The 54755-nt window shown below is 50.7% G+C and carries 68 protein-coding genes and 1 riboswitch; of the genes, 31 read left to right on the top strand and 37 right to left on the bottom strand.

Annotated features, from left to right (window positions below):
- Nucleotides 1-69: 69 nt before the first annotated feature.
- Nucleotides 70-1353: an acetyl-CoA hydrolase/transferase family protein gene (locus tag EFBL_RS09950; protein ID WP_096181983.1), complete on the bottom strand. Its 1284-nt coding sequence runs from the start codon at nt 1351-1353 to the stop codon at nt 70-72.
- A gap of 539 nt (nt 1354-1892) precedes the next feature.
- Between EFBL_RS09950 and EFBL_RS09940 the strand changes: the two genes are divergently transcribed.
- Nucleotides 1893-2792: a DUF2334 domain-containing protein gene (locus EFBL_RS09940; RefSeq protein WP_096181981.1), complete on the top strand. Its 900-nt coding sequence runs from the start codon at nt 1893-1895 to the stop codon at nt 2790-2792.
- Nucleotides 2793-3028: 236 nt separating this feature from the next.
- Here the strand turns inward: EFBL_RS09940 and EFBL_RS09935 are convergent, their stop codons facing one another.
- From EFBL_RS09935 to EFBL_RS09925, 3 genes are all read right to left on the bottom strand, one after another.
- Nucleotides 3029-3418, bottom strand: coding sequence for a hypothetical protein (locus EFBL_RS09935; protein ID WP_096181980.1), 390 nt, complete (start codon nt 3416-3418; stop codon nt 3029-3031).
- A 708-nt stretch (nt 3419-4126) separates the two neighbouring features.
- Nucleotides 4127-5668: an L-glutamate gamma-semialdehyde dehydrogenase gene (gene pruA, locus EFBL_RS09930; RefSeq protein ID WP_096181979.1), complete on the bottom strand. Its 1542-nt coding sequence runs from the start codon at nt 5666-5668 to the stop codon at nt 4127-4129.
- A 39-nt stretch (nt 5669-5707) separates the two neighbouring features.
- Nucleotides 5708-6628: a proline dehydrogenase family protein gene (locus tag EFBL_RS09925; RefSeq protein WP_096181978.1), complete on the bottom strand. Its 921-nt coding sequence runs from the start codon at nt 6626-6628 to the stop codon at nt 5708-5710.
- Nucleotides 6629-6814: 186 nt separating this feature from the next.
- On the opposite strand from EFBL_RS09925, the gene EFBL_RS09920 reads away from it, so the two are divergent.
- On the top strand, nt 6815-8197 hold the full coding sequence (locus tag EFBL_RS09920) for a sigma-54 interaction domain-containing protein (RefSeq protein WP_096181977.1): 1383 nt from the start codon (nt 6815-6817) through the stop codon (nt 8195-8197).
- On the opposite strand, the gene EFBL_RS09915 is transcribed toward EFBL_RS09920, so the two are convergent.
- From EFBL_RS09915 to EFBL_RS09895, 5 genes are all read right to left on the bottom strand, one after another.
- Nucleotides 8194-8913 carry an ABC transporter ATP-binding protein gene (locus EFBL_RS09915; RefSeq protein ID WP_096181976.1) on the bottom strand — a complete coding sequence of 240 codons (720 nt, stop codon included), beginning with the start codon at nt 8911-8913 and terminating at the stop codon, nt 8194-8196. The genes EFBL_RS09920 and EFBL_RS09915 overlap by 4 nt on opposite strands.
- Nucleotides 8897-9679: an ABC transporter ATP-binding protein gene (locus EFBL_RS09910; RefSeq protein ID WP_096181975.1), complete on the bottom strand. Its 783-nt coding sequence runs from the start codon at nt 9677-9679 to the stop codon at nt 8897-8899. Before EFBL_RS09910 ends, EFBL_RS09915 begins: the two co-directional genes overlap by 17 nt.
- Nucleotides 9660-10634, bottom strand: coding sequence for a branched-chain amino acid ABC transporter permease (locus EFBL_RS09905; RefSeq protein ID WP_096181974.1), 975 nt, complete (start codon nt 10632-10634; stop codon nt 9660-9662). The genes EFBL_RS09910 and EFBL_RS09905 overlap by 20 nt, the downstream gene beginning before the upstream one ends.
- 1 nt (nt 10635) lies before the next feature.
- On the bottom strand, nt 10636-11529 hold the full coding sequence (locus EFBL_RS09900; RefSeq protein ID WP_096181973.1) for a branched-chain amino acid ABC transporter permease: 894 nt from the start codon (nt 11527-11529) through the stop codon (nt 10636-10638).
- An 81-nt stretch (nt 11530-11610) separates the two neighbouring features.
- Nucleotides 11611-12765, bottom strand: a complete 1155-nt coding sequence (locus tag EFBL_RS09895; protein ID WP_096181972.1) for a branched-chain amino acid ABC transporter substrate-binding protein — start codon at nt 12763-12765, stop codon at nt 11611-11613.
- Nucleotides 12766-13003: 238 nt separating this feature from the next.
- On the opposite strand from EFBL_RS09895, the gene EFBL_RS09890 reads away from it, so the two are divergent.
- The 5 genes from EFBL_RS09890 to EFBL_RS09870 all read left to right on the top strand — a co-directional run bounded on the left by EFBL_RS09890 (nt 13004) and on the right by EFBL_RS09870 (nt 17605).
- On the top strand, nt 13004-14311 hold the full coding sequence (locus EFBL_RS09890) for a sigma-54 interaction domain-containing protein (protein WP_165912645.1): 1308 nt from the start codon (nt 13004-13006) through the stop codon (nt 14309-14311).
- Between the two features lie 17 nt (nt 14312-14328).
- The gene (locus EFBL_RS09885; protein ID WP_096181970.1) at nt 14329-15213 is read left to right on the top strand and encodes a DMT family transporter; all 885 of its coding nucleotides are present in this window, start codon (nt 14329-14331) and stop codon (nt 15211-15213) included.
- 75 nt (nt 15214-15288) lie between these two features.
- Complete coding sequence (locus tag EFBL_RS09880) at nt 15289-15684, top strand: hypothetical protein (protein ID WP_096181969.1); 396 nt, start codon at nt 15289-15291, stop codon at nt 15682-15684.
- Between the two features lie 83 nt (nt 15685-15767).
- Nucleotides 15768-15856: riboswitch (glycine riboswitch) on the top strand.
- 97 nt (nt 15857-15953) lie between these two features.
- Nucleotides 15954-16229: an ACT domain-containing protein gene (locus EFBL_RS09875; RefSeq protein WP_096181968.1), complete on the top strand. Its 276-nt coding sequence runs from the start codon at nt 15954-15956 to the stop codon at nt 16227-16229.
- An 11-nt stretch (nt 16230-16240) separates the two neighbouring features.
- Nucleotides 16241-17605: a PFL family protein gene (locus EFBL_RS09870; RefSeq protein WP_096181967.1), complete on the top strand. Its 1365-nt coding sequence runs from the start codon at nt 16241-16243 to the stop codon at nt 17603-17605.
- A gap of 321 nt (nt 17606-17926) precedes the next feature.
- Here EFBL_RS09870 and EFBL_RS09865 read toward each other — a convergent pair whose 3' ends face one another.
- The 6 genes from EFBL_RS09865 to EFBL_RS09840 form a co-directional block, all read right to left on the bottom strand.
- A complete protein-coding gene (locus EFBL_RS09865) occupies nt 17927-18469 on the bottom strand; it encodes a GNAT family N-acetyltransferase (protein WP_096181966.1) in 543 nt (180 codons plus the stop codon).
- A 125-nt stretch (nt 18470-18594) separates the two neighbouring features.
- Entirely contained in the window at nt 18595-19374 is a 780-nt protein-coding gene (locus EFBL_RS09860) for an enoyl-CoA hydratase/isomerase family protein (protein WP_096181965.1), read from the bottom strand.
- Nucleotides 19375-19614: 240 nt separating this feature from the next.
- Nucleotides 19615-19941, bottom strand: a complete 327-nt coding sequence (locus EFBL_RS09855; protein ID WP_096181964.1) for a type II toxin-antitoxin system RelE/ParE family toxin — start codon at nt 19939-19941, stop codon at nt 19615-19617.
- Complete coding sequence (locus EFBL_RS09850) at nt 19925-20197, bottom strand: type II toxin-antitoxin system Phd/YefM family antitoxin (protein ID WP_096181963.1); 273 nt, start codon at nt 20195-20197, stop codon at nt 19925-19927. The genes EFBL_RS09855 and EFBL_RS09850 overlap by 17 nt, the downstream gene beginning before the upstream one ends.
- Nucleotides 20198-20468: 271 nt before the next feature.
- Complete coding sequence (locus tag EFBL_RS21865) at nt 20469-20765, bottom strand: hypothetical protein (RefSeq protein WP_131927740.1); 297 nt, start codon at nt 20763-20765, stop codon at nt 20469-20471.
- The gene (locus EFBL_RS09840) at nt 20651-21406 is read right to left on the bottom strand and encodes a hydrogenase small subunit (RefSeq protein ID WP_096181961.1); all 756 of its coding nucleotides are present in this window, start codon (nt 21404-21406) and stop codon (nt 20651-20653) included. Before EFBL_RS09840 ends, EFBL_RS21865 begins: the two co-directional genes overlap by 115 nt.
- Before the next feature lie 260 nt (nt 21407-21666).
- Here EFBL_RS09840 and EFBL_RS09835 point away from each other — a divergent pair, with 260 nt between their 5' ends.
- A complete protein-coding gene (locus EFBL_RS09835) occupies nt 21667-21873 on the top strand; it encodes a DUF1450 domain-containing protein (protein WP_165912646.1) in 207 nt (68 codons plus the stop codon).
- 33 nt (nt 21874-21906) lie between these two features.
- A complete protein-coding gene (locus EFBL_RS09830; RefSeq protein ID WP_096181959.1) occupies nt 21907-22458 on the top strand; it encodes a nitroreductase family protein in 552 nt (183 codons plus the stop codon).
- Between the two features lie 249 nt (nt 22459-22707).
- Here EFBL_RS09830 and EFBL_RS09825 read toward each other — a convergent pair whose 3' ends face one another.
- The gene (locus tag EFBL_RS09825) at nt 22708-23010 is read right to left on the bottom strand and encodes a hypothetical protein (RefSeq protein ID WP_216640717.1); all 303 of its coding nucleotides are present in this window, start codon (nt 23008-23010) and stop codon (nt 22708-22710) included.
- Between EFBL_RS09825 and EFBL_RS09820 the strand changes: the two genes are divergently transcribed.
- Complete coding sequence (locus EFBL_RS09820; RefSeq protein WP_096181957.1) at nt 22995-23321, top strand: YtrH family sporulation protein; 327 nt, start codon at nt 22995-22997, stop codon at nt 23319-23321. The genes EFBL_RS09825 and EFBL_RS09820 overlap by 16 nt on opposite strands.
- On the top strand, nt 23321-23776 hold the full coding sequence (locus EFBL_RS09815; RefSeq protein ID WP_096181956.1) for a sporulation membrane protein YtrI: 456 nt from the start codon (nt 23321-23323) through the stop codon (nt 23774-23776). Before EFBL_RS09820 ends, EFBL_RS09815 begins: the two co-directional genes overlap by 1 nt.
- 5 nt (nt 23777-23781) lie before the next feature.
- Here EFBL_RS09815 and EFBL_RS20545 read toward each other — a convergent pair whose 3' ends face one another.
- From EFBL_RS20545 to EFBL_RS09805, 3 genes are read right to left on the bottom strand one after another with little or no spacing between them, the layout of a single operon-like run.
- Nucleotides 23782-23946 (bottom strand): hypothetical protein, encoded by a 165-nt coding sequence (locus EFBL_RS20545; RefSeq protein ID WP_165912647.1) that lies wholly within the window; start codon nt 23944-23946, stop codon nt 23782-23784.
- Nucleotides 23943-24335 carry a hypothetical protein gene (locus EFBL_RS09810; RefSeq protein ID WP_096181955.1) on the bottom strand — a complete coding sequence of 131 codons (393 nt, stop codon included), beginning with the start codon at nt 24333-24335 and terminating at the stop codon, nt 23943-23945. The genes EFBL_RS20545 and EFBL_RS09810 overlap by 4 nt, the downstream gene beginning before the upstream one ends.
- Nucleotides 24336-24341: 6 nt before the next feature.
- Nucleotides 24342-24929: an Hsp20/alpha crystallin family protein gene (locus EFBL_RS09805; RefSeq protein ID WP_096181954.1), complete on the bottom strand. Its 588-nt coding sequence runs from the start codon at nt 24927-24929 to the stop codon at nt 24342-24344.
- 126 nt (nt 24930-25055) lie between these two features.
- On the opposite strand from EFBL_RS09805, the gene EFBL_RS09800 reads away from it, so the two are divergent.
- Nucleotides 25056-25472, top strand: coding sequence for a hypothetical protein (locus tag EFBL_RS09800; protein ID WP_096181953.1), 417 nt, complete (start codon nt 25056-25058; stop codon nt 25470-25472).
- 342 nt (nt 25473-25814) lie between these two features.
- Here the strand turns inward: EFBL_RS09800 and EFBL_RS09790 are convergent, their stop codons facing one another.
- Together EFBL_RS09790 and EFBL_RS09785 are read right to left on the bottom strand one after the other, a co-directional pair.
- On the bottom strand, nt 25815-26063 hold the full coding sequence (locus tag EFBL_RS09790) for a spore germination protein GerPB (protein WP_096181951.1): 249 nt from the start codon (nt 26061-26063) through the stop codon (nt 25815-25817).
- A gap of 20 nt (nt 26064-26083) precedes the next feature.
- Nucleotides 26084-26302, bottom strand: a complete 219-nt coding sequence (locus EFBL_RS09785; RefSeq protein ID WP_096181950.1) for a spore germination protein — start codon at nt 26300-26302, stop codon at nt 26084-26086.
- Between the two features lie 118 nt (nt 26303-26420).
- Here EFBL_RS09785 and EFBL_RS09780 point away from each other — a divergent pair, with 118 nt between their 5' ends.
- The 4 genes from EFBL_RS09780 to EFBL_RS09765 all read left to right on the top strand — a co-directional run bounded on the left by EFBL_RS09780 (nt 26421) and on the right by EFBL_RS09765 (nt 27711).
- Nucleotides 26421-26642, top strand: a complete 222-nt coding sequence (locus tag EFBL_RS09780; RefSeq protein WP_096181993.1) for a spore germination protein — start codon at nt 26421-26423, stop codon at nt 26640-26642.
- A gap of 3 nt (nt 26643-26645) precedes the next feature.
- Complete coding sequence (locus tag EFBL_RS09775; protein ID WP_096181949.1) at nt 26646-26951, top strand: hypothetical protein; 306 nt, start codon at nt 26646-26648, stop codon at nt 26949-26951.
- Entirely contained in the window at nt 26935-27147 is a 213-nt protein-coding gene (locus EFBL_RS09770) for a spore germination protein GerPD (protein ID WP_096181948.1), read from the top strand. Before EFBL_RS09775 ends, EFBL_RS09770 begins: the two co-directional genes overlap by 17 nt.
- Nucleotides 27148-27411: 264 nt before the next feature.
- Entirely contained in the window at nt 27412-27711 is a 300-nt protein-coding gene (locus EFBL_RS09765) for a hypothetical protein (protein ID WP_096181947.1), read from the top strand.
- 55 nt (nt 27712-27766) lie between these two features.
- On the opposite strand, the gene mnmH is transcribed toward EFBL_RS09765, so the two are convergent.
- Nucleotides 27767-28834, bottom strand: coding sequence for a tRNA 2-selenouridine(34) synthase MnmH (gene mnmH / locus EFBL_RS09760; protein ID WP_096181946.1), 1068 nt, complete (start codon nt 28832-28834; stop codon nt 27767-27769).
- Between the two features lie 131 nt (nt 28835-28965).
- Here mnmH and EFBL_RS09755 point away from each other — a divergent pair, with 131 nt between their 5' ends.
- Nucleotides 28966-29487, top strand: coding sequence for a hypothetical protein (locus tag EFBL_RS09755; protein ID WP_096181945.1), 522 nt, complete (start codon nt 28966-28968; stop codon nt 29485-29487).
- 1 nt (nt 29488) lies between these two features.
- Here the strand turns inward: EFBL_RS09755 and EFBL_RS09750 are convergent, their stop codons facing one another.
- Nucleotides 29489-29899, bottom strand: a complete 411-nt coding sequence (locus EFBL_RS09750) for a hypothetical protein (protein WP_096181944.1) — start codon at nt 29897-29899, stop codon at nt 29489-29491.
- A gap of 81 nt (nt 29900-29980) precedes the next feature.
- Between EFBL_RS09750 and EFBL_RS09745 the strand changes: the two genes are divergently transcribed.
- The 3 genes from EFBL_RS09745 (at nt 29981) to EFBL_RS09735 (ending at nt 31057) form a co-directional block, all read left to right on the top strand.
- The gene (locus tag EFBL_RS09745; RefSeq protein ID WP_096181943.1) at nt 29981-30286 is read left to right on the top strand and encodes a YqkE family protein; all 306 of its coding nucleotides are present in this window, start codon (nt 29981-29983) and stop codon (nt 30284-30286) included.
- An 80-nt stretch (nt 30287-30366) separates the two neighbouring features.
- A complete protein-coding gene (locus tag EFBL_RS09740; RefSeq protein ID WP_096181942.1) occupies nt 30367-30705 on the top strand; it encodes a histidine triad nucleotide-binding protein in 339 nt (112 codons plus the stop codon).
- A gap of 19 nt (nt 30706-30724) precedes the next feature.
- The gene (locus EFBL_RS09735; protein WP_096181941.1) at nt 30725-31057 is read left to right on the top strand and encodes a DUF1811 family protein; all 333 of its coding nucleotides are present in this window, start codon (nt 30725-30727) and stop codon (nt 31055-31057) included.
- A 388-nt stretch (nt 31058-31445) separates the two neighbouring features.
- On the opposite strand, the gene EFBL_RS09730 is transcribed toward EFBL_RS09735, so the two are convergent.
- Nucleotides 31446-31880 (bottom strand): GNAT family N-acetyltransferase, encoded by a 435-nt coding sequence (locus EFBL_RS09730; protein ID WP_269432691.1) that lies wholly within the window; start codon nt 31878-31880, stop codon nt 31446-31448.
- 175 nt (nt 31881-32055) lie between these two features.
- Between EFBL_RS09730 and EFBL_RS09725 the strand changes: the two genes are divergently transcribed.
- The 5 genes from EFBL_RS09725 to EFBL_RS09705 all read left to right on the top strand — a co-directional run bounded on the left by EFBL_RS09725 (nt 32056) and on the right by EFBL_RS09705 (nt 37111).
- Nucleotides 32056-32997 carry a M23 family metallopeptidase gene (locus EFBL_RS09725; protein ID WP_165912648.1) on the top strand — a complete coding sequence of 314 codons (942 nt, stop codon included), beginning with the start codon at nt 32056-32058 and terminating at the stop codon, nt 32995-32997.
- Between the two features lie 12 nt (nt 32998-33009).
- Entirely contained in the window at nt 33010-33270 is a 261-nt protein-coding gene (locus tag EFBL_RS09720) for a DNA alkylation repair protein (RefSeq protein ID WP_096181938.1), read from the top strand.
- Between the two features lie 174 nt (nt 33271-33444).
- A complete protein-coding gene (locus EFBL_RS09715; RefSeq protein ID WP_096181937.1) occupies nt 33445-36174 on the top strand; it encodes a flagellar hook assembly protein FlgD in 2730 nt (909 codons plus the stop codon).
- 29 nt (nt 36175-36203) lie between these two features.
- Nucleotides 36204-36566, top strand: a complete 363-nt coding sequence (locus EFBL_RS09710; protein ID WP_096181936.1) for a hypothetical protein — start codon at nt 36204-36206, stop codon at nt 36564-36566.
- A gap of 32 nt (nt 36567-36598) precedes the next feature.
- Nucleotides 36599-37111 (top strand): S-layer homology domain-containing protein, encoded by a 513-nt coding sequence (locus EFBL_RS09705; protein WP_149029952.1) that lies wholly within the window; start codon nt 36599-36601, stop codon nt 37109-37111.
- A 44-nt stretch (nt 37112-37155) separates the two neighbouring features.
- Here the strand turns inward: EFBL_RS09705 and EFBL_RS21645 are convergent, their stop codons facing one another.
- Nucleotides 37156-37500: a Uma2 family endonuclease gene (locus EFBL_RS21645; protein ID WP_269432689.1), complete on the bottom strand. Its 345-nt coding sequence runs from the start codon at nt 37498-37500 to the stop codon at nt 37156-37158.
- 388 nt (nt 37501-37888) lie between these two features.
- Here EFBL_RS21645 and EFBL_RS21860 point away from each other — a divergent pair, with 388 nt between their 5' ends.
- On the top strand, nt 37889-38407 hold the full coding sequence (locus EFBL_RS21860; RefSeq protein WP_096181992.1) for a M23 family metallopeptidase: 519 nt from the start codon (nt 37889-37891) through the stop codon (nt 38405-38407).
- A gap of 512 nt (nt 38408-38919) precedes the next feature.
- Here the strand turns inward: EFBL_RS21860 and EFBL_RS09685 are convergent.
- The 4 genes from EFBL_RS09685 to EFBL_RS09670 form a co-directional block, all read right to left on the bottom strand.
- Nucleotides 38920-39246, bottom strand: coding sequence for a hypothetical protein (locus EFBL_RS09685; RefSeq protein ID WP_096181933.1), 327 nt, complete (start codon nt 39244-39246; stop codon nt 38920-38922).
- Between the two features lie 857 nt (nt 39247-40103).
- Nucleotides 40104-41051, bottom strand: a complete 948-nt coding sequence (locus EFBL_RS09680) for a hydroxyacid dehydrogenase (protein WP_165912649.1) — start codon at nt 41049-41051, stop codon at nt 40104-40106.
- 14 nt (nt 41052-41065) lie between these two features.
- A complete protein-coding gene (locus EFBL_RS09675; RefSeq protein ID WP_096181931.1) occupies nt 41066-41242 on the bottom strand; it encodes a UxaA family hydrolase in 177 nt (58 codons plus the stop codon).
- A 176-nt stretch (nt 41243-41418) separates the two neighbouring features.
- Complete coding sequence (locus EFBL_RS09670; protein ID WP_231705745.1) at nt 41419-41640, bottom strand: DUF84 family protein; 222 nt, start codon at nt 41638-41640, stop codon at nt 41419-41421.
- A gap of 463 nt (nt 41641-42103) precedes the next feature.
- Here EFBL_RS09670 and EFBL_RS09665 point away from each other — a divergent pair, with 463 nt between their 5' ends.
- Nucleotides 42104-43234: a mandelate racemase/muconate lactonizing enzyme family protein gene (locus tag EFBL_RS09665; protein WP_096181930.1), complete on the top strand. Its 1131-nt coding sequence runs from the start codon at nt 42104-42106 to the stop codon at nt 43232-43234.
- Nucleotides 43235-43415: 181 nt separating this feature from the next.
- On the opposite strand, the gene EFBL_RS09660 is transcribed toward EFBL_RS09665, so the two are convergent.
- From EFBL_RS09660 to EFBL_RS09640, 5 genes are all read right to left on the bottom strand, one after another.
- Entirely contained in the window at nt 43416-45164 is a 1749-nt protein-coding gene (locus tag EFBL_RS09660; protein ID WP_165912650.1) for an adenine deaminase C-terminal domain-containing protein, read from the bottom strand.
- An 81-nt stretch (nt 45165-45245) separates the two neighbouring features.
- Complete coding sequence (locus tag EFBL_RS09655; RefSeq protein ID WP_096181928.1) at nt 45246-46655, bottom strand: sensor histidine kinase; 1410 nt, start codon at nt 46653-46655, stop codon at nt 45246-45248.
- 3 nt (nt 46656-46658) lie between these two features.
- The gene (locus EFBL_RS09650) at nt 46659-47342 is read right to left on the bottom strand and encodes a response regulator transcription factor (RefSeq protein WP_096181927.1); all 684 of its coding nucleotides are present in this window, start codon (nt 47340-47342) and stop codon (nt 46659-46661) included.
- Between the two features lie 7 nt (nt 47343-47349).
- Nucleotides 47350-47955 carry a TlpA family protein disulfide reductase gene (locus EFBL_RS09645; RefSeq protein ID WP_096181926.1) on the bottom strand — a complete coding sequence of 202 codons (606 nt, stop codon included), beginning with the start codon at nt 47953-47955 and terminating at the stop codon, nt 47350-47352.
- Nucleotides 47956-47996: 41 nt separating this feature from the next.
- A complete protein-coding gene (locus EFBL_RS09640; RefSeq protein WP_131927743.1) occupies nt 47997-48695 on the bottom strand; it encodes a cytochrome c biogenesis CcdA family protein in 699 nt (232 codons plus the stop codon).
- Nucleotides 48696-48915: 220 nt separating this feature from the next.
- On the opposite strand from EFBL_RS09640, the gene mntA reads away from it, so the two are divergent.
- Genes mntA through EFBL_RS09625 form a run of 3 tightly spaced genes read left to right on the top strand, consistent with a single transcriptional unit; the run spans nt 48916 to nt 51047 of the window.
- Nucleotides 48916-49329, top strand: coding sequence for a type VII toxin-antitoxin system MntA family adenylyltransferase antitoxin (mntA, locus tag EFBL_RS09635; protein ID WP_096181924.1), 414 nt, complete (start codon nt 48916-48918; stop codon nt 49327-49329).
- Nucleotides 49322-49726 carry a type VII toxin-antitoxin system HepT family RNase toxin gene (gene hepT / locus EFBL_RS09630; protein WP_096181923.1) on the top strand — a complete coding sequence of 135 codons (405 nt, stop codon included), beginning with the start codon at nt 49322-49324 and terminating at the stop codon, nt 49724-49726. The genes mntA and hepT overlap by 8 nt, the downstream gene beginning before the upstream one ends.
- A 40-nt stretch (nt 49727-49766) precedes the next feature.
- Complete coding sequence (locus EFBL_RS09625; protein ID WP_096181922.1) at nt 49767-51047, top strand: MDR family MFS transporter; 1281 nt, start codon at nt 49767-49769, stop codon at nt 51045-51047.
- 21 nt (nt 51048-51068) lie between these two features.
- On the opposite strand, the gene EFBL_RS09620 is transcribed toward EFBL_RS09625, so the two are convergent.
- Together EFBL_RS09620 and EFBL_RS09615 are read right to left on the bottom strand one after the other, a co-directional pair.
- Nucleotides 51069-52160 carry a DUF6920 family protein gene (locus EFBL_RS09620; protein WP_231705744.1) on the bottom strand — a complete coding sequence of 364 codons (1092 nt, stop codon included), beginning with the start codon at nt 52158-52160 and terminating at the stop codon, nt 51069-51071.
- A gap of 228 nt (nt 52161-52388) precedes the next feature.
- Nucleotides 52389-52775, bottom strand: a complete 387-nt coding sequence (locus EFBL_RS09615) for a hypothetical protein (RefSeq protein ID WP_096181921.1) — start codon at nt 52773-52775, stop codon at nt 52389-52391.
- A gap of 175 nt (nt 52776-52950) precedes the next feature.
- Here EFBL_RS09615 and EFBL_RS09610 point away from each other — a divergent pair, with 175 nt between their 5' ends.
- A complete protein-coding gene (locus tag EFBL_RS09610; protein ID WP_165912651.1) occupies nt 52951-53601 on the top strand; it encodes an SGNH/GDSL hydrolase family protein in 651 nt (216 codons plus the stop codon).
- 13 nt (nt 53602-53614) lie between these two features.
- Here the strand turns inward: EFBL_RS09610 and EFBL_RS09605 are convergent.
- Nucleotides 53615-54755: (Fe-S)-binding protein (locus EFBL_RS09605; protein WP_231705743.1), on the bottom strand; the 1141-nt coding region annotated here is incomplete at its 5' end.

Genomic DNA, 54755 nt, shown 5'->3' with positions numbered 1-54755 from the left:
CAATTTGGACAACTTTTCAGCTTATACAAGGATCTGTGCATGGCCATCTTCCCCTCTCCCCGCTTGCTTCTATACCAAATATCCCATCTTTCTGGCCGCAAACTCCAATTCCTCACGGAACTTGGGGTGAGCGATTCCGATCAAAGCTTTCGTGCGTTCCCTGATCGTTTTCCCTTTCAACTCTGCCATGCCGTATTCGGTTACCACTATGTCCACATCATTTTTGGAGGTGGTGACGACAGCCCCTTCAGGAAGTGTAGGTACGATCTTGGACACTTGGCCGTTTTTGGCCGTGGAATGGAGACATATGATGCCCCGGCCATTTTTTGCGAGCCTCACCCCTTTAGCAAAGTCAGCCTGCCCACCGGTGGAGGAGTAATACTTGCCGCCAATCGTTTCCGAATTGCATTGACCAAGAAAATCCACTTCTACCGTTGCGTTGATCGACACGATATTGTCAAATTGGGATATGACCCGAATGTCGTTCGATTGGTTGACAGGGATCATTAACAAGTCCCGATTTTCATGCATGAAATTATACAATTTTTGGCTGCCAAGAGCAAAGGTCATGGTGGTTTTCCCTTCAAAAATCGGCTTGTTCCGATTGGTGATGACCCCCGCTTCATAGAGATCCGCCACTTTGTCCGGCAGCATCTCCGTGAAAATGCTCAGATCCCTGTGATCCTTCAGGAAGTTCATCACCGCATTGGGGATGGCTCCAAAACCGATTTGCAGCGTATCTCCGTCATGAATGAGGCCGGCAATGGTCCGCCCGATTTTCACATCGTTATCTGTCAACACCGGCTCGGACAGTGTGGGGAGCGGGACATGGTTCTCAATAATGGCGTGGGCCTGATCGATATGAATCTGGTTTAGTCCGTACGTCCGGGGCATGTTCTCGTTGACTTCCAGCAGAATGAGATTGGCATCCTCTAGCAGCGTGGCGGTATAATCGCAGTTCGTGCCAAGCGAGAAGTAGCCCTTATCATCCATTGGGGATACGGTTGCCATAATCACGCGATTCTTCGTAAAGTCCCTCAGTAACCGGGGAAGATCCGAGAAATGATTAGGCAGCAGATCCACCCGGCCTTCATGAAAGCCGGGGCGATCTCCAACTCCCAGGAACAGGGAAACCAGTTGAAGCCTCTCCGGTTCCACGGATAGGGCCGGACGAAGAGACAACATTTGAAACAGCCGGTTTCCGCGCAATCCCTTATGATGGGGCAGGGCGTCCAGCAAAGCAGGCGGCTCCCCGGCCGTCAGGGGGACAATTATGTCATCTCCAGGATTAATGAGGGAAACCGCTTCTTCTGCAGACCTCAATTTGTCTTTATAGGCATGGCTGAAGTTCATGATGTCTCTCCTTTATCTCTAAACGAAAGATTCATTGGGGTCCCCCCGGTCACCATGATTTCATAGTATATTAGCTGGATTGTACGGCAAGTTATACGACAAGGCAATATGCAAAAAAGGCAACATCATGAAATATGCAGAAAACGCAAAAACAAAAGCCCCCTTTGCATCTTGCGAAGGGGGCTCGCCTCATTCCGAATCAGGTCGGAGTGCACCAACCCATTTTTGCAGAAGACACCAATCATTTCAAAGAAACCGTATCGTTCCTTGTCAGGCCCCTGGAAGAATCCGGTCTTGATCCCGTTCAATATGGTACTCGGTTCCTCGCCAATCAATTCCACATTCAGTTCTTGATACCGATATGTTCGACTTTATGAATCACGTTCTTCCCCCCCTGTAGTGGTAAATTGTACCTCTATTTGAATTTCAATGCCACATTTGTGTCCCAGTGCACATTGGCCCATATGATGGTTCATAAGGTGCCCGGCACCGATTCTCGGGAATACAATACAAAAGCCTAATGCGGAGGGGGATTGCGGATGAACAGATTCCGCCCTGCTTTACTTCGGCTTGAGGACATCGGACCCGGTGGGCCCTATCGGACACTTAAGGATTTGGGGCGTTTGCGGGCTGTATTTGAGTATCTGATGGGTCAGCATGTGCCATTTCATGTGGCGTTAATCCCGCGTTGGAAGCAACTCGAACCGGACTCAAGTTGGTATAATAAGGGACTCGACGATTCGACTCCCGATCTCCACCTGCAAAAGTTCATCTCATTGATGCAATGCGTCCAGCGCCACGGCGTTCTGTTCGGCATGCATGGATACACTCACCAATATGGGGATCGGAAGCTGGAGAACGACAATCAGGACACCGGAACCGGCTTTGAATTTGACGTAGAAGGATTTCCGGAGACGGCCACCTCCTTTTATGCGGCAGATCGGATCCGCAAGAGCCTCACCGCTTTTCAAAAAGCCGGACTCTATCCTCACTTCTGGGAATCTCCCCATTACCGGCACACCCTGGCACAGGAACGCATCTTTGGCTCCTATGTGAAGGTTCTCTACCAAAGCGATGCGGAAAGACATGCCACATCACATGTGTATATTTCGGAAACGGGAAATATTTTTATCCCCACACCTTATTACTATGTTCACGAACAAAATACAGTAGCGCAAATCCTGTCACGACTTGCCGGGTCCCATGATCTCGCTTCCATGTTCTATCACCCGTTTTTGGAGTTTCCGCATCTGGAGCCTGTTCGGGATTCCGTGGGAAGTCCGCTTATGTGGGATGGCCTGCCCGTATATCGGTATAAGACGGAAGACACAGACCTGCAGCGATTAGTGAAGGGAGTGCGGCATATGCGGTATCATTGGCTTCCTCTCTATGCGCTGATTCCCATGCCGCGGGTCTGGCAAGGAGATGACTACCATTAACGCACCAAGCTTTTTATAGAGGGATATCGCAGACAGGGATACGCCTATGAAATGGAGGATGCATTGGTAAATGGGCATTCCGGCAACCGGAGGTCAAGCGGATAACCGCTACGGGGGTTCTGGTAGACAATGCAGGTTCCATCCGGATTCCACAAAAGTTGGGTATGAGGTTGGTGCGGGAAAAGAATGGCTTGTCAGATTGGGTACTTGAGAGGCAGCTCTAGATAACGTGCATTCTACTTGGAACGAGGTTTGTTGAAATATAATACTTTGCCTTGGTGACGGTCGAGCTTTTTGTCAATGGTTTGCAGCATTGCCATAATATCCTTTGGTTGATTCTCTTCAAGCCGATTAACAGCCAGTTCAATCCTTTCCAGCCGGTTATCGACTTGGTCAAACCGTTTGTCCACTTCCTCAAACCGTTTGTCCACTTCCTCAAACCGTTTGTCCACTTGGTCAAATCTGGTGTAGACTTCATCAAAGCGGACTTTTATATCGCTCTCAAGATCGTCCATTTTGTTCTCAAGACGTTCCATCCGGTTGTTCAAAGTATGCATGTCTTTTTGGATCGGCTGAAGTTCCTCTTGCAGGACCGAACGCAATAATTTCTCCAATTCTTTCGACACTTTAATCCCTCCTTCCATTTCATTTTCTTTTTCATCATAGCTCATAGATCCTTGATTGTACATATTTCAGACGTGTGCGTGGGCAACGATTAGAATAGCGGCCTTTTGGGCACTTATTGATTTTTACTGAGTGGCTGTTTGATGAATAAAGGTTTTTGAAGCGCTTATTGTGGGGTGGCCGGATGGATGAAATCAACAAGACATGTAAATAAGTGCTTCAAATGCCCTTATTACTGATTTTCCTTGCAAAAATGGGCCAATAAATGCCAGAATATCTCTTATTTCCACAAGGGGGAGGGGCAGCAGTAGCGTAATCATTAGGGCGGGAAAGACCCTGGCTAGCGGTCAAATTCACTCAATCTTAAAAAGAAAGAGGCTGCCCCAATGTCATAAGACAGCCTGCTGAATGAATGTGTTTCGAAATAACAGTGTTTTTCACCGCTATACTTGTTGAATTCATTGCGGTTCTTAGAATAAGGTTCTTTTTCACCGCTATTTAGCGTTTTTTATTGCCCACCAATGAGAAAATCTCCAAATAACGTTGAAAATCATCACTATATCGAGAACCACCACTTTGACTTCCATAATAACCTTGAAAATCACCGCAATTTTTTATACGGTTGTCATCATCCTCCTGGCTTTCTGAACTAACCAGGAGGTGTCCAAACAACAACTACTGTTGGGACAGCCTCTTTGAATCTTCGCTTATTAAAACCGCTCGGAAACAACCTTTGCCTGTGTAAAGAGCAGCAGGTAATCCCGTCCTCCCGCTTTGGAATCGGTGCCCGACATGTTGAATCCGCCAAAGGGATGGACACCTACGAGCGCGCCCGTGCACTTGCGGTTGAAGTACAGATTGCCGCAATGCATATACTTTCGGGCGTATTCCAAGTGTTCGCGGTCATTGGAATAAAGAGCTCCGGTCAGGCCGTATTCGGTGTTGTTGAACACTTCAATCGCTTTCTCAAAGCTGTCCGCCTTGTAGAACGCCAGCACCGGGCCGAAGATCTCTTCCAGCATGATCCGGGCATCTTCTTTCACGTCCGCAATGATGGTCGGCTGGATGTAGTAGCCGTTGCCTTCCGCCTTGCCGCCGCCTGCCATCAGACGCCCTTCCTTCTTGCCCACTTCAATGTATTCCAGAATCTTGTTGTATGCATTCTCGTCCACAACCGGACCGATTGCGTAGTTTTCTTCCGGAAGCCCCACCTGCAGAGCCTTGGTCTTTTCAACGACTTTTTGCAGAACTACGTCATACAAGTCCTTATGCACAATCGCCCGGGAACCCGCGGAACATTTCTGTCCCTGAAACCCGAAGGCGGATTGTACAATTCCGGTTGCCGCTTCTTCCGGGTCTGCCGAAGCGTCCACCACTACTGCGTCTTTACCGCCCATTTCCGCAACCAGACGCTTGATCCAGATCTGGCCTTCCGCTTGCTTGGCGATTCTTTCATTGATGCGAATTCCCACATCACGGGAACCGGTGAAAGATACAAACCGGGTCTTTGGATGTTCCACCAGGAAGTCCCCGATTTCAGAGCCGGAACCTGGCAGGAAGTTGATAACTCCCTTCGGCAGACCGATCTGTTCCATCAGTTCCACAAATTTCGCTGCAATGACCGGAGAAGTGGAAGCCGGTTTCAACACAACCGTGTTGCCCGACACAATGGCAGCCGTTGTCATGCCCACCATAATGGCCAGCGGGAAGTTCCAGGGAGGAATGACTACCCCCACACCAAGCGGGATGTAATACAGGTGATTGTCTTCCCCTTCATAGGGAACCAAAGGCTGCGGCCCCCCCAGACGAATCATTTCGCGACCGTAGAATTCCATGAAATCAATGGCTTCCGCCACATCCGCATCCGCTTCTCCCCAGTTCTTGCCCACTTCATAGACCATCCAGGCAGCAAATTCGAACTTGCGGCGACGCATTTCAGCAGCCGCCTTGAACAGATAGTTGGCACGGACGTGCGGCTCCACGAACTGCCATGTTTTGAAAGTTTCCATGGCGATATCGACAGCCTTTTGCGCCAGTTCCTGGTTGGCCTGGCACTGGATTCCCACGATTTCATCCAAATTTCCGGGGTTTATGGATTTCACTTTTTTCCCGGTCGTGATTTTCTCCCCGCCGATGACCAAAGGATACTCTTTGCCCAACTCCGCCTTGACTTTGGCAAGGGCGGCTTTCATGGCTTCCTTGTTGGCCGGGTCTGCAAAATTGGTAAAAGGTTCGTTACGGAACGGAATCATTGAATTACCTCCAGTCGATGATTATTGTTGATTTCCATGCTATTTCTTAAACATGGATTTCACTACGAATCCCACATTGGCCGGGCGTTCCGCCAGACGTCGCATAAAATACCCGTACCAGTCATTTCCGTAAGGCACATAAACCCGCATGGTGTAGCCTTCTTTCGCAAGCTCCTGCTGCAGCTGCACCCGAATCCCATAAAGCATCTGGAACTCAAATTGGGAATTCGGGATGTGGTTCTCTTTGACAAAGCGTTTTACATGGTGAATGATATGCTCATCATGTGTGGCGATGGCCGCATAATTGCCATACAGAAGGTGTTTCTCGATGATCTTGATGAAGTTGCGGTCCACATCCTCTTTCTTGGGAAACGCCACTTCCGGCGGTTCCTTGTAGGCGCCTTTTACCAGACGGAGATTGGGCTTGAAGCGGTTCAGGTCGTCAATATCCGCTTCGCTTCTGTAGAGATAAGCCTGGATGACTGTTCCTACCGTTTCCCCGTACTCCCTGCGAAGTTCCTTGAAGATGTCGAGGGTAATCTCGTTGTGTGCGTAATCTTCCATGTCAATCCGTACAAAATTGCCGTACTGACTGGCCCGATCAAGAATTCTGCGCATGTTGCTCATGCACAAGTCCCTTGAGATATCCAGCCCCAACTGGGTCATTTTCAGTGACAGGTTGGACCGCACCCCCGACTGGTGGATCGAATCCAGCGTCTTGATGCAGAAATCCGCCGATTCAGTGGCTTCCTCTTCACTGAACACAAATTCCCCCAAATGATCGAGCGTAGCAACGATGCCTTGCTTATTCAACCCGCGAACGGCATCAATCGCCGTCTGAATTGTCTCTCCCGCCACAAACCGGCTGGCTCCAAAACGCAAACCGTACCTTTTGGCTGCCCGGTTGGCCGTGCGGTTCTTGGACAAAAAAAGCAGCGCATCCCGAAGAAGCTGTTCCAATGCCAAGCGCTCCTTTCCCAGATTTGAGATATTCTCACTTATTATTTCTATGCAATTATCATGCCAACAAAAATTCGGTGGAGTACACTCCCCAAACTTTGCAAACTACGATAAAATGTACAATAATGTTCAAGATGACCAACACTTTTGTCAAATATTGAACACATGTGTATAGAGGTGACTTTCATGAAAACTTCCAGAGCCGAATCGGTCCTGCAAACCCTGTTGGACACGGTTAACGAAGCGATTACCATCGTGGATGAAGACGGCACCGTCACCCATTGGAACCGGGCGGCGGAAGAACTCTATCGGATTCCCGCAGCGGAAATTATCGGCAAGAACATTGCCGACTTCGGTTGGAACTCCCTGATGATTGCGCAAATCCTCAAGGAAGGCCGCCCCATCCGGCAAGCCTATCACGAACCACGCCCGGGGACGCATGTTCTAGTCAACACATCTCCCGTTGTATCCGGCAGCACAATCACCGGCGCCATTTCCTCGGAACAGGACGTAACCAAACTGGTCCGCTTGGGCAACAAACTGTTCACAGCAGCTTCCCAACTGCAGTCGCTGGAAAAGGAAATCACCCGGTACGTCCCATCCGAAGACCCCTTTTTCCGGATCAAGGGGAACGGCCAGGCGATTACCCATGCGATCAGGGTGGCCCGCCGGGTATCGCCGACAGATGCGACCGTTCTGCTCACAGGAGAATCGGGTGTTGGCAAGGAACTGTTTGCCCATGCGATTCACAGCGCCAGTTCACGGGCAGGGAACAATTTTGTGGCCATCAACTGCGGCGCCATTCCCCCCGCTTTGTTTGAAAGTGAACTGTTCGGCTACCAGGGCGGATCCTTTACAGGGGCTGACCCCAAAGGACGGCCCGGAAAATTGGAGCTGGCGCACAAGGGAACCCTGTTCCTTGACGAGGTAGGCGAACTGCCTTTGGAGATGCAGGTCAAATTGCTTCGGGTGCTGCAGGAACGGCAGTTTTACCGGGTTGGCGGCGACAAGCCGGTCAAGGTGGACGTTCGCATCATAGCCGCCACCAACCGCAACCTGGAAGAACGAATTGCCGAAGGGGCTTTCCGTGAAGATCTGTATTACCGCCTGAACGTCGTCTCCGTGGAAATTCCCCCCTTACGGGAGCGAATCGAAGATATTCCGGAGCTTTTGCAATATATTACGAGTGAAATTGCTTTTCAGTACGGCAAGCCGGTACCCAGATTCGAACCGGAAGTCATTGTCGCACTCATGAATTATTCCTGGCCCGGCAACATCCGGCAACTGCGAAACATTCTGGAACGCCTGGTGATCTTGACCGACGACGAAGTAATCCGGCGAGAACATTTGCCGGCCTCCATCCAGGTTCCGAGATTGGACGCGGAGCCCCAGGTATCGGTTCACGCCCCTTCCGGTTTTAGGAAAGAAGGGCACAACGAACCCCAATCCGAATTGCAATTGATCCAAAACGCCCTGCGGACCACCTACGGCAACAAGGCGGCGGCCGCCAAGCTGCTCGGCATCTCAAGGGGAACCCTTTACAACAAAATGCGCAAATATGGACTTTAGGGGTTTGCCAGATATGCCTTGACGATACTGTCGTCCTGCCGGAGCTTTTCGGCAGTGTCTTGGATCGTGATTTGTCCCGTCTCGATCACGTACCCGGTATGGGCCAACTTGAGAGCCGCTTTCGCGTTTTGCTCCACCAGAAGGACGGTTGTTCCTTCCGAGTTGATTTTTTTGATGATCTTCATAATATCCTGAACCACAATGGGAGCCAGGCCCATTGAGGGTTCGTCAAGCATCAGCAGTTTCGGGCCGCTCATCAGTCCACGGCCTATGGCAAGCATTTGCTGTTCGCCGCCGGACAGGGTTCCCGCTTTTTGCTTGTGCCGTTCCTTCAAGCGGGGAAACAGTTCAAACACATGCTCCATCGTCCGTTTGACAAACTGTGTGTCTTTCCGTTTGGGGAAACTGCCCAACTCCAGATTCTCGGTCACCGTCATTGCTCCGAATACCCGGCGTCCTTCCGGCACGTGCACGATGCCTCTGTCAACAATTTGATGGGGGGACAGTTTGCCAATATCTTCCCCCTCAAAGCGGATGCTGCCGTTGCGGACTCGAACCAACTCGGAGATCGTCTTCAGGGTGGTGCTTTTGCCCGCACCATTGCTGCCGAGAAGCGTGACAATCTCCCCATTCCTGACTGACAGGCTGATTCCCCGCAATGCCTGAATCTTGCCATAATAGGCATCCACTTGGGTTAATTCAAGCTGATTGCTCATCGTCTTCCTCCTTCCCGAGATAAGCCTCGACCACGAGGGGGTTGTTAAGAACCTCGGCGGGAGTGCCTTCCGCAATTTTTTGCCCGTAATTGAGCACCAGAATATGTTCGGAAACCTGATTGACCAGACCCATGTCATGCTCAATCAGGACAATGGTCAGACGGAATTCCTGCCGGATGCGTCGGATCAGTTCAATCAATTCCAGCTTCTCGCCGTGGTTGAGTCCCGCTGCCGGTTCGTCCAGCAGCAGCAGTTTCGGTTGTGTGGCAAGTGCCCTCGCAATCTCCACGTGCCGTTGGATCCCGTAGGGAAGATTCTTTGCCAACCGGTGGGTGTATTGGGAGATCCCGACAAAGTCAATGCACTTCCCGGCAACCGAGCGAATCAGATTCTCTTCCTGCTTTTGTGCCCTGGTTCGGAACAGGGCGCCGAACACACCCTGCGAAGTCTTGCTGTGCATGCCGCTCATAACGTTTTCGAGCACCGACAGGTTGGGAAACAGCCGCAGGTTCTGAAATGTCCTGGCGATTCCCTTTTGCGTGATCAAGCTTGGCTTTCGGCCGACAAGGCTTTCCCCGTCAAACAGAATCTCGCCGCTTGTGGGTTTGTAAAAACCGGTAATCATGTTGAACAAGGAGGTCTTACCGGCACCGTTGGGACCTATCACGCTCATGATGATCCCTTCCGGAATCTCAAACGACAGGTCATTGACGGAGGTAATCCCCCCGAACTTTAACGTAAGGTGGTTAACTTGCAGAAGTGACATCCCTGCGTTCCCCCCATTTCTCATCAGCCTCGCCGTCCTTGCGTGCTGCCCAAAGGCCTTGCGGACGGAACAGCATCAACAGAACCAGCGCCGCTCCAAACAGCAGGAACCGCCAGTTCGCAAACTCCCGCATCGCCTCCGGAAGGACAATTACAATTACGGCACCCAGCACCACGCCCGGCAGCCGCCCGAGTCCCCCCAGGACGATCGCCAGCAGAATCATGACCGACTGCATGAAGTTAAAGCTCTCGGGAGCAATTGCCGACATCTTGACGGCAAACAATGAACCTGCGAAACCGCCGAACACCGCGCCCAATGCGTAGGCCAGCAATTTCATGCGAACCCGGTGAATCCCCATTGCTTCCGCCGCATCCTCATCCTCCCGAATGTACTGCCACGCCCTGCCGATTCTTGAGTGGCCCAGCCGGTAAACCGCAAACAGGGTAACAATGGCAAGAAGCAGCATTGCATAATAAAAATCGGTGATTTGGGTCAGCTTGTAACCAAAGACCTCCGGCCGCGGAATCCCGAAGATGCCCGAGGCCGACCCGGTAATCTCCAGATTTTTCGCGGAGATGCGGATAATCTCGCCAAAACCGAGCGTTACGATTGCCAGATAGTCGCTGCGCAAACGGAGTGTCGGCGCCCCGATGATCACTCCCGCAATTCCGGCAAACACGCCTGCAAGCAGGAAGGTGATCCAGAACGGGACCTGGTATTCGGTCATCAGAATGCCTGTAGTATAGGCTCCGACCGCAAAAAACGCGGCGTATCCAAGGTCAAGCAAACCGGCATAGCCGACCACGACGTTCAACCCAAGCGCCAATACGATGTAGAACAGGGCCATGGTCGCGACATCCATCCAATAATTGTTGCTGACAAGCGGCAGCAGGAACAGCACCAGTGCCAATCCCGCCAACGCATAAACGTTTCGCCCCAAATTCCGGTTCTTCATCCTACATCCTCTCCGTCACTTTTTCTCCGAGCAGACCCGTCGGTTTCAAAGTCAGAATCAGTATCAAAATGGCGAAAGCAAATACATCCTTCCATTCGCCGCCGATATAGATCGTCCCGAAGGTCTCCAGCAGCCCGAGCACCAGCCCTCCGAGCATCGCCCCGGGGATACTGCCGATTCCGCCGATAACGGCTGCCGTAAACGCCTTCAGCCCGACGATAAATCCCATCATGAAATTGATTTGACCGTAATAAAGGCCCGCCATCATACCGGCTGCCGCCGCCAGGGCCGAACCGATAAAGAAGGTTATGCCAATGATCCGGTGCACCGGAATCCCCATCAGTGAAGTGGCCGTCTGGTCGATGGCGATTGACCTCATCGCTTTGCCGTATAAAGTCCGGTGGACAAACCATTGCAGGGCAACCATCAGAAGAACCGACAAAAGGATAAGTCCGATTTGCGAATAAGTGACGGTAGCACCTGCAATCTGGAAGCCTGTGATCGGCAGTTGACTTGGGAATACCTTGAAACTGGGTCCGTAGGTCAACATTACACCGTTTTCAAGAACCAGCGAAACCCCGACCGCAGTAATCAAAATCGTCAGACGGGAGGAGTTCAACAGCGGACGGTAGGCCACCCGCTCGATCCCGATACCGAACAGTCCGGCCACGATCATGGCTGCAAGAAAGGCCATCGCGATCCCGAGCACTCCCGCATCTCCGGAAAGCAGCGACAAGGCCGAAAAGCCGGCAAACGCCCCGATCATGTACAGGTCGCCGTGGGCAAAGTTAAGCAGTTTGATGATTCCATAGACCATGGAGTACCCAAGGGCAATGAGACTGTAAAAAGACCCCACCACAAGCGCGTTGGTCAACTGTTGAATAAAGATGTCCATGGTGCCACTCCTTTCCAATTGATCCCATCAGCCAGTGAATCCCGGGTGAGACCCGGGATTCACATCTTGGGCTGAAGTGCTTTATTTCGAGAACTTGCCGTCCTTGACCTGAATCACGATGAAATTGGACTTCTCCAAAGTTCCGTCTTCTTTGAAAGAAACGTTGCCTCCGAATGTTTTGAATGCTTTTGTCTCTTTCAAAGCTTTCACGATTGCCGCTTTGTCGGTGGAACCGGCACGGGAGATGGCATCAGCCAGCAGGCGCATTCCGTCGTAGGAAAGGGCGGAGTAGGGACCGGGAGCCTGGCTGAATTTCTTCGTATAGGATTCGTTGAAGGATTTTGCTTCGGGCAGAAACTCCGGTGTCGGGCTGGTGGTCACGAATGTGCCTTCCGCAGCCTGTTTGCCCGCGATGTCGATCAGGGTCTTGTCGTTGGCACCGTCGCCCACGCCGATGACACCAGGAACGCCCAACTGCTTAAACTGCTTGATCAACAGTCCGCCAGCCGCATAATATGCCGTCCAGTAAGTTGCATCGGGTTTCGCGTTCTTCAGCTTGGTCAGAAGGGATGTGAAGTCTTTCTCTTCCGGATTCACCGCTTCAAATGCAACAACTTGTCCGCCTTTCTTTTCCACGGCCTTCTTAGTGATCTCCGCCAGATCTTTGGCGAAAGCGGAGTTGTCGTGAACGATGGCGATCCGTTTGCCGCCAAGTTTGGCGACCATGTGGTCAGCCGCAACTTCCCCCTGGTGTACGGTCGTACCGTTGACCAGGAAGATTTCCTTGTACCCTTGTGCCGGAATTTTTGCCGAGTTGGCGGCGGTCACAACCATCGGAATTCCTGCATTGTGGTACACACCGGAAGCCGGCAGTGTAGCCCCGGAGCAGTAGCCGCCAACGACCGCCACAACACCTTGCGATACGAGCTTGTTGGCAGCGGCCGTTGCCGTTTGCGGATCACAAGCGTCATCGGCAAATACAAGTTTGATCTTTTTTCCGTTGATACCGCCTTTGTCATTGATTTCGTCCGCTGCCAGCTGGATTGCGTTGTTGATGTCCTGGCCCATTTTGGCTTCGGAGCCGGTTGTCGGCGACTGAACGCCGATCAGGATTTCGGAGGCAGTTGATCCTCCCTGACTGCTGCCGCCACCGGATGTGCCGGCAGATCCGCATGCGGTTACGGCCAGCAAAGAAAAGACCGACAGTCCCAAACCAATTTTCTTCAAGACTTTCATTCTCTTTGTAACCCCCTTGGTCTGATTGAGTTCTAACTACCGATTGTTTGCATTTGACGCAATCGCTGCAAGTGTTTAAAATTTGACGCATTCATAAGCAATGTGTCTAAAATTTGAACACTTACGACACAATTTTACAACAGGAACTCTATTCCGACAACTAGCAATTTGCTAATTTATATAAATAGTTGCAATATAATATAGAATAGCTATAGCCAGATGAAGGATGATGTCCCCTATGCTGCACAAAGTAAAGGCGTTTCTTGACGTTCTGCTCGACTCTGTGAATGATGCAGTGACCGGCGTGGATCCCGACGGCACTGTTCTTTACTGGAACCAGGTGGCGGAACGAATTTACGGAATACCGAAAGAACAGATTGTGGGGAAAAAGATCGGGGAGTTTTTCCAGAAAGGATCGGTCATGCTGTTTCAGGTAATGGAGACCGGCTGTCCGGTCCACCAGCTCTACCACAAGCCGCGGCCTGACAAGCATGTGTTCATCAATGCCGTTCCGATCTACGATCAAGATGGGGAATTGATCGGTGCGTTCGCCATTGAGCAGGATATTACCCACACAGTCAAATTGAGCGAGGAACTGTACAGCAAACCTGAACTGCCCAACCCGTCCGATTCGGCACAATTGCTTGTCAACCGCAACAGCTCCATGCAGCAAATCATACAGACCCTGCGAGCCAACCCGGATCGCCATCTGTTAATCGGCGAACCGGGTGTCGGGAAGGACACACTTGCCTTGACGGCTCACCGGAGCGTGGCGAATTCAGGACCGTTCGTTACGGTGCCCTGCGACACAATTCCCGGAGGTTTGTTGGATTCCGAATTGTTCGGCTTTGAAAAAGAGGCTTTCGGCGGTGAGGAAGGTCGTTCCGGCAAGTTGGAAATGGCAACCGGCGGAACCCTTTACCTTAAGAACATCCATGTGCTTTCCCTGCCAACCCAAGCAAAGCTGGCACAAACCCTGAGCGAAAAAAACTTTCTCCGGGTCGGCGGAACAACTCCGATCCCTCTGGAAAGCCGCGTGATCGTGTCTGCTTCACCTGATATTGAGACACTGGTCCAAAACGGCCTGTTTCTGAAAGAATTGTATTATGCTTTCCAACCTGTGCACGTTCCTTCGCTCAATGAAAGAAAGGAAGATCTGCCGGAATTATGTCATCATTTTCTGAGCGAGGCGGCGCAACTGACGGGAAAAACGGTTCCCCGCCTGAGTTCGGAAGTAATGGCGGCCCTCACCACTTATCACTGGCCGGGAAATCTTCCGCAACTCCGAACAGTTATGGAGCACCTGGCCAACATCTCAGGAGGCAGGGAGATCACACTTGAAGATTTGCCGCCGTCCATTCGTCCGACCACTTTGTCGGATCTGGCGGCAGACTCGCTTCCTTTGGCCGCTTTGTCCGAAGAGATGGAACGGTCGAAAATTGAGGACGCTTTGCGGAAAACCGGAGGAAACAAAGCAGGTGCTGCCCGCCTGCTGGGAATTTCCCGGGGTTCCCTGTACTACAAGATGAAACAATACCGATTGTAAAGATGAGGGTAAGCCAAATGAATACGAAACCGCTTGTTCCACCCTATGCCGCACTTGTGATCGGAATTGCCGCCGTTTCCTCATCCGCAATTTTTGTCAAGTTGTGCGCTTCTTCCCCCGGCCTGATCGCAGCCTACCGGTTGCTGTTCACCGTCCTGCTGATGGTGCCGTTTATGATTGCGGCCAGATCGGCTGTCAGGAAATCACTGAAAACTTTCACCAAACTCGATCACTGGCTTTGTCTGGTGTCAGGAGTCTTTCTGGCATTCCATTTCATTACCTGGTTTGAGTCCTTGCGGTACACATCGGTTGCAAGTTCGGTAGTCCTTGTGTCCCTCCAGCCTCTGTTTACTTTTGCAGGTTCCATCTGGATCTTTAAGGAGCGCTTGTCGCAGAAATCCTGGTTTGGCGGAAGCCTTGCGATCTTTGGTTCCGTGGTGATCGGGTGGGGAGATTTCTCGTTGGGAGCAAACGCTTTGTACGGGGATCTGCTGGCCCTTTTTTCCGCGTTCCTGGTGTCCGTATACTGGTTGATCGGGCAACATGTGCGAACACATGCGGATTCCGGAACCTACACGTTCCTCGTATACGGTTTCAGCACCTTCACCCTGTTTGTCTATGTATTGGTCAGGGGTGAACCATTGCTTTCGCCGCCGCCGATGGATTGGGCATGGTTTTTGTCGTTGGCCGTGTTCCCCACCCTCCTGGGCCATTCGGTCTTCAATTGGGTGATTCGTTGGATTCCCGCCTCCGTCGTGTCGGTCAGCATCCTGGGAGAGGCGATCGGTGCCGCCATTCTTGCTTATTTCATCCTTGGAGAAACCGTCACCTTGCAGCAAACTGTCGGCGGCATTCTGCTGCTGGCCGGCATCTTCCTGTTTAACAGATATCACCAAGGATAATTTTCCCTCCCCCGATCATACTATCACTGTAAAAGTTCAGGTCTCGGACAATGACGCGGGAGGTCTACTCAAAAAATGGCCAATTCACACCAGTTTATAGCAGCTACCTTTACTTCGTATGAACAGGCTCGGGCGGCGGTGCAAAGTCTTCGCAATGCAGGTTACAACCGGTTTACAGCCACCTACATCGAAGGTCCCTCCGGACAGGCTGCCGCTGCTGATGATGGCTTGTTCAATTCCCCGGATGATATGGCTTCCACTCAGATGGCGGCTATGACTGCCAGCGGGATCCAACCGCCCTCCGGTTTGCCTGAACGGCTTGCCATGATGGGAGTTCCCGAAGAATACCGTGATTCTTATCTGGCTTCGATTCTTGGAGGACAGGTGTTGGCCGTAATCCGCAGCCGGGACAGCGTTCCCGCCATGATGAGCCAACTGTCGGGGTTTGCCACGTCGATCCGAACTTTTTGAAACACATATTGACGCATTTGGGTTCCGTCGGTACTATATAGAAAATGAATCACCGGATGAAAGCGGCGGGTGATACCGCCGCCGGACGAACCTCTGGAGAGACCCGGGAACGGGCGCCGAAGGGGCAAGCGCACAGCGCGAAACTCTCAGGCAAAAGGACAGGGGAGCCACGGACCGCCGCAATTGGCGGATTCTTGCTTATTCGTGTCTTCTTTGAGCCGTTCGCCTGAGAATGGCTCTTTATATTTTGTCAACAGGGAGAGAGAAACATGGAACAACGGGCTCTGATTACGGTAGTTGGCATCGACAGGATCGGCATTATCTCCCGGGTAACCGGCACTTTGGCAGAGAACCGGGTCAATATTGAAGATATCCGGCAGACCATCGTGGGCGAGTTTTTCACCATGATGCTGGTGGCTGACCTGAAGCAGTCCCTCTGCAGCCTTCAGGAATTGCAGAACCGCCTGGATGAAGTGGGCAGTGAAATTGGCGTTAAGATTACCGTGCAAAGCGAAGAACTGTTTCGCTCCATGCACCGGATTTAGGGGGAACTGTCATGAGCTACACGGTTCAGGAAGTGCTGGAAACCATCCGGATGGTGGAAACGGAACACCTGGATATTCGAACTGTTACCATGGGGATTCATCTGGATGACTGCAGAGCGGACACTTTGTCAGCAACGAAAGCCCGGATCCGGGACAAGATTCTGCGTTATGCAGACCGTTTGGTTCCAACTGTGAAGAATATCGAGCGGGAAATCGGCATTCCTGTTGTAAACAAGCGAATTTCCGTAACTCCCATTGCTCACGCAATACCCGGTCTGGATGAGGAAGGCTATATCGAAATCGCAGTGCAATTGGATTCCATCGCGTCTGAGTTGGGAGTTGATTTTCTCGGAGGGTTTTCCGCTCTGGTTCATAAAGGAATGACACCTTCCGCCCGGATGCTGATCGCTGCGATTCCGTCCGCATTATCAGTGACAACCCGGGTATGCTCCTCAGTTTCCGTCGCCTCCACCAAAGCCGGGATCAATATGGATGCGGTTTACCTCATGGGACGCACAATCAAACAAGCTGCGGAACAAACGGCAGACCGGAGTGGACTTGGTGCCGCCAAGCTGGTGGTATTCTGCAACCCCGTCGAGGACAATCCCTTCATGGCAGGTGCTTTCCACGGATTTGGCGAACCGGATGCGGTAATCAATGTCGGGGTCAGCGGCCCTGGGGTCGTGTTGTCCGCCCTGAAAAATCTGGGGGAAGATGTGGATTTCGGAACGATTGCCGAAACGATCAAGCGCACCGCGTTCAAGATTACACGCGTGGGCGAACTGGTCGGACGCAAAGCCGCCTCCGAACTGGGAGTGGCTTTCGGAATTATTGATCTCTCCCTGGCGCCTACCAATGCGATGGGCGACAGTGTGGCACAGATTCTGGAAGCCATGGGACTGGAACGGTGCGGAACACATGGAACGACAGCGGCGCTTGCCCTGTTAAATGATGCTGTGAAAAAAGGGGGTGCCATGGCCACTTCCTACCCTGGCGGTTTATCAGGCGCTTTTATCCCCGTATCGGAAGACAATGGGATGATTGCCGCGGTGGAAGCGGGGGCGTTGAGTCTGTCAAAGCTGGAAGCAATGACTTGCGTCTGCTCGGTGGGTCTGGATATGATCGCCGTCCCGGGAGACACCACGGCAGAGACACTGGCGGGCCTGATTGCCGATGAGATGGCGATCGGCATGATCAATAAGAAGACGACTGCGGTTCGCGTCATCCCCGTGCCGGGCGCTAAGCCCGGAGAGATGGCGGAGTTTGGCGGTCTGCTGGGACGGGCTCCAGTGATGGAAATGGTTCCTTTTTCCTCATCCGGGTTTGCCAAACGGGGCGGAAGGATCCCCGCACCGATCCAGTCGCTGACCAACTAAACAGGGAAAACTGAAGGCTGTCATATCTGCTGAGGAAATAAGGCTGATTGTCAGCCTTATTTTTGATTTTTTGATTGTCACTTCAAGAATAGAACTGATTTTCAGCCTTATTCGGGCGAGTTTCGAGGTGTACAAGCAAGAACTAGCATATAGGACTGAAAAACAGTCCTATTTCTGGGAGTACCTTTGAATCGACAAAAATAAGACTGAAATGCAGTCCTATTTTTTCTTACCTTTGCAGGTGGCAGCTTTCCTGTCCGTCAACTCCAATCTGCCAGAAATTGGGGGTGTAAATCAGGTGCGAAACTTAAGGCACTTATTTCACGTAGGTTTTTTCAGTTTCAACACCTTGTCCGGGTCTGCCACCAAGCGCCCATAATACTTACTTGATCTGAAATTGTGGATCTCCCGACAAGCTTTTGCCATCTTTTCCAGGATGTCTTTTTGTGGCAGCTCTTCCGGGCTCCAATAGTATATGTTCGTTTCATAAGTCTCGCCGCTGTCATCTTCACGCCGGTAATGGATTCGATCAGCCCTGACAAAGCCGTTTCTTTCATAGAACTTTACCCTTTTCTGCGTATCCTTGTCTTCTTGATCCACCGGCTCCACTTCCAGGATGATCGGCTTTCCTTTCTGTTTGAACCGGTTGATGACCTGGGTGCCGACCCCTTTTCCCCGTGTCCGGGGGTCTACAAGCAAATAATCGATAAATATAAATGAGGGAAATTCCGCATACATCACCACATAGTCTTCCGTTTCCTCTTTATGATACACGTCTTTGTCTTCAATCAGTTCCTGCAATTGTCCGGGGTCTTTCATTTCATGTTCGGGAAAATATTCATTTAGCCTCTTATACCACTCCATGACAAGAACCTCCCACAATCCCAAAATCTTAAATCCCCTAATGGAATTAGGGTGTGCCACAGGCAATAAAAAAAACCGCCCGTTTGGCAAGCCTTGAGCCAAGACAGGCGGAAATCCGCACTTCCCTATTTTCCCTGGAAATTTGGCTGTCGCTTTTCAACGAAAGCGCAAACCCCTTCTTTGTGATCATCGGTGGTCCTTATCATCGCCTGCGTGATCCGCTCCATTTCAAGGATATCCGACAGGTCAGACACGAGGGATTGATTGGCAATCCTCTTGATCTGGCCAATGGCGCGGCTGGGGCCTTCCGCCAGCTTCGCAGCATATCTGCCTGCTTCCTCAAACAGCTGATCTGCCGGATACAGCCGGTTGACCATGCCCCACTGGTGAGCGGTAACCGCATCGATCGGCTCCGCCAGGAACAACGCTTCTTTCGCCCGGTACAGCCCAATTGTTCTTGGCAGGAAAAACAGTCCTCCACCGTCCGAAATCAGTCCGACCTTGGCAAAGCTCATGATAAACTTGCTGTCTTCCGCAGCCAGAACCATGTCACAAGCCAATGCAAGACAAACCCCCGCACCGGCCGCATATCCATGAACCGCCGCCACAATCGGCACGTCCAGTTCACTCATCGCCAGAATCAATTGGTTTAATCGGCCGATGTGCTCGTAAGTCATGACAGGAGTGCCTTCCCCCATCTGCTTGACGTCGCCGCCCGCACTGAAGGATCGTCCTGCTCCCGACAGCAGCACCGCACGGATTTCAGAGTCATTCTTCGCTGTCTCCATGGCTTCCGTCAGCCCTTCAATCATATCCCGGCTGAAAGCGTTTAAAGCATCCGGGCGATTAAGAGTCACATGCAGAACTTTCCCTTCTTGTTTGACAAGCAAATCTTGTTGATTCATCTTTGATCCCCTCCCTTGAAACCTGTGATATGCCCCCCCTATACCAATCTATTTTATAACAATTTTAAAAAATGTCAGTATTTTATGCCGATTTTCTTTCCAGTAATTGGCTCCCCGTCAAAATAGGACAGAAAATCGGGGCATATTTGCTTTAGGATGAACAGCGCACCAAAAAAACTTGCCATTACTTATGATACGGTTCTCCTTAACCCCTCAACAGCGCATTGTAATTTTTTCCGTTTAATCCTGTGTGGTAAATAACTCCCGAAGATAATCCCGACGTGCATGAAGTATACGATGGATTATTACGTTCTTATCCAACAGCCTGTAGAAAACCAGATAGGGGTGCACAACAATAAAGCGATACCCACGCTCAACAAGAGTGTATTCCTCATCTGACAAAACCGATCCCAAATTAGGAAACTCTGCAAACTTACCGATTTGATCATTTAGCTTCTCCAGCATAATTTCTGCAGCGTAAACATTATCCTGCGATATAAACGAGAAAATCTCATCCATATCGTCAACTGCTGCAGGAGTATATTTAATCTTATTCCTTTGCGGCATTGATCTTTCTCCGCATCGTTGCTATAACTTGGTCATGTTCAATCAATTGTGCACCTTCGGCAACCTGCTTTTCTGCAACCAATAGCTTGGATTGCAATTTGATACGGGCCTCCATGCGTCGATATGCTTCATGGCTCATGACAACCAGGTCGGCTTCCCCATTACGTGTCAGCACGACCGGCTCATCAAGCTCGTGGCAGTATTTTGAAAAACCATTATAATCATTTCGGATTGTTGTCGACGGCTTAATATTCACTCCTTGCAACCCCTTTCGCATATCATTATTCTAACTGAATTCTATCATTTTTATGCCATTTATGCTATCCGCAAACCAACACTTGGACTAAATTCTTTAACCTGCACTTGAAATTCTTTCAGCGAAACTTGCTTCTCCTCTTCTTTCATAGGATCTACTATTAACATTCCCTATGCTTGTCGATCCTTCTTATGGCCCCGGCTCTGAAAAGCCAGGGCTCGATTCATGTTTGGCTCTGCGCGGAACAGATCCGTGCAAGAAAACTTCGCCGTTATTTCTGCTCCGGTGTTTGGACTCTCGTACCTCTCCCATAACACAGGGGCCCCTTGTCCCAGAAATTTTTCTCCGAACATCCCATGCATGGCATACCGGCACCAACTGGGGAGCACCCGACCCCGTTCCACCCCAAGCTTTCACAGGCATTGAAAGTCGATGGACCCTTGCAGCCAAGTTTCAAGAGACAGTACCCCTTTTTCGCCGCCTCATCATCATACGATTCCACAAATAATTTCTGATCAAAGAAAGGTTTTCGCTGACACAACTGATGGACTGTGCATTCATAGAACATCTTGGGCCGGCTCTTCTTGTCAAGCTCAGGCAGGGCATCGTATACGAGCAAATGCAACAGGGTTCCCACCATGACTTCCGCGATGGGGGGCAACCGGGCACAAGCACAACCGGCGCATCCGGGATCAATTCCGGGAGGGAGACCGCGCCTGTCGGGTTCGGATTGGCAACAGGGATTCCTCCCCATGCGGAACAGCTCCCGTATGCGAAAACCGCTTTGGCTCCCTTGGCCACTTCCATAATATCCTCTCTTACAGATCGTCCGGCAACCGTCAAGCATTCGTCCCGCAACGGGATTGCCCCTTCCACAACCAGTACGTACTCCCTTTTATACTTTTCAATCGCCAATTCTTTGGCATGTTCCAATTGTCCCCCCGACGAGGCGGAAAGAAACTCGCTATATTCCAACGAAATCCAATCCATAAGAATGTCGGCTGCACTTGGTCGTGTGGATTTAAGGAAAGATTCGCTGCATCCGGTGCAATCCAGGGCATTGATCCAGATGACCGGAGTCCGTTTCTTCTTTACGGCCTCTCGCAACCGTTCCTTATCAAACCCGTACAGTCGGGACCATGCCTCAATGTTGAGTTCCAATTCATGTCCGCTGCGGTCCAAAGCATAAGCCTCAAAGGTCGGTTTCATTGTTGGGATCCTCCACTATTCGTTATTCACCTTCCTTTAAAATTATATTATATTTTAAATTTATAATTGGTAATTTTTTGTACCCTTACTTACTTTGACAGTTCATCGAACATCGAGTGTCGTTTCTTGTAGGAGAGTGGCCAAATGCAGTTGGCTGACATTGCCTAAAACGAAACCCTTCCCTGGCGAATACCGCATTCGGCGCAAGTAAATCTTGACATGATATAATTTAACTGTGGGCAGTTAAGGGGGAGACAGCTTTGATTGTTGAGATCTGTGAGACAAATGAAACTCGGGAACTTATCGGTGAAATACGTACTGCATTTCCAGATGCGGAAATTGTGGTCTACTCGTGTTTGGAACGCTGCAACGCATGTTATCTTACCCTGTTCGTGCTGATTGACGGAACTCTGGTTGAAGCCTATTCCCCGCAACAACTGTTGGAGAAGATCAAGCAGTTCCAATGATAGAATAAATAAAATGACAAAGGAAGTGGTGACATGGATGTATTGTCAGCGATCGAGAAAAGAAGGGAGATTACAAGTTTTAAGCCGGATTCGATTCCCCCGGAACTGCTTGACAAATTGATACGCTCCGCCTATCTGGCTCCGAGCGGCAACAATCTGCCGTCCCGCGAGTTCATCCTGGTTACCGACCGTGACAAATTGCAAAGTTTAGCAGCCACTACACCCTATATGAAGTGGCTGGAACAAAGCGCGGCCGCAGTGGTGATTGTCAGTGACCAACAACTCAGCAAGTATTGGCTGCAGGATGCCTCGATCGCCGGCGGATTCCTCTGGTTAACGGCGGTGTCCCTCGGACTTGGTGCCGCATGGGGCGCGGTCTATCACTCGGAAGATCCGGAAGAATCGGCAAAAAGAGAACGATACGCCCGTGAACAACTGGGGATTCCGGAGCACCTGCGGGTGGTTGCGATTCTTGGTCTTGGATGGCCTGCGGCCGAGCCAAGCCCGAAAGAGATGTATCCGGTGGAGAGGGTTGTACACACAGAAACATATCCGGCTCCAAGCAGCAAGGAAAGCCGAGATTAACGGTTCACAAACCGTATTTCCGGCTAAGTCACCTTGCAAGATGAAATAACGGCACCCAGTACTGTTAAATAACCTCAGTGAAAAATTAACGGCACCACGTGCCGCTAAATAACCTCAAGTGAAGAGTTAACGGCACCCAGTGCCGCTAAGCGGGCCGGAACGGCCGGAGATGAACAAATAACGGCACCCGGTGCCGCTAAAAATATAGGCCCGGTCACGGACCGGGCCTTGTTGTTTCGGTTAGACAGGTTATGCAGATACAGCCAAAAACTCATCCAACTTTGCCTGAAAAGCAGGGACGCCCACACGCTTCACGAATGCGTGGAACGATTCTCCCTCCGTCCGGTTCTCCTTATAGAAGTTCACAAGATGGGCAACCATAGGTTTCGGGAACGGGGTCAATCGCTTAAGTACCGGTTCCTGCAGCAGATCTTCCAGTTTCTCATCCGGGATGTTCGGCAGGATCGCCGTTTCACAATGTCTAGGGAATTTTGCGGTCAGGCTTGTCATATGTTTTGGGGAGGAGGGATGCTTGCATGGGTTTCCTGTCAACGGTCATAATCGACTTTTGTGTCGCCCTGGGAATGGTACTTGGCGGTTCGATGATCGGAGCCGTTGGCGCCCTGATCACCCACCACCCGCCGATGGACACCATGCTGAAATTGGCCGACCAGTTGAAAATATGGGCACTATTGGCCGCACTCGGAGGCTCAATGGACACGTTAAAGATCATTGGTGACGGGGTCTGGGAATTTAAATTCAATCCGGTGCTCAAGCAGTTCGCCTACCTGGTAGCCTGTTTCCTGGGATGCCAGACAGGATTTTACCTTGTGAAATGGATCGTGTTGGGAAGGGAATCGTAATGCAGAGACTGGGGGCGTTTATGGTCGGGGTGCTCGTTGGGGCAGCCGCTCTTCTGGCAGTGAAAGGTCACGATCTGGACCTTCTCTATTTGCAGATTCGCAAGCTGCGGACAGAAAATGCACAGCTGCAGGAGGAAATCACATCTTTAAAAAAAGATTTTCTGGACAAGCAAAAGCAAAGTATCCGCAAAGTGCGCAGGATTGAAGTGGATGTGAAAGCTCCGGACGAGTTTACCAAGCTTGCAATTGCGAGGCATTTAAAATCTCGCATGCATCCCCTCATCAACAAAGAACTGGGGTATCTCGAGTCGGATCCCCAGCTGGTAACACAATTGATTGAAGGACGAACCTATACCTATGAAAATCAGGTTTATCAATTGAAGGTGGAAGCCGTTTTCATCGGGGAAACTTTACGCATCTGGGTGTTTGCAGGCAAACAGACAACGGGAACCTGATTACCTTAGTCATCCCATTGTCTATCATGGTCCGGCGGTTCTTCCACCGGCACCGGCTCTGTCTGGATCTTATCGTCAGTTTCCGATTCGTGCAGGGTGATGCCGATTTTCAATGAGCTTCCCCGCAAGGACCCAATTTGCAAAGACCCGATGTTGTATGTCACATTCACGGATGCATCGCCTCCAGATAGCACAGGCGTTCATCCAACAACCGGTGTTGCTCTTCCAGCGTCTGCAGGCGTTGCCCATATTCTTGAATCTGGTCTTTCACCTCCTGCAGATTTTGTTCCAACTCCAGCATGCGTTCCCTAGCCGTTTTCCTGCCGGCCGAACCTTGTCCACCGCTTCCCTGTATCCTTTTGTCCATTTCGTTCCCCATATGAACCCCCAGATCCAAGATTCCATTTTGAATGCTTTCCACTGTCAAATTTTCAATATGGTATTCAATTGTACCGACTCTTGATTCCTCGCGAAGTTTCTGGATTTCCTGTTCGATGGCCTCCAGACGAAGCTTCAGTAAAGAGATTTCTTGATACCATGCCTGATAGATAGCCGTCACCCCCGGCTATTCAAATTCAATCGGGACGGGGTTGCCGCTTGGCTCGCTTTTTTGAGTCGTATCTTTGATCATATGGACTTCCAGCAAACCGTGACGGTAAGAGGCTCTCGCCTTTCTGGCAATTACGCGTACCGGCAAAGCAATCTCCCGCTCAAACGAATCTCTTCTTTCGGACAGGAGGAATTTTTCCTTTGAAACACCCGAATATCTGCGGGATTGGTTGCCTCTGACCACCAGCCGGTTCGGCTCGACAAACAGTTTCACATCACCGCTTTTCTCAAGTCCCGGTATTTCCAATACGGCAATCAGCTCATTCCGCGTTTGATACAAATCCGTCCGTGGATAGGCTCCACCGTCTGACCAGTTGAACATACTTTGGAGGGGATTTCCTGGCAGTGCATTCGAATCCATCCCCGGTATCCCGGTTAACCCGGTCATTCCAGACAGGTTTCGCAGGTTTTGAAGATTTTGCAAGTTTTGCAGGTCTGCATTCGATCCCATCAGGTTCCGGATGAAATCGTCCCCGAATATTTTCTGCAGTTGCTCCCCCATCTGTCCTAACTGGCGAAGGGCATCCATCGGATTGTTGTTCATCCCGCCCCACCTCCTGTTACTACGTTATGCCTGCCAAAGCCCATTGGTGAAAAGAAAAACCCCTATGTGGAGGCGACCTCAACACGCAATGGGTGTATGCATATACAAATAACAAGAAGGAAGGTGATGACTATTCTTTTCCTTGCAAGACAAGTAAACGCATGGAACTTGCGAATCATCGGAACTTTGCCTCCTGTTCCGTCGTTTATTAAGGAAAGAGACCCGGGTACTTTCCGTTATCTTCAGGGAAGAAAGCGGGTGTTTTCAGATTTTGCGGCTGCCGCCCAAAAGATCGAATTCGCCTTTCTTCGGTCGGGTCCTCTGCTGTATTTTCAGTTAGATGTTGATTTGCGCACAATCTTTGCTCGCACTTTGCACGAAGTCAGGGAACTTAAGGAATTCATTCCCGAACTGATCAGGCGTTTTCCAGGTTTGGAGGTCTATTACAGTCCACTTGCCGGCGTGTTGGAGGAGATCGAACAGGAGATGCTTGTCTTGGCTCCCTGTCTGATCGATGGATATATACCTGTCCCGACCCGGTAAAAGAAAAAGGAGCCTTCCATGTCAATCTTCAACCATCCTTTTTATACATTGCTACCAGCTCCCCCCCTGGGAATTTTGGATCCCTGTCATGCAAAGTGGGTCCAAACCAATCGCCTTGCACTGGAACGCGCCCGAATTTGCGGTTGTTATGGCTGCAACTCGCCTGAATGCCTTGCAGCTCAGGAAAGGTATTTTGAGGCAGCGCGGCAATATGCTTTCTGTTTGGATGATGTGTGGGGCTTGAATGAGTTCTGAATACAGAAAGAACCCTCTCCTCATGTTCCCCGAGAGGGTTCTTCCATAATGGATGCTTCCGGAACCTCCACTCCCACTTCCTGCATTTCACCCGGCCCCAATCCGGGAACAGGGACTAGGGACCATGGGAGTCAGTCCGGGCAGGGGAGAAACTGCGGACGGTGGAACCGGCGCAACCGGTGCTTCTTTAACCTCGGGTGCCTTTGGAACTTCTGTGACTTGGTAGGATTCCGCGTAAGACTGGATCATTCCACTGCTTCCGATCTGAACAATGGAAGCACCGCCAATGGTGTTGATGGACAGACTGCCGATATGGATATGTTGCGTGATTCTCATAAAAAGTCCGCTCCAATGGTTTACAGACCCGCCACGTTTGTGTCTGCAATGTCCTGGTCGTTCACATTGGTCGAACTGACCACATTGTACGTGGAAGGGAAATCGCCCGTATTAAACGATCCCGAACCGGCATAGGTTTTGGCTGCCGACTTCGGGGCGATCACGATTGCATCGCCGATATGCACAACACCGCTGCTGCCCACGCTGATAACTTTCAGGGCGCCCAGGATTGCCGGCATGATGATCCCTCCTTGGGCACATGGTTTCGTTATTACTGTACGTTGGCACACCCGGATTGGTACCCATTTTTCGCCGCCTCCATATGATAAAAGGAAAAAAGAAAGGCAGGTGCCCAAAATGCCGGCAGTAATCGGAGGCATTGAGATCAAGAATCTTGCAGTCGCGGGTCAGTTTCACGTGGGAGATTTGCTTTCCGTCGCCCCCAAGGATTCAACCCTCACATACGGCGGTTCCGGTCTGGCTCTGACAGGCGACTTTGCACGCAGTTTTAACCTTCTAAGCAGTACCAATACAATTGACCCGGATTTGCTGGATGCAAGCACGGACACGGTACTTTAAAGCATGGGCCGCTTCAGAGACCGTCCGAAAAACACCCGGGTTCAAGCAATGAAAGTTACGGCTGTCCAGAATACCGGTATTCTGCAAGTGGGAGACGCACAACATATCAATCCGTTCTTTCGAGAATTTTCCGTAGGAGGATCCAGGGGTGCCGCCAGCTTTGTAACGCTTGCCCGTCATCTGCATTCCAACACAAGACTCAATTACAACAATCAGCTTGACGATCAGTTTGCGGACTTTAACATGAACGAAGATGACGCATTCTACCGGCAATTGATAGGGGAGATTGAAGATGCCGCCTCAGATTAACATGCAAGTTCAAAACGGGGACATCCAAGTCGGATACATCAAGATTAACGCCGTTTCCAACTCTGCTGTTGTGATTCTTGGAGATGCGGAGACCATAACGCCGACCAACATTTCCAGTTCAAGGGGGGTTCTGGGTCCCTTGCTGGCTCCTATTACGACGCCGCCTGGTTCCGGTTCCGTAACGCCAGCAGTGTAACAGCCACTCACACAGGGCATAATAAGTAGAGCCGGTTTCAAACCACCGGCTCTTTCTACTGTCATCCTTATTTTTTAGCAGCCTGCAGCAACCCAGCTGCTCCGCCATCATAGGGAACCAGCAGGATGAAGAGTACAAACATTAGGTATCTATAAGCCAATCGTCCATCCTTGCCAGAATCCCGAAAAATCAACAAATGCGGAGCGCTTTTGTGTATTCCTTCCCGTAGGATAATAGGGAAAAATGCGGAAAGGAGGCACAATTGTGGCAGTTACCTATCAGCAAGCAGTGCAGTTTATGGGCCAACCGGTATGCGCCCATTGCCAAGGCGGGGTAAAGCATTACGGAATTGTACGGAAAGTAACCCGTGATGGGATCTGGTTACAACCGTTGCCTGTCAGGGGAGCGCTGGCAAACGGAAAGGAAAAAGATGCAAAAGTAACCACCGCTGACAAGCCATCCTCCCTGGAACCGGAAAGTGTTTATTGGGGTTGGGGCTGGGCTCCCTGGTTCTTTCTTCCGTTCCTTACCATATTGGCCTTGACACCGTTCCTCTGGTGGTAGCCCTTACCTCGCACTGAAAAAGGGCCTGGAACTGTTGCTCGTTCCAGAGCCCTTGTTAAATGGGGTATAGCGCCGTTTCCTTTGCCAGTTTCAATTTCTCGCGGATCACCCGCTTAACCGATTCCTTGCATGCTGCCAAGTCCGTAGCGTCTACCCGGGTGAACTCTCCTACATATTGGTCCATCGTGTACCTGTAGCGCGGGTCATAATACTTGACCAGCAGAAGTTCTGTCAGATCTTCATAACGTTTCTGTTCCGCCGCATGCATAACTGCTTCCCGGTCATCCGGCGACAATTTCTTTTCGATGGCACTAAGCGCGCCCTTCACTTTTTCATTGAACTCCGGGTCTTCCACAATGTATTGGTCAAGCGTCCTTTTCACCCGAATGTGCAAGGGGGCCTCCAGCAGGATATGCAATCCCTGTTCTTTCGCGGTTATGAGAAAGTCAGGCATGTTCACCCGTCCAATCCGTTTGCTTTCCGCCTCAATGATGATGTACGGGCTCCCCTCCAATTCTTCCAGCCTTTGCAGCAAAAGGGAGTCAAAAGTCCTCTGGTTGCTGGGTTTCTCCCCGATGGACCCAAAGGCCGACCCTTTATGCCCGGCCATCCGTTCCAAATCCAGTACCGGTTCCCCGTCTTCCGTGAGAAGATGCAGCAGTTGTGTCTTCCCCACGCCGGTCATCCCTTGGATGACCACGCATTTGGAATCAAGCCGGTACCGGGCCAATTTTTCCTTGACACTTTCCCGGTAACCGCGGTATCCGCCCTCAAGGCGGCAAACCGGCAACCCCATCAGATCGAGGACGGTGGCCACGCTTTTGCTGCGCATTCCGCCCCGCCAGCAATACACAACCGGTTGCTTGCCGCCAGCCGCTTGCTCCACCGCTTTGACCAATTCGGGAAGCTTGGCCGAGGCAATTCGCAGCCCCAGTTCTTTGGCTCTCTCCGGTCCGACCTGTTTGTAAACCGTTCCCACCCGGGCCCGTTCCTCGTTGTTAAAGATCGGAATGTTGACGGCGCCCGGAATGTGGGACTCCGCATATTCCCCTTCCGAACGGACGTCAATCAGCACGGAATCTCTTCTGTCTTTTATTTCATCAAAACGCACGTCGCGATACATGACACTCATCCTTTAAACAACTCTTCAATATCCACATTATACACGAAAAAACCGGCCTCTACCCTGGCGAAGGCCCGTACACCACAGGCGGGATGTTCATACAATGTGAGTATCCCCCATTGGAGTTGGTGATGATCCAGTTGAAGGAACGTATACTGAAGATCCTGGTATTCCTCTACCTGCTGCTGATGTTTGCCGCCGGTTTTGTCTGGATGGCTTTGCTGCAGGGTGATGTTCTGGACAGCATGTCCATCGGGCCGGTCATTCTCTCCCTGGGCAAAGAGTACCAACTTTACGGTGCTGCGGGCACAATCGGCGGTACGCTGTACGCCCTGCGTTTGTTTTACTGGCATAACATCCGCGGGATTCTCAACATACGCAAGTGGTGGATCTGGTATTTTCTTCGGCCCATCATGAGTGCAGGCACTGCAGTCATGACGGTGATCCTGTTTCAATCGGGAATTCTGCTGATAAACATTGCCGATTCCTTGATGCCCCGAATAGGATTCTCCTTCCTGATCGGGTATGGATTTGGCAAGGTGATGGACAAACTGGACGGGCTGACCGAAGCATTGTTCAATGGAACTGCTGCCAAGCAGTCATCCGAAACCAAGAACCCCGACCGGTCGATTGAACAGATGAAACAACCGTAATTCAAGCGAAATAACGGGCAATCTCCCCAATCACGATCTTCTCCGGATCTTCCGCCGCCTGTTTCTGGCAGGATTCAATGAACTCCCCGAAGGATCCTTCGGGGAGTTCAATTGCCGTTTCCTTGTCTGTGTTGCCGGCTTCCGCACCGTACCGGACTACGAATGTCTCCGGCTCTTGCCCCAGCAGATCCCACGCTTCTTGGGCAAGCGCTACATCAAAGCCGCGTCCCTCGTGGCGAACGCCTATTACAATAAACGGACCTTTTGCGTCCCTTCCGGCCGCCCAGCGCATGGACAAGCCTTTGAATTCCTCCCCAAGCCCCCGCCATTTTTCAATAAAATAGGCAGCTTCGGGGATATGTACAAGCAATCGTTCTTCTTCCAATTGAATGGATTTCGGATGGTAAAGCATACGATCCCTCCCGGCATGTTCCATTATAGAATGCCCTTTTGAATAATGCTATAATTTGGTCAGCAATGTAGAGGTGAGAACATGGCAAAGAAGAAACGGCCTACGGGTGGACAATTCCAACAGGGAGCGGCATCCGGCAACAAGAGTTATTCGGCTGAGGTGCAAGCAAAGGAGAAGCCCGCGACGCTGAAAGATCTGTTGAACCCTGACGTGTTGGCGAAACTGAAAACCCGGCAGGCGGAGATGGAAGCGGAAGAAGCCCGCAAACGGGAGGAAAAGAGACGCCAGGAAGAGGAAGCGCGCAAAGCGGAGCAAAAGCGTTTGGAGAACGATTTCGAATATCTGCTGAACAACAGCAAACAGGACTGGCGGAAGTTTAAGGAGTAACCCGATTCCACCCGGCCACGGGGTTCCCTATTTCCGCCCCGGGAGTGGATAGGTTCTACTATACATAAGAGGTGATGGAGATGGACTGCATTTTCTGCAAGATTGTGAATGGGGAAATTCCTTCCAAGAAAGTGTATGAGGACGAACATGTACTGGCTTTCCACGACATTAATCCGATCGCTCCCGTGCACGTGTTGACAATCCCCAAGAAACACATTTCATCAGTGCTTGATATCAAGGAAGAAGACAAGGAACTGATTGGCCACCTCCACCTGGCGGTACAAAAGGTGGCAAAAGAAATGGGAGTGGATGAGACCGGCTTCCGTTTGATTGCCAATACAGGCAAACACGGGCAGCAAACCGTATTCCACCTGCATTACCATGTGATTGGCGGCCGCCAGTTGGAATGGAAGGCGTAAGGATAAGGAGCTTGGGCGGATGAAACCGGATAAGCTGTTAAGTGAAATGTCGCCTGAAGAGTTGAAATTGGAGATGGAGCGATTAAAACAGCGGGGGCTGGAACTGTTCGAAGCAGGCGACTACGAAGAAGCAATGGTGCTTCGCACCCGTTGGTATTTGGCCGCCTCCTATCTGATGGATCCCAAGACGATTGAAGTGGGCGGCGAATATTTTATCGAAGGGGAGCCGGGAGGCGTCTTTGCCGTGTCCCATCTGGACGGCGTGATGGCCCACGGCACCTTGTCAAACAAGCCCGGCGTCCCCCTGGCTTATCCCATCGCCATGCTGACAAAGGAACCGCCGGTTGAGTGAGATGTTATCGTTTGTTGTTGATTTTGAGATCAAATGGACAGGGACAGTCAAGGCAGAAGTTATGGGGATGGCCCATAGTTGAAAAATAAACGGTGATTTTCAAGGTTATTCCGGAAATTTAAGAGGTGGTTCTCGAAATAATGGTGATTATCAACGTTATTCAAGAGATTTTACCCGGTGGGCGATAGAGAAACCCTTAATAGCGGTGAAAATCACCTTATTTCCAACCACACCCTTGGTTGTTTACCTTTAACTATCCTCCCGTTAAATTAAGAGAGGAGCGAAAATTAACATTATACTTTAACAGGGCTATTTTGAGAAAAACCCAAAAATCCGAACTTCCGTGTCAGCACGCTCTTCTGAGCGACGTACTGGGTGACCTTACCCCTCAAAACCTTTTCACAAACCGGTACCCCGTAACCTCATATCCCATCTCCTTATAGAACTTATGAGCTTCTTCTTCCCTACCAAACCCGCTGACAAGCCAGGTTCCGATACAGCCTTGTTCCCTGGCCAATTGTTCCGCATACTCCATCATGAAACGACCGACACCTTTGCGGCGTGCGCCGGGATCTACTACGACTGCCGAAACTTCCCCGAACCTACTCACTTCCTCCAAGTTCTCGCGAATCCGAAAGCTCATCAATCCCAAGACTGCTCCATCCTCCTCACAAACAAACAATAAATCGAAAGGGCTTTCATCGATAAACCGCAGCCGGTTCTCCATATCCGTAGGAGTTGTTAAATGCCCGGAAAGTTGGCTCATCAATTCAGCCAGCTTTGGCAAGTCCTGTCGTGTCGCCTTTCGTAGCAGCATGGATATGCCCACCCTTCAAGGATTTATCAGCACTCGCAAACAACACTTTCAAACCGTGTTGTTCTTTAGGCCCGATACTTGCCTTCAAGGCAAGTATAATGTATCACCCCTCATAAAATCCCTATTTTTTTCACATACTTGTATTTGTTGGGTTGATTTACAAAAGATTTGGAGGATTCGAATGCAACGGAACAAAGCTTGGCACATCTGCACATTGCTGGTTCTGGCAATTCCGTGCGGAGCATTGGCCAAGGGAACCGGGATCCCCGCCAAAGAGCCGGTTGACATTCTCATCAGCCAAGAAAAGAAAATTCAGCAGGAAGCAAGGAAAGTTCATCAGGAACTTGTTGCCACCATCCACAAAATAAAAGATCTGGAAAAGGACCTGGCTACGGGAAGAAGCAAAATCCACCAGCAGCCGCAGGCCCGCAAGCTGGTAGCCGTCTTTGCCCGAACCTCCGGTGTTGGATACATCCCATTGCTGTCAGTGTCTGACATCCTGCCCGTCTGGTCATGGAAAGACGAAGCTTTCGACGCTTACCAAACCCAAGCGGAGACCCGAGAGCAACTGCTGGAAGAAAAGAACCGCCTGCTGCAGCAAGAACGAGAACTCCGTGAAAGGAGCCGGACCCTGTCGGACCGAATCTCCCGAATGACAGGCAGCCCGAGGAAAGAAGGAGCCCTCGACCATTTGGATCCGGAAAAATTGGCCGGTCTGCTTGCCTGGCCCGTGCCTGCCACCAAAGAAGTTTCTTCCGATTACGGGTGGCGCAAATTAAACGGAGATGTGGAGTTTCACAGCGGCATTGATGTGGCAGCCGATCTGGGAGACCCGATCCACGCGGCAGCCGAAGGGGTCGTACTGTTTGCCGGTCCTGCACAGGGGTTTGGCAATTGGGTGGTCATACGTCATCCGCAGGGGCTTTTGACCATATATGGCCACATGTTCAGAAACGGAATCAATGTCCGCCCCGGACAGAACGTTAAGAAAGGCGATATGATCGCCCGGGTTGGTTCTGCCGGACAGTCCTACGGTCCCCATCTGCATTTTGCAGTAGCCACCGGTCTGAAAAACGGTTCGCCGGAAACGGTCGACCCATGGCATTTCTTGCAACAAGAGTAGGAGGGATGCCCATTGAACACCCCTTACCAATGCCCAGCCTGCAGAAGCAACCGCAGCCGGTTTGCCATCCTGGAGCAGGTACCCCTTTATGTGAAATTGGATCCGGACAGCGGGCAGATCCTGAAGCAATATGCCAATGCATTCGAACTGGAGCCGTTTCATGTTCCCTACCAGGGAACTCCCCGGCGAGTGCATTGCGGCGTTTGCGGATTGATTGATGATGAACAGAAGTTTGTCGCTACTGCCCGAACTCAACCGAGAGTGCCCCAATAGGAGCAAAGAAGGCAGAGGAGTTGGAAACTCCCCTGCCTTTCGTTTTCCTCTTCTGTATTTTGGAAAAAGTAAGTGAGATAAAAAATGTCGTAAGTTGCCGGTAAGTGTCCGGTAAGTCCTGATTAGTATACTCTCCGCGCAAGCAACTTTTGACTTGTGCGAGAAGGGAGAAGAATGAAGGGAAAGATGAGAAGCGTATTCTCCTGTATGTTAACGGCGGTTATCGCATTAACGGGGGGAGTATTGCCGCCGCCAAACGCATTTGCAGCCGGACAGCCGCAAAGTGAGACGGTCGGCGAACATTCAAAAACTGCATTGGAGTTGAACTCGGATGAGAGGATGAGCCCTAATGGAGAGCTTGTCGTTTCCATTCTGCTGGATACCCAATGGCAGGAAGTGGGCAGTTTGTCCTTTGACAAGTATGTAAGAGAACAAGTGATGGATTTGAGCAAGCTTGTCACCGGCGATACTGTCACCGTCCGGCTTCAGAAAAAAGGGGGAGGCGCTTCCCACCTTGACTCGGTTTTTTTGGGGGACAAGCCCCCGATCCTGGTAAATGGCCAAGAAGGCGATTTGCTAAACAAACTCTCAAAGCGGGACTTCGACTTGACAAATGTTCCCGAAGGCGGCATGGAACTGGTTCTCCCAACAAACGGGAACGGGCAGGTTCTGCGCGTATCCGCAAGAATCGAGAGTCTGTCCATCAGCAAAATTCCATTTCAGTTTCCCGTCAGCAATTTGTATAAAAAAATGGGTCCTGGATCTGACTTCTACACTTACCGGTTAAACTCGGAAACAGGCAGTTTGGTGATTGACGGCAACCTTGGTGAAATTGCAGGCCAAAAACCGTTTTTTGCCGAATTTTCCCGTTCCGGCTCCGGCCATCCTTCCGGGATTACCTACGGATGGGTGCGCAACGACACTGAGAACCTTTATGCAGCCATCGATTTTACACCTGACAACACCATGGACGGAGACAAAGACTATGCGAAAGTCTATGTCAACACCGGTTCAGGTCTGAAAGAATTCAAGGTCTCCGTACCCGAAACCCGGTGGGGACAACCCTTCTTTGTTTATACGGACAAGATTGGCTACCAGCACAAAGTCTATGAGTTCAAGATTCCGCTCAAGGAGATCGGAATCGACAGCGTGGATTCCAATACGGAAATTCCTTTAGCGTTTGCAACGTATGGCACCGCATCCCCCGGCAACCACTATCCGGAAATGGCCTTTGCGCCGGATAGCAACAGATTTTTGACAGTATACACCAAAACGAATAACTCCGGAGAGTATGACATCCATGCACAAATGGTGAATGCGGACGGAACCCTATCCGGTTCCGAAATCACAGTAACAAACGCGGTCTATAATCAGGATGAAGCTGCAGTTGCTTATGGCAACCTGAATCAGCGTTTCCTGGTTGTCTGGGAGGATGAACGCGAAACCGATAATTTGTTCGATATCCGCAACCGCATCTATGGGCAACTGATCAATGCGAACGGTACACCTTACGAAGGCAACTTCACTGTTGCCAGCTCCGTTTATGATCAATATCTGCCTGCCGTGGCTTACGACAGCTTCAATCAGCAGTATTTGGTCACATGGACTGACTCAAGGGACAGTTCAAAAGATATTTACGGCAAACTTGTCAATGCGGACGGAACCATGGCCGGGTCGAATTTTGTTGTATCTTCCGCAACCCATGATGAATATGACCCTGGAATCGCTTATGACAGTGTGAACAAACGGTTTTTGATCACGTGGATTGGTTCTCTCACTGATGATAATATTTTTGCCCGGATGTTGAACTTCGACGGCAGCCCTGTCGGATCAAACCTCACTGTTGCTAATTCCGTTTATACGGAAACAAGGCCAAGCGTTGCTTACGACAGTACGAATCGGCGCTATTTGGTAACATGGTCGGATGATCGGGCAACCGGGAGTTGGAACTTTGATATTTACGGACAATATGTGGATTCCAGCAGAAACTTGAACGGCAGCAATTTAAACATATCCGGTAATGAAGGCAACACCGATTCTTCTTCTGTTGCGTTCAACTCCAACACCGGAAAGTTCCTGGTCGCTTACAGCAGATACGACGGCTCCAGCAACTGGGATATCGAGTTTAAACAAGTTCCCGCCGAATCCACTCCGTCTGTTGCCGGATACCATCTCTACGGTGATGTGGCGCTTAACGGAGCGGGCAAAGCAGGCACTACCGTTAGAATCAGTGATTCAAACGGAGTTCTCTATACAGGAACCTATGGGGCGGCTGAAGCAAGCACGTCAGTAGGCAAATACAGGGTTCTGGACAAGACGAATGACGATGCGAGCATCGCCCCTGACAAGGTTCATTATTACTTTGACGTACCGGGCGGAACCTATACGATTACCGCCACCAACGGCAGTCAAACTGCCGCTGTGACTGTCACGACAAACTCACAAACCTCTGAAAACGTAGGATACGGAACCTACTATTTGCAAAATGTAAGTGAGATGACTCTATCCGGAGGTTCAGGCGGAAGCGGTGGTAGCGGCGGAAGTGGTTCGGGCAGTACGCCTCCCGCAACCCCGGAGCCTAAAATCACAACAACCGTAACAAACGGAACCACCACCCTAAGAATTGAAAACGTATCAACAGTCAAGTCTTCCACCACAAAAGACGGATTGACTGCCATAACGGCGGAATTCAATACCGGCCAACTGGTGGAGGCTGTACAATCAATGCCGCAAGGGGCAGTGCTCTCGCTACCGATTTCCGTGCCAAAGGATGCTGGCTTGATCACGACAGAGATCGACGGGGAAGTTATGGCGAACTCGGGAGAAAAGGCGCCACCCTGGATATTTCAACCGGTGATTTCAGCTATTCGTTCCCCGTCCAGGCTGTTGACTTTGCATCCTTAGCGGCTCAACTGGGCGCAGCGCCTGAAGATTTGAAGATCCGATTTGAGATAAAACCGGTTCAGGGCGGCTTTAAACAACAGATAGCGGAGACCGCCAAACAAACGGGACAAGAGCTGTTAGCCGCACCCGTAGACTTTACGCTTGCCGTGGTCGGCAACGGAAACAGCATGGGGATCAACCATTTCGGCAATCATTTTGTAGCCAGATCCATACCTTTGAACACGTCAGACTTCAATTCGGAAGAAGCGGTGCCGCGGTTTTTGAAAACGGCAAATTCCATCCGGTTCCCGGCGAGTTCACCGTCAGCGGCGGCAAAGCATATGCCCGGATTTTCAGCAACACAAACTCGGTTTACACCGTTGTGCAAAACAAGAAGACTTTCAGCGACATAAATGGACACTGGGCGCAAAAAGAGATTGAAAAAATGGCCAACAAACTGATTGTGAACGGTGTCGGCAACGGAACGTTCAATCCGGAAGGCAGCGTGACCCGGGCTCAATTTGCCGCGATGCTGGCGAACTCATTGGGTCTGCGCGGCAAAGCCGCCAATCATTATTTTACGGATGTAGCTGCAGATTCCTGGTACGCACCCTATGTAGACGCGGTTTACAAAGCAGGCCTGGTGAAAGGTGTCGGGGAAGGCCGATTCGCTCCGGAACAGTTGATTACCCGGGAAGAGATGGCCGTCCTGGTTATGAGAGCCCTGAAATTTACGGGCCAGGAGCCAAGCCTATCATCCGGTGAAGCGGAAACACTGACAGGTTTTGCCGACAAAGCCGCCATTTCCGCTTGGGCCAAACAGGATGTTGCGAAAGCTGTGAAAGCAGGCATTGTAAAAGGATTCACCGATGGCACTTTCGGCGCCTCCCAATCCAGTTCCCGCGCGCAAGCGGTTGTGATGATTACGAATTTGTTGAATACCATCCAATTTAATTGATAAAGAGTAAGGCAGAGGACCAACAGGATTCCTCTGCCTTCTTCTTATTTGCGCATCACAATTTTCAATCCCTCTTTGACTAGGAACGACACGCAGGGAATCCGTTCTGACCGGACTGTATCTTCCGCTCCGAATACATTGGCCAGTTCGTAAGGTTCACCCGAATGAACCAACAGGTACTGTTCAATCGTAAGGTGGGCAGGATCGACAATCCAATATTCGGGCACGGCAAACCTTGCATAGGATTCCTTTTTCATAACTTTGTCCCGTTTGGCGCTGTTTTGGGACAAGATCTCGATAACAAGAAACGACTTGAGAAATTTTCCGGTGTTATACCAGATAACGGATTTTGGGGAATTTATTTTTGATGAATCGAACCCATTTTTCAAATAGAGGATTCCTGTGCTCTTATTAATCCAATATCGTTGACCTCAAAGACTATAAGCCGAAAAATAAGCGCTTCCAAACCCGGTAATCTAAAAAGAGAGTCTCGTCCCTGAACTCTAAAGGCTTAAAAATCCTCTATTTTTGAATCCGTTTGATGAAAAGGGAATTCCAATGGGAAGGGCTGTCTACGGTGATGTTTCTGAGATGACAGTTGACCAATTTGTTGCTAGAGTCCAGTAAAATCAGCATGTGCGGAGCGCCTTCCCCGTTTTTTTTCGTAGGATAATAGGGAAAAACCGGAAACGTGGAGACTGGTCAGAATATAAGAGCCATTTTTCTTTCAACAACAGGTAGAAATGCGGGGGATCGTATGTGAAATGGATAGTATTTATGATCCTTTTTGCTCTCTTCATAGTATGTGAGCCTGTATATCACAATCCGCCAGGCATGAAAGCTCCCTGGCCCGGCGGGAAAACATACCGCTGTGAACAAGGCAATCATACTCCGCCCAGTCATGACAATATACATGACTTTTATGCTTGGGACTTTAAATTACCCTATGGCTCACCGGTGGTGGCAGCAGCAACCGGAACCGTCCATTTCGTTGGGATTACCGGGGAAGATGGATACGGAAATCGGATACGAATTCTACATTGGAATGGTGTCTATTCTCTGTACGCCCATCTAAGCTCTTTTTGTGTATCGGTTGGTCAACGGGTAGAACGAGGACAGATAATCGGTTATTCGGGTATGACGGGCTACGCCACTGGGCCGCACTTGCATTTTTCCATCATAGACAGACAAGGCCATGGCCTGCCATCCAGATTTGCAGACATCGGGATACCTGTTACCGGCGAATATTGTACTTCACAAAACTGGTATGCAAAGAACCATTTTTATAAGGATTAGTCAATCTTACTATTTCAAAAAGACGTGCTGGCCAATATAATATATCAACCAATTAAAAGGGGTGAACCAGATGGATAATAAACATAGGGTACATGTCAAGAGAGGCAGAAAAGGGAGTATTATTATTAACGTAACAATAATAAACAGAGAAACGGAAAATATTAGAAATTCAAATAGTACCGGATCACCCAGTATAAATGCACCGGCTGTATCTTCACCTGCCGCTGTCGGCAGACGTGGAACACTGATTCAACAACCTACAACGGGAATAACAGGTCCTGGCAGCGCACAGATTCAACAACCTACCGCGGGCGTGACAGGCCCTGGCGGAAGATTGATTCAGCAGCCAACAGCTGGAATCGCAGAGCGCGGTGGAGTACTGAAACAACAACCTAGAATTCAGAAACGGGGTTCTCGCAGCAAGAAACGGATTTAGGGAAAGTGAAACAACCCGGCTATCACCTGGAAGCCGGGTTGTTTCTATTTATAAATATCTGTTTGATACTAACGATTTAATAATGGTAAGTGACTGTTCTTCTGACAACAGGACCGTATCCCCCGAAATAGCCGTAACCGCCTACAATTCCGGCTGTAGGTTGTTGAATTAATGCACCGCCGGGGACTCCCACAATTCCGGCTGTAGGTTGTTGAATTAATGCACCGCCGGGGACTCCCACAATTCCGGCTGTAGGTTGTTGAATCAGCGCACCGCGTCTTCCTACAATTCCGGCTGTAGGTTGTTGAATCAATTGCACGAGTTCCCCATCAATTTTCTTATATTGAACCGGCTTTTTGTTATTAGTATGATTTTTCATACCTTTTTTGCTTCTCTTTTTCATTTGGATCCTCCTGTTTCTAAAAAGTATTGTTTAATTTACGGCCCCACAGGAACAGTTGTGCAAACTGTCTGGTAAGCAGGTGGAACGAGTAGGAACAGCAGAACAAAGATAATCAAGAAAACTACCGCCCACCGGGTGTATCCACCAAAAATGTCCATGCGTTCTCCCTTCTCCTCTCTTAATAATCGATATTAGTAGACTCCGTTATAGGGAACCAACAAGAAGAAAAGTACGAAGATAATCAGGAATACAACCGCCCACCGAGTGTATCCTCCAAAGCATCCGGTCAATGATATTCCTCCTTTCGTTGAATCTGTTTTAAGATACGTGTCTTACATGTACTTAGAAACGGCGTATATCTATGGACCGTTATAAACAGTCAATTACCCAATGAATTTAGTCGGCCGTGACAAAGGGACAGGATGATTTGTTTAAAAATAGTCTATAGCCGTTGCATGGATTCGTAATCTTACATAAGGTAAAGCAGTCTTGTATGAGAGGAGGGTAACAATGTACGGAACTTTTGGTGGTTATACTCAATGGGCTGTAGTCTTTCTGATTATCTTTGTACTCTTTATCTTGCTTGTGCCTCCCACTGGTGTAGGCTATTAATCCCATGATCAAACAAAATTGAAAGGAGAGAACACTATGTACGGAACTTTTGGAGGATATACTCGTTGGGCTGTAGTTTTCCTGATTATTTTTGTTCTTTTCTTCCTACTGGTGCCACCCGTCTACAAAACCGTTTGTGAAACAGTTCAGGTTGGACCCTGAACTTGATCCTCGTTATAGATAAGCGGCACCCTTGGTTAAAGGGCGCCGCTTTCTGCATGTATCTGCTATATGGGTGCCTCGGTTTAAACAACAGCAGAAACAGCGGGCAAGCCCGACAGAACCCGGTCAATATCTCCCAACACCAACTCCACAACCCGTTCCGACGATTCATGAGTGATTCCCGCAATGTGGGGAGTCAGCAGTACATTGGGCAATTCCTGCAGGGAATCCTTGGCGTCGGGTGGTTCCTTCTCCCTGACATCAAGGACGGCATATCGCCGGGGAGATTGCTTTAGAGACTTGAATAATGCGGATTCGTCAAGAATGCCACCGCGAGATGTATTGATGAGTACCGCTGTGTCTTTCATGATAGACAGTTCTCTTTCCCCAATCAGATGTCGGGTGGCAGAGGTCAGCGGAACATGAACGGACAGGAAGTCGGATAACCGGCAAACCTCTTCCAGCGGAAGCAGGTGAACGCCGAAATCCTGTACCACCATGTTTGAAGCCAGTACATAAGGGTCATGGGCTATTACACGAATTCCCAATGATCGGGTCCGGAACGCGACTCGTTGGCCGATGTCTCCCACGCCGATCAGCCCCAGAGTACGCCCGTGGAGTTCCCCGCCCATGCATTGGAAACGGTCCCAAGCACCATTTCGGACTGACTTGTCGTACTGGTTAAGCGGTCTGACAGTGTGGAACATGGCGGCTATGACATATTCGGCGACAGCATTTGCATTGCAGCCCCTGGCGGCCACTACCTTCACCTTCCGCTCACGGCATGTCTCCAGGTCGATATTGTCCAAACCCACACCCAACCTGCCTATAACCCTCAGCTCGGGCAACTGTTCCAACAACTCCCGGTCGACAAGGGTCTTGTTGCGAACGATCAAAGCTTTAGCGCTCTTTGCCACCGTTTGCAGGCGATCTCTGTCTGCATAAAGTCTCGGATCATATACGATTTCATATTTGTTCCTTGCCCATTCGGGAAGCGGCTGCCATAGATCTTCCGCAATAACCAGCCCCAAACCGGCCCCCCCTTTCAATCGGTGTAAGCTTGACAAAATCCAAAAGGGTGCGGAATGGTAAAGGTTCCAGTCACCTGTCTGGCAACCGCTTCACAAGCCGCGTTGGACAGATCGTCTACAGGAATGACTACCACATGGTTGCGGATGCCGACCGTCCCATTTTCCCGTCTGTATCCATAAAGGTTTGCCACGCTTTACCACCTTGCGCTTTTGATATTATGGACATGAACGTAATCGCCAGGGACAATGTTCCGGTGAATCAGAAACTTGTGCATTCCATCGCCCCCACGGTATGTGGTAATACCTTATGCTTAACAGTACGTGGCAAGCAGGGCGGGCAGACCACCCATAGACAATGAATGATCATTCATTTAAGTTCAAAGGGACCCTGATCAGACTGCATATGGATCGCCGCTTTCGCACGATTCAGGGCCCCTTCAACAGTTTCCTCATCGGAAAAAGGCTGTGCCGACACCCCGGACTCCACATCAAACCCGACAACATGCACCTGATGTCCCAGCGCTTCAAAAGCAGCTTGTACAGCCTTTACCTTGGCCGGATTACTGGATCCTACCGCAACTCGCAGCATTCCTATCCTCCTAATCGATCTGTATTTCATACGAAATTAGTATTAGGGCTCCCATCGGCTGAAATGCCGACTGCCCGCCCAAGCTGAATTTGAGCTGTTTTTCAGTCTTATTTTACCCGATCCCATGATCCACCGGTAAATAAGACTGTTTCTCAGGCCTATATCCTGTTTTTTACCTGGCACTCAAAAATTCCCCCGAATAGAACTGAAAATCAGGCCTATTACTCAAGCGAAAAGCAAGAAATCAATAATAGGCCTGAAAATCAGGCTTATTATTGCTATAGAAACTTTATGTAAACATCATGAGAACCGGTTTTCAAAAATAGCTTCCCAATTGCCATCGTATAAAACCACCAATCCTGGCCTCCTGCCAAATGGGATATGTCCTGAAAAGGAATAAGCTTCTGCGGGATCTGTAATAATGACCATGTAGAACTGTTGCCAACCACAAGGAGGTCACCCCTTGCTGATTGAACGAATCGATACATTTCCTCTGCTGTACCAACTTCCGCAGCCTTACGGCGATGCCAATGGCTACAAGAAATACCGTTCCTGCTATTTGTTCCGCATTACAACCCGTTCGGGCATTGAGGGCTGGGGTGAGATTATTGATTGGCTTCCTACCCTGGACAAGGGATTCCGGGAACGAATCATCCCCTGCTTATTGGGAAAGAAGGCGACTGACCGGCTCCACCTGGTCAAAACGGTGAAAAAGTGGCACCAGCGGACAGCGGCAGGTGTAAGCATGGCGCTTACCGAAATTGTCGCCAAATCGGCCGGATTGTCTGTGACGGATTTATGGGGAGGCGCATGGCGGGAGAAAGTACCTGTCTATGCGTCTTTTCAGTCCTATTCGGAGCGGGACGATTGGATACGACACTCGCTGGGGCTGGTGGAGAAGGCTGTCAACAGCGGGTTCCAACAGATCAAAGTGAAGATTGGCGGCCGCACCCTGCGGGAAGACCAGGACCATATCCGGTCTTTGCAACACTTGTTGGAAGGAAAAATCGGGCTGGCGGTGGACGCCAACCAGAGCTATGACCTGGCGGCGGCAAGGCAATGGGAGCCGCTCTTTCGCAAATGGGCCAGGAAATACGACAACCTTTTGTGGTTGGAAGAACCGATGCCGATGAACCGGGTGTCCGACTACAAACGGCTCCGGACCGTTCTGCCGGTACCTGTGGCCGGGGGCGAGAACCTGAAAAGCGCAGCCGACTTCCTGCCCCTGTTGCAGGAAGGAGCCCTCGACATGATTCAACCGGATGTGATGCATGGGGATGGAATTGAAGGGTACAGGGATACCCTTCAACTGGGGCGGCACTTTGGTACCCGGGTATCTCCCCATGCGTTTGACGGAGGACTTTCCCGTTTATATGCGCTGTTCGCCCATGCCTGCCTGGCTCCCTGGAGCAAGATGGACGGGAACAAAATCGAACCGGTGGAGTGGGACTTCATGGAAAATCCGTTTACCGCCCTTGTTCCGCTGCAGCCTGTCAATGGGAAAGTGGCGATTCCTTCCGGGACCGGAATCGGGGTCGAACTGAATCAGGATATTCTTGAGAAGCATCGGTGGGACGGCAGTACGTACGTGTAGTCTGCGTACCTGCGGGCAGACCATACGAAAGAAGCCGCCCTGAACAAGGGCGGCTCAGAAAGGAGAGACCCAATGTACGGATGGACTTCTTGGAGTTTCCCATTGGGTACCTTATCATATGAACGGAGGATTTCGCTAGAAACGGCGTATATTGAATAGAATTAGCGGATTTTGTCCTTTGTCATGAGAATACCCTCTTTGGTTCATTAAGTATTTTTCCGCTTTTTACATGCAGCACGCCTTTCGCTGTCAACCGGACTTCGGGGAGATGGGTCGAGGAAATGAACAAGAATGTGTAAATAGGGTCATAATGCGGATGCCCCCGCTCATACAACAGCTGTTCGAAGTGCTCGACCTTACGGATGACGGTTTCCATGTCTTCCACAGCCATTCCTCCGGCAATCGGCATCTCAAGCTCGAACAGGATCTTCCCGTCTTCCACAATGACAATGCCTCCGCCAATTTCCAGCACCCGGTTGACCGCTTGCGCCATCGCTTCCCGGTTCTGCCCTGCCGCCACAATGCCGTCGGAAGCCGTATACGAGCTGGCGATGCCGTCCAGGCGATCCGCCAATCCACTGAGTTTGCTTTCCACAATCCAGCTTCCATCCTGACCAATCAATGCAGCATGAACGATCCCGTCGGCACCCCCGGGGTCCGCTCCGCCTCCATCATCAGGCAGCGGTTCCAGCCGGGTAATGGCCGGATTTTCCAAACGTATCACGGGTAATTCCGCCTTCATTGCAAAATCATCCCCGGACATTCGCCACTCTTCCCGGATCTTCTGCAATCCATACCCTTCCCAATCCAACTGGGGCCATTCCTGGAGAAGTCTGCCTTCCCGCGCTGCCCATTTCCCTTCTGCCAATACGGCAACAGGGGTGGGGCGGTCCAGGTCTTCCAATACCAGAATATCGGCCAATCTTCCCGGCGCAATTCCTCCCACTTCCCCATCCAGCCCGTAATAGGTGGCAGGGTTAATGGTCACCAACTGATAGGCGGTCATCGGGTCCATCCCCGACTCCATGGCAACCTTAAGCATATGATCCGTAAACCCGTCCTTCAGAAAAGCGGGTGTCGCTCCATCCGTGGTCATCATCATCCGTTTCGTGTCACCTTTGTACCCGGCAAGGCCTCTTACAATCTCCGGCAAATCCGGACGCAGGGAACTGTACCGAAGTGTGGTCCACAGGCCAATCCGCAGTCGGCGAAGCGCCTCTTCCGCCGTCATGGCTTCATGATCGGCCGACACGCCTGCGGCAGCCAGCATCGAGAGAGTCTCAAGGGACGCACCCGGCAAATGCCCCTCCAACCGTTTTCCAATCCGCAGGGTCTCGAGAATGTTCTCCGCAATCCGCATGTCTCCGCCCAGCAGCTGGGGCCAAGCGGTCAGTTCCCCCGACTGGACAACCAAAGGATGGGATACCAATTGTTTCATAAGATCCGGAGTAAAAAATTTATCCAGTTCTTCCGAGTGGGTCTGCGGGTCCAACCGTACACTCCACAACATTTTGACAGGCCAGGAACCCATCTCTTCGATCATCCTGAGGAACCTGTCTGCTCCTACCAGCATGTACAGCCCCATGTTGTCATTGACCATGGTCGTCGTGCCATGGGGCAGGACAAACCGGGCCAAGGAATCGGGATTGTAAACCTGGAACGGATGGCAATGAGGTTCGATATAACCGGGGCACAAAAATCTCCCCTCCAGCTCCACAACTTCCGTACTCGGTCCGACCATCTCCTCCGATGGACCGACGTAGGCTATATGTTTGCCTTTGACCGCTACGTTTGCTGTTTGCACTTCTCCCGTATAGACGTTGATCACCTTTGCCCCGCGCAGGTACAAATCGGCTTTCACCTTTCCTTTGCCAACGCCAAGCAGCGGAAAATACGAATCAATCGTAAGCGGACGTAACCTCTTCTGCATCAATCGAACCCCCTTTCCTCCAGCATACCAACAAAATGAATGAACGACCATTCGGTATTTTGGAAATAATAAGGCCCCCAATCACGCTCCGGGCAACCGGATCCGGAACTCCGTCCCGGCTCCCGGTTCACTTTTCACCTCGATGGTTCCTCCATGCGCCTCGACCAGTTTTTTCACGATGGTGAGTCCAATTCCCGCCCCTCCTGTGGTACGGGTACGAGACGGATCTGCCCGGTAGAACCTCTCAAAGATATAAGGTACATGTTCCGCCTCAATGCCCTTGCCCGTATCGGCCACAGTGACCAAAACATTGTGATTGCTCCCGTGGAGACCGCCCCCGCCGCCGGGGACCCGTTGCATGCCTACCGACACCCTCACTTTGCCCCCCGGTTCGGTGTGTTTCAAGGCGTTTTCCAGCAGGTTCATCAGGATCTGTTTCCACTTGTCGCGATCAATCAAAGCCAAAACGGCACTTTCGCCATCAAACTCCTGGCGGACCCCCTTCGCGGCAAAGGCAGCCTCCATGATATTCAGCACTTGCCGGGTGGCGTCCGTCACATCCTCTTCGCGCAGGTTCATAACCAGGCTGTCGCTTTCCGCCTGTGACAATGACTGCAAGCTGGTGACCAGGCCAATCAGCCTTTCCACTTCCTCCTGACAACCCTGCAGCCGTTCCGGTGTCGGTTCCCAAACCCCTTCGGTCATGGCTTCGATGTGGCTTTTCAGAGTGGTAAGGGGTGTCCTTAATTCATGGGCCACATCGGCTGTCAGGTTCCTGCGGAGCTTGTCCTGCTTCTGCAACTCCTCCGCCAGGTGGTTTAGCGACTGCGCCAGTTGGGCCAGCTCGTCCCCGCCTTTTTCCGGCCGGACCCGCACATTCAGCTGCCCTTCCCGCATCTTGCGGGCAAGCCCGATCATATCGGTCAACGGCTGGGTAATCCGGCGGGAGAGAAGCCAACTGACAGCCAGGGACAATACGATAACAGGCAGGATGGCGCTGACTACCCCCTGGGTCATGCCCTGCCAGTAGTGATAGTCCAATGCAGTGTAAGATTCAGGATCAATGTAAGTGACTTCCGCAAACCCGATGGTTTGGCCGTGGCTTTGGATTTCAATCCGATCTGTGGAAGCCATCTGATTCTCCAAGTGCTTGGTATGACGGGTGTCCTCCAATTGGGCGTCCTGTGGCGGATTGAGTCTCTCATACTGCCAGACAGTGCTCCCGTTGGAATCAAGCAACCGGATGCCGACTCCTTCCCGGGACAAATACTCCCCCACTTGCGCCCCCGTGTCCTTCTTCCAGCCGCCGGATTTCTCATAGGCGTGGGCTAGGGTCTGGACGATTCGTTCATTGCGCAGCTGTTTGTTTTGGGAGACGTATTGCTGAAAGTGATATCTGTCAAAGGCAGTCAGAATCCAGGTGGACAGGAGCACGGCCGCCACCGCCAACCCGGTCAGAATGAACGCCAGTTTCTTCTGAAGCGAACGCAAGATTTACCCTCCCAGCCGGTACCCGTGGCCGTAAACCGACACAACGATTTGCGGATTCTTCGGATCGTCCTCAATCTTCCGCCGGAGATTCTTGACGTGAGTGTCAATCACCCGTTCTTCTCCTTCGTAATCAAAACCGAGGATTCGCTCCACCAGATCGGAACGGGAGAAGGTTCGGCGGGGATGTCTGGCAAGCAATGCCAGGATCTTGTATTCGGTCGGGGTGAGGGGAACGACTTCCCCATGCTTGAAAACTTGTTTGCTCACGTCATCGACCATGATTCCACCAGGCAAGTAAATGCGGTCTGCCAACAGTTCATGGTCAGAGGTGCGCCGCAGGACCGCCTTGACACGCGCAACCAGTTCTCGCGGACTGAAGGGCTTTGGGACATAATCGTCCGCCCCGAGCGACAACCCTTCAATCCGGTCCGATTCGGCCGTTTTGGCTGTCATCATAATGACGGGCACGGTTGAACAGGCCCGGATTCTCTTGCAAACTTCTTCTCCCGACATGCCCGGCAGCATCAGGTCCAACAGCACCAGGTCGATTCCCCCGCGAAGTACACGGTTCACCGCTTGTTCACCGTTCTCCGTGATTTCAACCCGATAGCCGTCTTTCTGCAGGTAATCGCGGACCACTTCGGCAATCTTCGCTTCGTCTTCCACAATCAGGATGGTGTAGTTCATGTTCGTTCTATTCTTTCAAGAGATTCTGGATCATCTGTTCCATTTGATCCCCCGACATTCCGCCCATGTGGCGGTCCACGATTACTCCGTCCGCTCCAATGGTGATGGTGGTCGGAATGCCGGTAACCTGATAGAGAGATCCCACTTCTCCTTTGACATCCATCAGGTTGGGATATTTCACGTTAAATTTTTCCACGAATTTCTTCGGACCGTCCGCTTTCGGATCTTGAGATGTCAGGTTGACTCCCAGAAAGACGATCTTGTCTTTGTATTTCTCGGACTTGGCCACCAACTCCGGCATTTCCGCCTGGCAAGGCGGGCACCAGGAGGCCCAGAAGTTGACAAGGACACGCTTCCCTTTCAGGTCACTGAGCTTTACCGGATTGCCTTGCATATCATTCAGTGTGAAATCGGGTGCCGGAAAGCCCGGTTTTGGAGCCGCCGGTTGCGCCCCCTTGGCCGGTTCCTGCCCGGTCTCAGACAGCTGGTTTGTTGGAGCCGCCCCTTGCCCTTGTTTGCCTTTAGCAGCTTCTGTGCCGCCATTAATGAACAATCCAGCCAGGGCCAATCCTGCCACCAGCAGCACTCCAAGTCCCATTTGCCACTTTTTCATTTTCCAACCTCCATTATTGTTCTGCTTCCGGATTATTCTTCCTAGAAGCCCGTGAATCCTCCGAAGATCTGGATCAAATACACCGTAATTACAGTCATGGCATTCGTATAAAGCAAGATTCCCATGATAATCATAACGTATCCGCCAATCTTTGCAATCGTCCCCGAATACTTGAGCAGCCAGCGTACGGAGCCCAGGCTGTAAGCCAGAATCAGGAACGGGATGGCAAATCCCAGCGAATAGGCTACCATCAGCCAGGCGCTGTTTACGGGATCGGTAGCTGCCAATGAAATCACAGCGGTCAAAATCGGCCCGATGCATGGCGTCCAACCGGCCGAGAATGTGATTCCCACCAGGACCGAACCCAGGTAACCCGCCGGTTTGTTTCGGAGATGAAACTTCCGTTCCTTCATCAAGTATTCCCACTTAATGATTCCGGCAAGGAAAAGCCCCATGACAATGATGATAATACCGCCAATCTGGCGAATCAAATCCTTGTACTCGTTGAACAACTGCCCGATCAGTCCGGCGCTGGCCCCCAACGCTATAAAGATAATCGAGAAACCCAACACAAAGAAAAACGAATGGAGAAGCGCGGTACGCCGAATCCGGAACCTGTCCCGTTCCCCCTGCATTTGGTCATAGGATATTCCTGTTATATAAGAAATGTAGGAAGGGTATAAAGGCAAACAACAGGGTGAAAGAAAAGACAATATGCCCGCGGCAAATGCAATGAACATGTTTGGGTTGGCTGCATCGAACAAAATGAGTTCCTCCTCTTAAACGCTCTGTCCCTAGTATACACGATCTGAAATGAAGTTTCTGTGAAGTTGTATAATAGTCAAGTCAGCCCAGGTAACGACTAGACAGTCCCCGGGCTCTAGACTTTACATAGGCATAGCTCGCCTGAGATGGTATAATTTACAGAGGACAAGGCGTTTAAACGATTTGAGGTGCCTTATGGATCGGGTCAATCAAGCGCAGGTGAAACTGGTAACCGAATTGTTGTCGGAAAGATTGTCGCCTTACACCCTTTACCTTTTTGGATCGGGTGCCCAAGGAAAGATGAGAGAAGACAGCGATCTCGACATAGCTTATCTCACCGACAAGGAAGTCTCTGATTACGAATCGTTTATGCTGGCACAAGAATTGGCGGATCAACTGGGGTTGGAAGTGGACCTTGTCAATTTAAAGAAAGCCAGCACCGTCTTTCAGGCGCAAATCATTGGCAAGGGTAAAGTGATCCTGGATCTCGACCCCCCGAGAAGAATGATGTACCAAATCAGGATCCTTAAAGATTACGCCCTGTTAAACGAAGAGCGACAATGCATTTTTGACAAACTGCAAGAAAGGGGGTCCATCTTCAATGAATGATGTCATAGCCAACAAGATTCAGACCATCGGACGGTGCATAAAGAGAATTGAGGAAGAATATCAGGGCGACCCCCGGAATCTGGAGAACTTTACAAAGCAGGATGCAATCATTTTGAATATCCAAAGGGCGTGTGAAGCGAGTATCGACCTTGCCATGCATCTTGTTTCGGAAAGGAACCTTGGGATACCCCAGAACAGCCGTGATGCATTTGACCTGTTGCATCGGAACAAAATCATTGATCAGGAAATGACGACAAAAATGAAAGCCATGGTTGGTTTCCGAAACATCGCGGTCCATGATTACCAAGCCATAAATCTGAACATTGTACGTACCATTATTGAAAAACATCTTGAGGATTTCAAAAGGTTTGCCGACCATGTGCTAAAACTGCAGTAAGCTTCTAAATTCGCCCAAAAAAGGGGATGCTACTCGCGAGGTGAATCTCGTGAGACTGGCATCCCTTTCTTTTGGTCGCCCCCTTTGGGTGCTGCTGAGCGGCATTCTGTTTTCTCATCTGGGCTACTATTTGATTCTGCCCCTACTGGCCATTATTTTGACTGCTGAAAAAGGACTGAGTGCCGGAACTGTGGGAACTGTGCTGGGAACCGGTTCGATCGCCTATCTGAGCGGAAGTTTGCTGGGCGGGGGACTGACCGACCGGCTTGGGCAGCGAAGAACCCTGGTGTTGGGCCTGATTTTGCGTGCGGTGGGACTGTTGGGTTATGGGTTTGCCAACACCCTCCCGCTTCTTTTCGCATCCTCCATTCTTACGGGACTGGGCGGAGGCATTTACACTCCGCCTGCAAAAGCGGGGATTGCCACTTTTGCCACGGAACAGAACAAATCCACCGCCTTCTCTTTCCGGGGAATCGCCGCCAATATTGGGATAACCGTGGGCCCGCTGATCGGTGCGCTGCTGGCAGGAACTTCCCTTGCATTGTTTATTGCCGGTTCTTTGATCTTTGCCGGGCTGGCGTTAACCCATCGACTGCTGTTGCCAGCCGACTGTGCCAACCCGCCCTGTGAAACACCCGACAGACGGGCATCCTTTGAAATTCTAAAAGACCGCCCATTCCTAGTTTTCAGCTTGGTAACCGTATTCATCTGGGCGCTGTATGCCCAATTTACATTCTCAATTCCGCTTCGTGCTGCTGACATCCTCCCCAATCCGAAAAGTGTCGGCCTCCTGTGGTCATTTACCAGCATAATGATCATCTTCATGCAGGCGCCTATCACCCGCTTCACCTCGACACGCCTGCACCCGCTGCTGATTCTGGCTGCCGGTACGGTTATTATGGGGATAGGATTGGGCAGCGTTATCTGGTCAAGCGGTTTTTACGATCTGCTGCTGAGTGTGGCTATCTTTACCCTGGGTGAAATGCTGGTAATGCCAACGGTTGACACGGTGGTCTCCGAATTGGCCGAACCGCAACTGATCGGTACCTACTTTGGCATTGCGTCACTGGTCTGGGGATTGGGTGAATCCCTTGGAAACGTGGGAGGCGGGCAGTTGATAAATGCTGCCAAGGCCTGGACGGCCCCAACGCTTCCCTGGGTAGTGTTTGCCGCCGCAGGCGGATTATTGGGTTTGGTGCTTTACGGTTTGCATATGTGGCCTGCTCTTGCCAGTCCACTGAGAGGAGCATTGACAAAAAGGTCGGAACGGACGTTGTCGCCCACCGTATCCTGGCGCAAGAAAAGAGGAGAGAACAAGTAATCTGACATCTTTCCCGGTCATTTATTTATTGAATACTACATCATAGATTTCAAGTTTATACCAAGTAAATTTCCCAGCTTCCAACATCCAGGAAACATCAATTTGGGTTGGTATTTTTATACCGTTTACTATACTGTTCCTTTTTACTTCTCCAATGCATTCAATGAGTTGGGCGCTTTCGTCGCTATCTTTGTACCTTAGGGCGCTACTCTTAAGAAAATCGCCATGATCGTCAAAGAAAAAAGTGGCCGATCCTGTAACTCCTTGATAAGTCATGGTAGCTGCAGCTGAATGATCATCGATACTTTCCCAAGTCACATACGGACTCATGGCCGCAGACGGATACAAGGGCAATTCCAGTAAAAATCTCTGTAAGGATGATTGATCAATTTTTTCGTTATTGGCAACATTAACTACCGGTATCAGGGAAGCAAGATTCACTTTCATCTGTCCCTCGCCATTCATAAACAGATCTCTGCCTGTGACATTGACCAAAGGCATTATGGACATGTTTACTTTCCAAAGAAAAGCGGGTTTATCCGTTGTTATATATTGCTCAGCCTCAGCTTTTGACCAATTCTTTTGATCAGGTTTGAGCTTGATGAGTCCGGTTTGTTTGAGGTATACGTTGCGGATTTTTTCTTTACCGACAATTCCTGTATGGGTTAGCCACTTTTGCACGGGAGAGGGTAATGCAGCAAGCATTTGTTCAGATACCACAGTTTTTTCAGTTTCTTTGCTTTGGGATAGAATCGCATGTATTTCTTTATTCGTCTGTATATTAAAATTCCACAACGCGAATCCAAGTATAATCGCAATAAAAATAAGTAAGTTCGGTATAGTGCCAAATTTTGCATCTTGCCATGTGAGAAAAATGAGGAACTGGGAAGTACCAATAGCGACTATAGCTGGCATCCACCACCAATCTTTATTTGCAGAAATAAAGAATAATAATGCGAAAAATAGCAGACCCGAAAACAACCAAAGAATGCCAAGGGGTTTGGAAATATTTTGTGTCAGCTGATCCATCTCCGCGATATGAAACGCCTTAATAAAGCCCATGAAATGTATGAGTCCATGAATGACGATAACAACAATTAAAAAAACTCTCACCGGATTTACCTCCTAACGATTCTACAGGATACAGTGGTTCACCGCCACATTCTGGTACCATTTGTCTAATGCATTCGGTTAATTTTGCCTTTTCTCCTATCTACTTTATTGTCGAATTAATGAAACTATCCTGCACGTAGTTGAACAAGAAAAGGGCGAAAATCAACATTGTGTTTTTACAGAGCCGCCAAAAAAAGAAACCTCCCCAAAAGGAGGTTCCTGCAGCCCTTAAAACCAGAAAGGCCGGCGTCTCGGAAATCCGAAAAATCCGTAAGGTCCTGGAAAGCCATTCCCGTTATACCCGTTATACCCGTTCCCGCCAAATTCACCAAGAGTGCCGTATCCATAAGGAGACAGGGAAAACAACGTTATAAATGGAAGGATGAACGGCAGCAAAACGTTTTCCGCCTTTACACCGTCAGGACGGTCGGCGGTCACCGCATCAATTCTTTTCCCACGGCTGCGAACAAACTCACCTCTTGCTGGAAACGGCTGCAGGACAATTCCCTTGCGATTTACTTCACGAACAATCCCGTAATGTTTGGTGCCCCCATGACATTCTGCACACACCGGCTGACCCAGGAATCGGACTGCGGACTCGTATGATATCGCCACATGGCTCCCCCCTAGTTGTTGAATTCTCCATATACTACGGGGGAGATGTTGAAAAAGCATTCCACACGCGCTGATTCTGTTCCGCATGCGGCCAAAAATGGACGCCTGCCATTGGCAATTGTCCGTGCCCGCTCACCTTCTTGCTGAATTAACTGGTAAGAAAGGGGGTGTATTTGTGATTTTCTATACAGCTCTGGGTGACTCCATCACGGCAGGGAAAGGCACTTCTTCCCCGCATTTTACCTATCCGAACCTGATTACAGCCGACTTGCGAACTCGATCGATCAAGGCACAAAGATTCATTATTGCCCGTAACGGATGGACGAGCAAATCCCTGCTGTCCGCCGTCAGATCCGGGTTCCCCGCCCCCCTGCACCGGGCCTCCACAATCAGCGTCTGGATCGGGGGAAACGATATACGCTGGGCCGGATTCTCTGTGGTTCAAGGTGCGCCTCGAAATTCCCTGCAAAGGGTACTGTCCATTTATGAAAGCAACCTCAATTCGCTGCTGGCAACCATCCGCCGGTTGAGCCGGGCGCAACTGGTCCTGTGCACCCAATACAATCCGTTTCCACATTCTCCTCTGGCAATTGATGCGGTCAGCCAACTGAATGACACCATAACCAAAATGGCCGATCTTCATCACGCGCTGTTGGCCCCGACGCACAAGTGGTTTGCAGGACTTGAACCCCGGTTGATTGCCGGGTACCGGACAGGGAGGCTGGAAGATGCCATGAGAAACTTTCCCTTTGGCCCTTACCCTATTCATCCCAATGATGAAGGCCACCGGGTGATTGCCCGGAATCTGGTTCCTTATGTCAAATGATCCTGACAGATCTTTATTCAACCGCTTCGTACAGCAGATCTGCAATATGAACGGCTTTCATCTTGTCTTCAAGGCCCGCCCGTTTGATGCCAGCCCGCATCTGCAGCAGACATCCGGGGTTGGAAGTTACGACAACAGCCGCCTTCGTTCCTTCCACATGCTTCATCTTGCCGTCAAGAATCTGCATGGACATGTCAAAGTTGGTGATGTTGTAGATGCCTGCCGACCCGCAGCAGCGGTCCGCTTCCGGCAGTTCCACGTACTCCACGCCCGGGATGCTCTTGAGCAGTTCTCTCGGCTGCAGGCGGATTTTCTGCCCGTGGGCCAGGTGGCAGGAATCCTGATAGGTCACACGGTAAGGCAGGGATCTCATTTTTGGCAATGGCAAGGTCGCAAGCAATTCGTTCACGTCCCGCTGGGCATCCACAAACTTCTTGGCCCGCGCTTCCCACTCCGGATCCCCGTGGAACCAGTGATGATATTCTTTCAGCGCCGCGCCGCAGCCCCCTGCGTTGTTGACCATCGCATCGATGCCTGCCCGCTCAAAAGCCTCAATGTTTTGCTTGGCCAGCTCCCGTGCCGCATTTTTGTCACCCGCATGCGCATGCAGAGCTCCACAGCAGGTCTGTCCCTCGAAATAGACCACATCACAGCCAAAAGCGGACAACAGCTTGGCGGTTGCTTCGTTGGTATCAAAGAACATGACATCCATTACGCAGCCTTTGAACAATCCCACCGTCATTCGCTTCTCGCCTTTTGCTGGCAGGAAGTCTTTGCGCTGTTTCCGCTCAGACGGGGAAGCAACGTCCGGAACCGCCTTCTCCATTTCCGACATGCTCTTTGGAAAGAGGTTCATGATGCCGCTTTTCCGGGCAAGGGTTCGCAGTCCCGACTTCTGGTAGAAGTACAGCAAGGTTCCCAACTTCTCCATACGCTTCGGATGGGGGAACAGTTGTTTCATCGTCAGGTTCCGCACGAACCTTGTAACCAACGGACGCGGACGATGGGTTTCCACCACTTCCCGGGCGCCTTCAATCAGGGTTCCATAAGGAACTCCCGCCGGACAAGCCGATTCGCACGCACGACACCCCAGACACAGGTACATATCCGAATCGAATTTTTCCGAGATTTCCAACTGGCCATTAGCCACCGCT

Origin of the sequence: Effusibacillus lacus (genome assembly GCF_002335525.1) — a bacterium.
Taxonomy (GTDB): Bacteria; Bacillota; Bacilli; order Tumebacillales; family Effusibacillaceae; genus Effusibacillus; species Effusibacillus lacus.
Note: the sequence above shows the minus strand (reverse complement) of the source record. Positions and strands in the feature narration are given on the sequence as shown.

Bases quoted from the DNA above. Each gene is read 5' to 3' on its own strand.
- EFBL_RS09950 (WP_096181983.1), bottom strand. From the start codon at position 1,353: ATGAACTTCAGCCATGCCTATAAAGACAAATTGAGGTCTGCAGAAGAA.
- EFBL_RS09940 (WP_096181981.1), top strand. From the start codon at position 1,893: ATGAACAGATTCCGCCCTGCTTTACTTCGGCTTGAGGACATCGGACCC.
- pruA (WP_096181979.1), bottom strand. From the start codon at position 5,668: ATGATTCCGTTCCGTAACGAACCTTTTACCAATTTTGCAGACCCGGCC.
- EFBL_RS09920 (WP_096181977.1), top strand. From the start codon at position 6,815: ATGAAAACTTCCAGAGCCGAATCGGTCCTGCAAACCCTGTTGGACACG.
- EFBL_RS09915 (WP_096181976.1), bottom strand. From the start codon at position 8,913: ATGAGCAATCAGCTTGAATTAACCCAAGTGGATGCCTATTATGGCAAG.
- EFBL_RS09910 (WP_096181975.1), bottom strand. From the start codon at position 9,679: ATGTCACTTCTGCAAGTTAACCACCTTACGTTAAAGTTCGGGGGGATT.
- EFBL_RS09905 (WP_096181974.1), bottom strand. From the start codon at position 10,634: ATGAAGAACCGGAATTTGGGGCGAAACGTTTATGCGTTGGCGGGATTG.
- EFBL_RS09900 (WP_096181973.1), bottom strand. From the start codon at position 11,529: ATGGACATCTTTATTCAACAGTTGACCAACGCGCTTGTGGTGGGGTCT.
- EFBL_RS09895 (WP_096181972.1), bottom strand. From the start codon at position 12,765: ATGAAAGTCTTGAAGAAAATTGGTTTGGGACTGTCGGTCTTTTCTTTG.
- EFBL_RS09890 (WP_165912645.1), top strand. From the start codon at position 13,004: ATGCTGCACAAAGTAAAGGCGTTTCTTGACGTTCTGCTCGACTCTGTG.
- EFBL_RS09885 (WP_096181970.1), top strand. From the start codon at position 14,329: ATGAATACGAAACCGCTTGTTCCACCCTATGCCGCACTTGTGATCGGA.
- EFBL_RS09880 (WP_096181969.1), top strand. From the start codon at position 15,289: ATGGCCAATTCACACCAGTTTATAGCAGCTACCTTTACTTCGTATGAA.
- EFBL_RS09875 (WP_096181968.1), top strand. From the start codon at position 15,954: ATGGAACAACGGGCTCTGATTACGGTAGTTGGCATCGACAGGATCGGC.
- EFBL_RS09870 (WP_096181967.1), top strand. From the start codon at position 16,241: ATGAGCTACACGGTTCAGGAAGTGCTGGAAACCATCCGGATGGTGGAA.
- EFBL_RS09865 (WP_096181966.1), bottom strand. From the start codon at position 18,469: ATGGAGTGGTATAAGAGGCTAAATGAATATTTTCCCGAACATGAAATG.
- EFBL_RS09860 (WP_096181965.1), bottom strand. From the start codon at position 19,374: ATGAATCAACAAGATTTGCTTGTCAAACAAGAAGGGAAAGTTCTGCAT.
- EFBL_RS09855 (WP_096181964.1), bottom strand. From the start codon at position 19,941: ATGCCGCAAAGGAATAAGATTAAATATACTCCTGCAGCAGTTGACGAT.
- EFBL_RS21865 (WP_131927740.1), bottom strand. From the start codon at position 20,765: ATGTTCTATGAATGCACAGTCCATCAGTTGTGTCAGCGAAAACCTTTC.
- EFBL_RS09840 (WP_096181961.1), bottom strand. From the start codon at position 21,406: ATGAAACCGACCTTTGAGGCTTATGCTTTGGACCGCAGCGGACATGAA.
- EFBL_RS09830 (WP_096181959.1), top strand. From the start codon at position 21,907: ATGGATGTATTGTCAGCGATCGAGAAAAGAAGGGAGATTACAAGTTTT.
- EFBL_RS09820 (WP_096181957.1), top strand. From the start codon at position 22,995: ATGGGTTTCCTGTCAACGGTCATAATCGACTTTTGTGTCGCCCTGGGA.
- EFBL_RS09815 (WP_096181956.1), top strand. From the start codon at position 23,321: ATGCAGAGACTGGGGGCGTTTATGGTCGGGGTGCTCGTTGGGGCAGCC.
- EFBL_RS09805 (WP_096181954.1), bottom strand. From the start codon at position 24,929: ATGAACAACAATCCGATGGATGCCCTTCGCCAGTTAGGACAGATGGGG.
- EFBL_RS09800 (WP_096181953.1), top strand. From the start codon at position 25,056: ATGACTATTCTTTTCCTTGCAAGACAAGTAAACGCATGGAACTTGCGA.
- EFBL_RS09790 (WP_096181951.1), bottom strand. From the start codon at position 26,063: ATGAGAATCACGCAACATATCCATATCGGCAGTCTGTCCATCAACACC.
- EFBL_RS09785 (WP_096181950.1), bottom strand. From the start codon at position 26,302: ATGCCGGCAATCCTGGGCGCCCTGAAAGTTATCAGCGTGGGCAGCAGC.
- EFBL_RS09780 (WP_096181993.1), top strand. From the start codon at position 26,421: ATGCCGGCAGTAATCGGAGGCATTGAGATCAAGAATCTTGCAGTCGCG.
- EFBL_RS09775 (WP_096181949.1), top strand. From the start codon at position 26,646: ATGGGCCGCTTCAGAGACCGTCCGAAAAACACCCGGGTTCAAGCAATG.
- EFBL_RS09770 (WP_096181948.1), top strand. From the start codon at position 26,935: ATGCCGCCTCAGATTAACATGCAAGTTCAAAACGGGGACATCCAAGTC.
- mnmH (WP_096181946.1), bottom strand. From the start codon at position 28,834: ATGTATCGCGACGTGCGTTTTGATGAAATAAAAGACAGAAGAGATTCC.
- EFBL_RS09755 (WP_096181945.1), top strand. From the start codon at position 28,966: ATGATCCAGTTGAAGGAACGTATACTGAAGATCCTGGTATTCCTCTAC.
- EFBL_RS09750 (WP_096181944.1), bottom strand. From the start codon at position 29,899: ATGCTTTACCATCCGAAATCCATTCAATTGGAAGAAGAACGATTGCTT.
- EFBL_RS09745 (WP_096181943.1), top strand. From the start codon at position 29,981: ATGGCAAAGAAGAAACGGCCTACGGGTGGACAATTCCAACAGGGAGCG.
- EFBL_RS09740 (WP_096181942.1), top strand. From the start codon at position 30,367: ATGGACTGCATTTTCTGCAAGATTGTGAATGGGGAAATTCCTTCCAAG.
- EFBL_RS09735 (WP_096181941.1), top strand. From the start codon at position 30,725: ATGAAACCGGATAAGCTGTTAAGTGAAATGTCGCCTGAAGAGTTGAAA.
- EFBL_RS09725 (WP_165912648.1), top strand. From the start codon at position 32,056: ATGCAACGGAACAAAGCTTGGCACATCTGCACATTGCTGGTTCTGGCA.
- EFBL_RS09715 (WP_096181937.1), top strand. From the start codon at position 33,445: ATGAAGGGAAAGATGAGAAGCGTATTCTCCTGTATGTTAACGGCGGTT.
- EFBL_RS09705 (WP_149029952.1), top strand. From the start codon at position 36,599: ATGGCCAACAAACTGATTGTGAACGGTGTCGGCAACGGAACGTTCAAT.
- EFBL_RS21860 (WP_096181992.1), top strand. From the start codon at position 37,889: ATGATCCTTTTTGCTCTCTTCATAGTATGTGAGCCTGTATATCACAAT.
- EFBL_RS09685 (WP_096181933.1), bottom strand. From the start codon at position 39,246: ATGAAAAAGAGAAGCAAAAAAGGTATGAAAAATCATACTAATAACAAA.
- EFBL_RS09670 (WP_231705745.1), bottom strand. From the start codon at position 41,640: ATGCTGCGAGTTGCGGTAGGATCCAGTAATCCGGCCAAGGTAAAGGCT.
- EFBL_RS09660 (WP_165912650.1), bottom strand. From the start codon at position 45,164: ATGCAGAAGAGGTTACGTCCGCTTACGATTGATTCGTATTTTCCGCTG.
- EFBL_RS09650 (WP_096181927.1), bottom strand. From the start codon at position 47,342: ATGAACTACACCATCCTGATTGTGGAAGACGAAGCGAAGATTGCCGAA.
- EFBL_RS09645 (WP_096181926.1), bottom strand. From the start codon at position 47,955: ATGAAAAAGTGGCAAATGGGACTTGGAGTGCTGCTGGTGGCAGGATTG.
- EFBL_RS09640 (WP_131927743.1), bottom strand. From the start codon at position 48,695: ATGTTCATTGCATTTGCCGCGGGCATATTGTCTTTTCTTTCACCCTGT.
- mntA (WP_096181924.1), top strand. From the start codon at position 48,916: ATGGATCGGGTCAATCAAGCGCAGGTGAAACTGGTAACCGAATTGTTG.
- hepT (WP_096181923.1), top strand. From the start codon at position 49,322: ATGAATGATGTCATAGCCAACAAGATTCAGACCATCGGACGGTGCATA.